Genomic DNA, 57,671 nt, shown 5'->3' with positions numbered 1-57,671 from the left:
GTGGGTGGTCCATAGGGGGTGCGTGGCTGGTGCGTGGCTGGGTGCGCGCGCTGAACGGATCGGTGCAAAAATGGACGCATGATATTTATTGCCGTCAAGTTCACCGTCCGCCCCGAGTACAGCGAGAGCTGGATCGAGCGGACCGCCGCATTCACCGCCGCCACGCGCGCGGAGCCGGGCAACGTCTTCTTCGAGTGGTCGAGGTCGGTCGAGGACCCGAACCAGTTCGTGCTCCTTGAGGCCTTCGCCGACGGGGACGCCGGCGCCGCGCACGTCGGCTCCGACCACTTCAAGGCTGCCATGGACACGATGTCCGAGGCGATCGCCACGGTCCCGGAGATCGTGAACACGGAAATTCCGGGCACGGGTTGGTCGCGCATGGCGGAGCTGTCGCCGAAGAACTGACTGACGCGCCGCGCAGAAGCGCCTGAGGGCGTACGTGAGGGCCGGAACCCCCCGTCGGGGGCTCCGGCCCTTACGCGTGGCTCAGAAGGCCGTCAGAGGACGCGCACGGCGCCCGAGGCCGGGTAGCCCGACAGGTCCTGGATGACGACGCCCTTGCTGGGGTTGGCGGCGTCGAGGTACTGGCCGTTACCGATGTACACACCCACGTGGTACGCGGAGCCCGCGCCACCCCAGTAAAGGATGTCGCCGACCTGGACGTTGGAGAGCGACACGGGGGTGCCGGCGACCGACTGGTCCTGCGAGACGCGCGGAAGGTCCACGCCCGCCTGCTTGAACGCGGCCTGCACCAGGCTGGAGCAGTCCCAGGCGTTGGGGCCCGAGGCGCCCATCACGTAGGCGTCGCCGAGCTGTGCCTTGAGGAAGCCGATGACCGCGCCGACGCTGCCGCTCGCGGGGGCGGGGGCCGAGTCGGAGGAGCCGGCGGAGGTGGTCTGCGTCGAGAGCGTGGTGCGCTCGGTGGTCCGGGAGGCGCGCTCCTCCTCGGCCTTCTTCTCCGCGGCGGCCTTGGCCTTCGCCTTGGCCTCGGCCTTGCGCTGGGCCTCGGCCTTCTTCTCGGCCTGCGCCTGGTCCTCGGCGGCCTGCTTGGCGGCCTTGGTGGCGGCGGCTTCCTGCTCGGCGCGGGACTCGTAGGTGTCGGCGGCCTGCTGGGTGACATCCGCCGACTGGGCGATCTGGGCGGACAGATCGGTGGTGAGCGTGGGCATTTCGATGGTCTCGGTCACCGGCTCGGCCGCGGTCGCCGTGCCGGCCGCCGCGGCCACTGCCAGGGTGCTGAGGACGCCACCGGCAACTCCGGCGCGCAGGGCGATCTTGGAGGCGCTGCGACGGGGCTTCCGGTGGCTGGGTATGTGAGCGGTGTGGGACATGAGAACAACCGCTATCAGGGACTCACGGTTCCCATCAAGAAACGTGTGGTGCGCCACAGTTGCCGTTTTCGGCCTTGAATCCCGGGCGTGTCGTTCCTTATTGACGCCGTAACGGGCAATGCGGACAGTGCTGATCACGCCTGTGATCAAGGGTTTTCTGTGATACGCCCGAATTGCCCGTGGTCTACCACCGGTTGAGCCAGTTGGCCAAGCCCCACGCTTTTGCCCAGGGGCCCCATGTGGCGCAGGTCACACACCAGTCCCCTCGGGGATCTCCCTGAGATCTCGCCGAGACCTCCCTGAGATCTCCCGTACTTTTCGGCCGCCCTCGCGGTGACCCCCGAACCGTCCGCCGGGCGACCGGAGGTCTCCTCGCGGTGTGGACCCTTCCGCTCGTGAATCGGTGCACGTGTCCACTTTCGTCCGTGCCGTTGCCGCCGAAGAGTGAAGGCGTTGCCCCTATCAAGTGATCATGTCCAGCGCCAATTTGCCTGTATCGGCAAGCTCTTGATAAAGCAACACCCCCCTCGACCAGCGATGACGCGACAAGATGTCACCTCTAGTGATCACTCAGGCGCTTCGCGTACGAAGATCACCGCTCATCCGACTTCATGATCCTTCGTCAGGTGGTGGAGATCACAAAGCCGTTGACGCACCCCGTGTCGCAGATCACAGACCGGCAGGCATAAGATGCGGGGCAGTTGGGCTTGTGACCTGCTTCACATGTGCGCGATCTTCAGATGAGAAGCAGGGCCCCGGTCCGACGCAACCGCCAACAGTCAGTGCCGACTGAGAGGAGCGAGGAGCGTGAATGCCTATGCGCCCATCCTCGTGCTGGGAGCCCTCGGGGCAGGCTTTGCGATCTTCTCCGTGGTCATGGCCACGCTTATCGGTCCAAAGCGGTACAACCGCGCAAAGCTCGAGGCCTACGAGTGCGGTATCGAGCCGACGCCGACGCCGGCCGGTGGTGGGCGATTTCCCATTAAGTACTACCTGACGGCGATGCTCTTCATCGTCTTCGACATCGAGATCGTCTTCCTCTACCCCTGGGCCGTCACGTTCGACGCCCTGGGGATTTTCGGGCTCGTGGAGATGCTGCTCTTCGTGCTCACCGTCTTCGTCGCCTACGCGTACGTATGGCGGCGCGGCGGCCTGGAATGGGACTAAAGGTCTGAGGGGCCAAAGAGCATGGGACTCGAAGAGAAACTGCCGAGCGGTTTTCTGCTGACCACCGTCGAGCAAGCGGCGGGCTGGGTGCGCAAGTCATCCGTCTTCCCCGCCACGTTCGGACTCGCGTGCTGCGCCATCGAGATGATGACGACGGGCGCGGGCCGGTACGACCTGGCGCGCTTCGGCATGGAGGTCTTCCGCGGCTCGCCGCGCCAGGCCGATCTGATGATCGTGGCGGGCCGGGTGAGCCAGAAGATGGCGCCCGTCCTGCGGCAGGTCTATGACCAGATGCCCAACCCCAAGTGGGTGATCTCGATGGGGGTTTGCGCTTCATCGGGCGGGATGTTCAACAATTACGCGATTGTGCAAGGTGTGGACCATGTTGTCCCTGTTGACATCTATTTGCCCGGCTGTCCGCCGCGGCCCGAGATGCTGATCGACGCGATTCTCAAGCTCCACCAGAAGATCCAGGGCTCCAAGCTCGGCGTGAACGCGGAAGAAGCGGCGCGCGAGGCGGAGGAGGCGGCCCTCAAGGCGCTCCCCACCATCGAGATGAAGGGGCTGCTGCGGTGAGCGAGGAGAACGGAAACGGGACCGCGAACGGCGTCCCCACCCCGCGCGACGAGACCGGCGAGGTCATCGGCGTCCGCAAGGGCATGTTCGGCGCCGAGGGCGGCGGCGACACCTCCGGCTACGGCGGGCTCGTCCGCACCATCTCGCTGCCCGGGGCGACGCCACGTCCGTACGGCGGCTGGTTCGACGAGGTCGCCGACGAGCTCGAGGGCGCCCTGGAGGAGCAGGACCTCCTCCCGGAGAACGCGATCGAGAAGACGGTCGTCGACCGCGGCGAGCTGACCTTCCACATCGCGCGCGAGCACCTCGTACGCGTGGCGCGGACGCTGCGGGACGACCCGGCCCTGCGCTTCGAGCTCTGCACGGGCGTCTCGGGGGTGCACTTCCTGGAGGACAAGGGCCGCGAGCTGCACGCCGTCTACCACCTGCGCTCGATCACCCACAACCGGCTGATCCGGCTCGAAGTCGGTGCCCCCGACGCCGATCCGCACGTCCCCTCGCTGGTCTCCGTCTATCCGACGAACGACTGGCACGAGCGCGAGACGTACGACTTCTTCGGCCTGATCTTCGACGGTCACCCGGCGTTGACGCGGATCATGATGCCGGACGACTGGCAGGGCTTCCCGCAGCGCAAGGACTATCCCCTCGGCGGCATCCCCGTCGAGTACAAGGGCGCCCAGATCCCGGCTCCGGACCAGCGGAGGTCGTACACCTGATGTCCACTTCTCACGCATCCGCGTCCGCGTCCGCTTCGCACGAGTCCGGGGCCCGCGAGACGACCGAGGGGACCGTCTACACGGTCACCGGCGGCGACTGGGACGAGGTCGTCCAGTCCGCGGCCAAGGCCGACGACGAGCGCATCATCGTCAACATGGGTCCGCAGCACCCGTCCACGCACGGCGTGCTCCGCCTCATCCTGGAGATCGACGGCGAGACGGTCTCCGAGGCCCGCTGCGGCATCGGCTATCTGCACACGGGCATCGAGAAGAACCTCGAATACCGCACGTGGACGCAGGGCACGACGTTCGTCACGCGCATGGACTACCTGACGCCGTTCTTCAACGAGACGGCGTACTGCCTCGGAGTCGAGAAACTGCTCGGCATCGAGGACCAGATCCCCGACCGCGCCTCGGTCATCCGCGTGCTCCTCATGGAGCTCAACCGGCTCTCCTCGCACCTGGTGTGCATCGCCACCGGCGGCATGGAGCTCGGCGCGACCACGATCATGATCTACGGCTTCCGGGATCGTGAACTCGTTCTCGATCTGTTCGAGCTCATCACCGGCCTGCGGATGAACCACGCCTTCATCAGGCCCGGCGGCCTCGCCCAGGACCTGCCGCCCGGCGCGGTCGACCAGATCCGCGAGTTCGTGAAGAAGATGAGGAAGAACCTCCCGGAGTACGACAAGCTCGCCACCGGGAACCCCATCTTCAAGGCCCGCATGCAGAACGTCGGCCACCTCGACCTCACCGGCTGCATGGCGCTCGGCGCCACGGGCCCGGTCCTCCGCTCGGCGGGCCTGCCGCACGACCTGCGCAAGTCGCAGCCCTACTGCGGCTACGAGAACTACGAGTTCGACGTCCCGACCGCCGACACCTGCGACTCCTACGGCCGCTTCCTCATCCGCATCGAGGAGATGCGCCAGTCGCTGCGCATCGTCGAGCAGTGCCTGGACCGGCTCGCCCCCGGCCCGGTCATGGTCGGCGACAAGAAGATCGCCTGGCCCGCTCAGCTCGCGCTCGGCCCGGACGGCCTCGGCAACTCGCTCGACCACATCAAGAAGATCATGGGCACCTCCATGGAGTCCCTGATCCACCACTTCAAGCTGGTGACCGAGGGCTTCCGGGTCCCGGCCGGGCAGGCGTACACCGCGGTCGAGTCGCCCAAGGGCGAGCTGGGCGTCCACGTCGTCTCCGACGGCGGCACCCGCCCCTACCGGGTCCACTTCCGCGACCCGTCCTTCACCAACCTGCAAGCCATGGCGGCGATGTGTGAGGGCGGCCAGGTCGCCGACGTCATCGTCGCCGTCGCGTCCATCGACCCCGTGATGGGAGGCGTCGACCGGTGACCACCACTCCTTCAGAGCAGGGCACGGGCGTCAGCCTGGGCATGCCCCAACTCCCCGCCCCCGCCTACCCGGCCGACGTACGGGCCAGGCTGGAGGCGGACGCCAAGGAGATCATCGCCCGCTACCCGGACTCGCGGTCCGCGCTCCTTCCCCTGCTGCACCTGGTGCAGTCGGAGGAGGGACACGTCACCCGCACCGGCATGCGGTTCTGCGCCGACGTGCTCGGTCTGACCACGGCCGAGGTCACGGCCGTCGCCACCTTCTACACCATGTACCGGCGCAAGCCCTCCGGCGACTACCAGGTCGGCGTCTGCACCAACACGCTCTGCGCGGTGATGGGCGGCGACGCGATCTTCGAGGAACTCAAGCAGCACCTCGGCGTCGGCAACGACGAGACCACCGAGGACGGCAAGATCACGCTTGAGCACATCGAGTGCAACGCCGCCTGCGACTTCGCCCCCGTGGTGATGGTCAACTGGGAGTTCTTCGACAACCAGACGCCGGCGTCCGCCAAGCAGCTCGTGGACGACCTGCGCTCCGGGGTGCCGGTCGAACCCACCCGCGGCGCGCCGATCTGCACGTACAAGGAGACCGCCCGGATCCTGGCGGGCTTCCCCGACGAGCGTCCCGGTGCCGTCGAGGCGAGCGGCGGTGCCGGACCCGCCTCGCTGATCGGGCTGCGCCTGGCCAAGGGCGAGGAGCCGCACGCGCGCGTCGTCCACCCACGCACGGGCGGACCTCAGGACGAAGCGCCCGCCGAGCACCTGAGCTCGCACGACGCACCGCAGCAGACCTCGGCATCCGACCCGGCCCACCCGGCCGGACCGACCGCCGAGGAGGGGGAGTGATGACCTTGGCAGCCGAGATCGACAACGAGACGAGCCCCGAGAAGCTGCTCGCACCGGTCCTCTCCGCCTTCTGGGACGAGGAGAAGTCCTGGACGCTGGAGACCTACCGGCGGCACGAGGGGTACGAGGGCCTGCGCAAGGCGCTCGCCATGGACCCCGACGACCTCATCGCGTACGTGAAGGACGCGGGCCTGCGGGGCCGCGGCGGCGCGGGCTTCCCCACCGGAATGAAGTGGCAGTTCATTCCGCAGGGCGACGGCAAGCCGCACTATCTGGTTGTCAACGCCGACGAGTCGGAGCCGGGGACCTGCAAGGACATCCCGCTCCTCTTCGCGAACCCGCATTCCCTCATCGAGGGGATCGTGATCGCGTGCTACGCGATCCGGTCGTCGCATGCCTTCATCTATCTGCGGGGCGAGGTCGTCCCCGTGCTGCGCAGGCTGCACGAGGCGGTCCGCGAGGCCCATGCGGCGGGCTACCTCGGCAAGAACATCCTGGGCAGCGGACTCGATCTGGAACTCACCGTGCACGCGGGCGCGGGCGCGTACATCTGCGGTGAGGAGACCGCGCTGCTCGACTCGCTCGAAGGCCGTCGAGGCCAACCGCGACTGCGTCCCCCTTTCCCTGCTGTCGCGGGTCTCTACGCATGCCCCACTGTGGTGAACAACGTCGAGTCCATCGCGTCGGTTCCCGCGATCCTCCACCGCGGGAAAGACTGGTTCAGGTCCATGGGGAGCGAGAAGTCCCCGGGCTTCACGCTCTACTCCCTGAGCGGCCACGTCACCAGCCCCGGCCAGTACGAGGCCCCGCTCGGCATCACGCTGCGCCAACTGCTCGACATGAGCGGCGGCATGCGCGCCGGGCACCGGCTCAAGTTCTGGACGCCCGGCGGTTCGTCCACGCCGATGTTCACCGACGAGCACCTCGACGTCCCGCTCGACTACGAGGGCGTGGGCGCCGCCGGCTCGATGCTCGGCACCAAGGCGCTCCAGTGCTTCGACGAGACGACGTGCGTCGTGCGGGCCGTGACCCGCTGGACGGAGTTCTACGCCCACGAGTCCTGCGGCAAGTGCACGCCCTGCCGCGAAGGGACGTACTGGCTCGTCCAGTTGCTCCGCGACATCGAGGCGGGCAAGGGCGTCATGGCCGACCTCGACAAGCTCAACGACATCGCCGACAACATCAACGGCAAGTCGTTCTGCGCCCTCGGCGACGGCGCCGCCTCGCCGATCTTCTCCTCGCTGAAGTACTTCCGCGAGGAGTACGAGCAGCACATCACCGGCAAGGGCTGCCCCTTCGACCCGGCCAAGTCGACTCTCTGGAGCGACCGCGCCGACCAGCACACGGAGGTGAACGCATGACAGTGACCACCAACAGCGCTCCCTCCGGGGGCGGGGAGGCGGCGGTTCCGCCGGAGGATCTCGTCTCGCTGACCATCGACGGCATCGAGATCAGCGTCCCCAAGGGGACACTGGTCATCCGGGCCGCCGAACTGCTCGGCATCGAGATCCCCCGGTTCTGCGACCACCCGCTGCTCGATCCCGCGGGCGCCTGCCGCCAGTGCATCGTCGAGGTGGAGGGCCAGCGCAAGCCGATGGCGTCCTGCACCATCACGTGCACCGACGGCATGGTCGTGAAGTCGCAGCTCACCTCGCCGGTCGCGGAGAAGTCGCAGCGCGGCGTGATGGAGCTGCTGCTCATCAACCACCCGCTGGACTGCCCGGTCTGCGACAAGGGCGGCGAGTGCCCGCTGCAGAACCAGGCGATGCAGGTCGGCGACACGGACACCCGCTTCGAGGGCAAGAAGCGGACCTACGAGAAGCCGGTGCCGATCTCCACGCAGGTGCTGCTCGACCGCGAGCGGTGCGTGCTGTGCGCGCGCTGCACCCGCTTCAGCAACCAGATCGCCGGTGACCCGATGATCGAGCTGATCGAGCGCGGCGCCCTTCAGCAGGTCGGGACGGGCGAGGGCGACCCCTTCGAGTCGTACTTCTCCGGGAACACCATCCAGATCTGTCCGGTCGGCGCGCTCACCTCCGCGGCGTACCGATTCCGCTCGCGCCCCTTCGACCTGGTGTCGTCGCCTTCGGTGTGCGAGCACTGCTCGGGCGGCTGCGCGAGCCGCACGGACCACCGGCGCGGCAAGGTCATGCGGCGCCTCGCGGCCGATGACCCCGAGGTCAACGAAGAGTGGATGTGCGACAAGGGGCGCTTCGGCTTCCGGTACGCGCAGCGGCCCGACCGGCTGACCACCCCTCTGGTGCGCGACGCCGCTTCGGGAAAGCTCGAACCGGCGAGCTGGCCCGAGGCACTGGACGCCGCGGCCCGCGGTCTCGCCGCCGCGCGCGGCCGGGCCGCGGTCCTGACCGGCGGCCGGCTCACCGTGGAGGACGCCTACGCGTACAGCAAGTACGCGCGCGTGGCGCTCGACACGAATGACATCGACTTCCGCGCGCGCGTGCACAGCAGCGAGGAGGCCGACTTCCTCGCGGCACGGGTGGCGGGACGTGGCAAGGACCTCGACGGGACCGGTGTCACGTACACCGCTCTGGAGAAGGCGCCCGCCGTCCTGCTCGTCGGCTTCGAGTCCGAGGAGGAGGCGCCCGGCGTCTTCCTGCGGCTGCGCAAGGCCTGGCGCAAGCACGGCCAGCGCACCTTCTCCCTCGCGACCCACGTGACGAAGGGCCTGGAGAAGGCGGGCGGCACGCTGCTGCCCGCGGCTCCCGGCACCGAGACGGAGTGGCTGGACGCGCTCGCCGCCGGGGTGGGCCTGGCGGAGGACGGGACCAGGGCCGCCGAGGCGCTGCGTGCCCAGGGGGCGGTCATCGTCGTCGGCGAGCGGCTCGCGGCCGTGCCCGGCGGGCTCACCGCCGCGGTGCGGACGGCCGCCGCGACCGGCGCCCGGCTGGTGTGGATTCCGCGCCGGGCGGGGGAGCGGGCCGCCGTCGAGGTGGGCGCGCTGCCCTCGCTGCTGCCCGGCGGTCGTCCGGCCACCGACCCGCGCGCGCGGGAGGAGGTCGCCGCCGCCTGGGGCGTCGCCGAACTCCCGCACCGCTACGGCCGCGACACCGGGCAGATCGTCGAGGCCGCCGCGACCGGTGAGCTCGGGGCGCTGCTCGTCGCGGGCGTCGAGGTCGCCGACCTGCCCGATCCGCAGCGCGCGCGTGAGGCGCTCGACGCGGTCGGCTTCCTGGTCTCGCTGGAGCTGCGGCCCAGCGAGGTGACGGAGCGGGCGGACGTCGTCCTGCCGGTGGCCGCGGTCGCGGAGAAGCCGGGCACCTTCCTCAACTGGGAGGGGCGTGCGCGGATGTTCGACGCCGCGCTCAAGCCCGACCAGATGACGCGGAGGCTGGCGCCCACCGACGCGCGCGTGCTGCACATGCTGGCGGACGCCGGTGACGTACACCTCGGCCTGCCGGACCTGGTGACCCTCCGCCGCGAGCTGGACCGGCTCGGCACCTGGGACGGGTCGTACGCGACCGAGCCCCAGGAGACGTCGGCGCAGCCGCCGAGGCCCGCTTCCGGAGAGGCCGTTCTCGCGGGGCACCGGCTGCTGCTCGACCAGGGCCGCCTCCAGGACGGCGACGAGGCGCTCGCCGGTACGCGGCACGCGGCCCGCGCGCGCGTGTCGGCGGCCACGGCGGTCGAAGCCGGCGTGAAGGACGGCGACCTGCTGGCCGTGACGGGGCCCGCGGGCACCACCGCGCTGCCGCTCCAGGTCACCGAGATGCCGGACCGTGTGGTCTGGCTGCCGCTGAACTCGACCGGGGGAGGCGTCGCTTCGGACACCGGCGCGCACCCCGGCGACCTCGTCCGCATCGGCCCGGCGGTCCTGCCGGAGCCCTCTGAGGCCCCGGAGGTGACGTCGTGATGCACACCGTGGTGCCGCTTGCGGCGGAAGACCTGTCCATGTTCGGCCGTGATCCCTGGTGGCTGGTCGCCATCAAGGCGGTCTTCTGCTTCGCCTTCCTGATGGTGACGGTCCTCTTCTCCATCGTGTGGGAGCGCAAGGTCGTCGCCTGGATGCAACTGCGCATCGGGCCCAACCGGCACGGCCCCTGGGGCATGTTGCAGTCCCTCGCGGACGGCATCAAGCTCATGCTCAAGGAGGACGTGATCGTCAAGCGGGCGGACAAGGTGGTCTACGTCCTCGCCCCGATCATCGCGGCGATCCCGGCCTTCATGGCGATCGCGGTGATCCCCTTCGGGCCCGCGGGCAACGAGGTCTCGATCTTCGGCCAGCGCACCACGATGCAGCTCACCGACCTGCCGATCGCGATGCTCTACATCCTCGCGGTCGCCTCCGTCGGCATCTACGGCATCGTCCTCGCGGGCTGGAGCTCCGGCTCGACGTATCCGCTCCTCGGGGGCTTGCGCTCCTGCGCGCAGATGATCTCGTACGAGATCGCGATGGGCGCGGCGTTCGCCTCGGTGTTCCTCTACTCCGGGTCGATGTCGACCTCGGCGATCGTGGAGGCGCAGGCCGACCGCTGGTACATCGTGCTGCTGCCCGTCTCGTTCCTGATCTACATCGTGACGATGATCGGTGAGACCAACCGCGCGCCGTTCGACATGCCGGAGTCCGAGGGCGACCTCGTCGGTGGCTTCAACACCGAGTACTCCTCCATCAAGTTCGCGCTGTTCATGCTCGCCGAGTACGTCAACATGGTCACCGTCTCGGCGGTCTCGGTCACCCTCTTCCTGGGCGGCTGGCGGGCCCCGTATCCGGTCAGCACCTTCTGGGAGGGCGCGAACCACGGCTGGTGGCCGATGCTCTGGTTCGTGATCAAGGTCCAGCTCCTGCTGTTCTTCTTCATCTGGCTGCGCGGCACGCTGCCACGCGTCCGCTACGACCAGCTGATGAAGCTCGGCTGGAAGGTCCTCATCCCGATCTCGGTCCTGTGGCTGATGCTCGTCGCCACGGTCAGGGCCATGCGGAACGAGAACTACGACTTCACCTCGATCGCGCTCTATGTCTGCGGCGGGGTCATCTCGCTGTTGTTGCTCTCGGTGGTCGTCGACATCTTCCGCGACAAGCGGGAGAAGGAGGCCGCCCCTGAGGAGCAGCCGGTCGCCTTCGACCCGATGGCGGGCGGATTCCCCGTGCCGCCGCTGCCCGGCCAGAGCCTGCCGCCGGTCCCGCGCCGACGCTCGCGCCAGCAGCGGGAGCTGATTGTCAGTGGTGGACCGGATACTCAAAGTGACGGAACCCGAAGTGACGGAAAGGAGGCGTCCGATGGCTGAGTCGAACGAGGAAACACCGCACGAGTCGAACCAGGGATCATCCGAGTCGAATCAATCGAAGCAGGGGTTCCAGAACCCCGTCGCGGGCTTCGGCGTGACCTTCAAGGCCATGTTCAAGAAGCGGCTGACCGAGCAGTATCCGGAGCAGCAGAAGACCACCGCTCCCCGCTTCCACGGCAGGCACCAGCTGAACCGCCATCCGGACGGCCTGGAGAAGTGCATCGGCTGTGAGCTCTGCGCCTGGGCCTGCCCCGCGGACGCCATCTATGTGGAGGGCGCGGACAACACGGAAGAGGAGCGGTACTCACCGGGCGAGCGGTACGGCCGCGTCTACCAGATCAACTACGCCCGCTGCATCCTGTGCGGCCTGTGCATCGAGGCGTGCCCCACGCGCGCGCTGACGATGACGAACGAGTTCGAGCTGGCCGACAGCAGCCGCGAGAACCTCATCTACACCAAGGAGCAACTGCTCGCCGGCCTGGAAGAGGGCATGGTCGACAGCCCGCACTCGATCTTCCCCGGCACGGACGAGCAGGACTACTACCGGGGCCTGGTCACCGAGGCCGCCCCCGGGACGGTGCCCCAGGTCGTCCGCTCCAAGGACGAGGCGCCCCAGGAGGCGGCCTCCGACTTCGGTGACGGCGAACCGGCATCGGAGAAGGTGATCGGCCGATGACGCAGCTCGCCGCCTACTCCACCTCCACCGGCGAGGCCTTCCAGTTCTGGGTGCTCGGCACGGTCGCCGTCATCGGCGCCCTGTGCACGATCCTCATGAAGAAGGCCGTGCACAGCGCGCTGTGTCTCGCCGGAACCATGATCATTCTGGCGGTGTTCTACCTCGCCAACGGCGCGTACTTCCTGGGCATCGTCCAGATCGTCGTCTACACCGGCGCGATCATGATGCTCTTCCTCTTCGTGGTCATGCTCGTCGGCGTCACCGCGGCGGACTCCCTGAAGGAGACCATCAAGGGCCAGCGCTGGCTGGCCATCCTGTGCGGTCTCGGCTTCGCGGTGCTGCTCTTCGCGGGCATCGGCAATGCGTCGGTGCAGGAGTTCAACGGCCTCGGCAAGGCGAACTCCGGCGGCAACGTGGAGGGCCTCGCGGGGCTCATCTTCACGAAGTACGTCTTCGCCTTCGAGATCACCGGTGCCCTGCTCATCACGGCCACGGTCGGCGCGATGCTGCTGACCCACCGCGAGCGCACGGAGCGCGCCAAGACCCAGCGCGAGCTGGCCGAGGAGCGCGTGCGCGAGGGCAAGCACCTGCCGCCCCTGCCCGCCCCGGGTGTGTACGCCCGGCACAACGCCGTGGACGTCGCGGGACTGCTCCCCGACGGCACCCCCTCGGAGCTCACGGTCAACAGGACGCTGCGCGATCGCGGCCAGATCCGTGACGTGTCGAGCGAGGCCCTGGACGATCTGCGGGCGCTGGAACAGCGCTCCGCCGACCGGCTGGAGCGGCCCGACACGCGCAGGACCGACATCGCGCGCCCCGAGAACGGACGGACCGACACCGAGCGGACCGAGGAGGCGTCGAAGTGAACCCGGTCAACTACCTCTACCTCGCTTCCCTGTTGTTCGCGATCGGTGCGACCGGCGTGCTCATCAGGCGGAACGCGATCGTGGTGTTCATGTGCATCGAGCTCATGCTCAACGCCTGCAACCTCGCGCTCGTGGCCTTCTCCCGGATGCACGGCAATCTCGACGGCCAGATCATCGCCTTCTTCACGATGGTCGTCGCCGCCGCGGAGGTCGTGGTCGGGCTCGCGATCATCGTGTCGCTCTTCCGTTCCCGCCACTCGGCCTCGGTCGACGACGCCAGCCTGATGAAGCTGTAAGGGGTCGCTCAAAGTGGAGAACCTGATTGCGCTGCTCGTCGCGGCGCCACTGCTCGGAGCGGCCGTACTGCTGTGCGGCGGGCGGGCGCTGGACCGCGTGGGCCACTGGCTCGGCACGCTGCTCGCGGCCGCCTCCTTCGTCATCGCCGCCGTGCTGTTCACCGACATGCTGGGCAAGGGCGCCGAGGAGCGCACACTGTCGCAGCACCTGTTCAGCTGGATCCCCGTCGAGGGCTTCCAGGCGGACGTCGCCTTCCAGCTCGACCAGCTGTCGATGACGTTCGTCCTGCTCATCTCCGGCGTCGGCACCCTGATCCACGTCTACTCGATCGGGTACATGGAGCACGACGAGCGGCGCCGCCGCTTCTTCGGCTACCTGAACCTCTTCCTCGCGGCGATGCTCCTCCTGGTGCTCGCCGACAACTACCTGCTGCTCTACGTCGGCTGGGAGGGCGTCGGCCTCGCCTCGTACCTCCTGATCGGCTTCTGGCAGCACAAGCCCAGCGCGGCCACCGCCGCGAAGAAGGCCTTCCTGGTCAACCGGGTCGGCGACATGGGCCTCTCGATCGCGATCATGCTGATGTTCACCACGTTCGGGACGTTCGCCTTCGGGCCGGTCCTGGAGGCCACGGGTGAGACGTCGGAGGGCAAGCTGACCGCCATCGGGCTGATGCTGCTGCTCGCCGCGTGCGGCAAGTCCGCCCAGGTGCCGCTCCAGTCCTGGCTGGGCGACGCGATGGAGGGCCCGACCCCGGTCTCGGCCCTGATCCACGCCGCGACGATGGTGACCGCGGGCGTCTACTTGATCGTCCGCTCCGGAGCGATCTTCAACGGCGCGCCGGACGCCCAACTCGTCGTGACGATCGTCGGAGCGGTCACGCTTCTGTTCGGTGCGATCGTCGGTTGCGCGAAGGACGACATCAAGAAGGCCCTGGCCGGTTCGACGATGTCCCAGATCGGCTACATGATCCTGGCCGCCGGCCTCGGCCCCATCGGCTACGTCTTCGCGATCATGCACCTGGTGACGCACGGCTTCTTCAAGGCCGGGCTCTTCCTCGGTGCCGGTTCGGTCATGCACGGCATGAACGACGAGGTCGACATGCGCAAGTACGGAGGCCTCCGGAAGTACATGCCGGTCACCTTCGTGACCTTCGGGCTCGGCTATCTGGCCATCATCGGATTCCCCGGCCTCTCCGGCTTCTTCTCCAAGGACAAGATCATCGAGGCGGCGTTCGCCAAGGGCGGCACGGAGGGCTGGATCCTCGGCTCGGTGGCGCTCCTGGGCGCGGCCATCACCGCGTACTACATGACGCGCGTGATGATCATGACCTTCTTCGGGGAGGAGCGCTGGCGCCACCGCGCGACGGCGTCCCCGGACCGGCCGAGCGCGGAGCCCGCGGCGCAGACCGAGGGCGCGCACGACGAACCGCACCCGCACGAGTCCCCGAAGTCCATGACGATCCCGATGATCGTGCTCGCCTTCGGATCGGTCTTCGCGGGCGGCTTCTTCAGCATCGGCGACCGGTTCACGCACTGGCTGGAGCCGATCACCCACCACGACCACGGCGACTCGCCGCTCAGCGCCGCCACGGTCACGGGCGCCACCATGGTGGTCCTCGTCATCGGCGTCGCCCTGGCCTACGTGCAGTACGGACGCCGGCCCGTCCCGGTCACCGCCCCGCGCGGCTCGCTGCTCACCAGGGCCGCCCGCCGGGACCTCCTCCAGGACGACATCAACCACGTCGTCCTGGTGCGCGGCGGCGAGCACCTCACACGGTCCCTGGTCTACGTCGACCACTCCCTGGTCGACGGCGTCGTCAACGGCACGGCGGCCTCGGTCGGCGGCCTGTCCGGGCGGCTGCGCAAACTGCAGAACGGCTACGCCCGCTCCTACGCGGTCTCGATGTTCGGCGGCGCTGCGGTACTCATCGCCGCGACCCTGCTGATGAGGGCGGTCTGATACCGATGTCCTTTCCTCTGCTGACAGCGACGGCGGTCCTGCCCGCGGTCGGCGCGATCGTCACGGCGGCCGTTCCGGCCGCCCGGCGGTCCGCCGCCAAGTGGCTCGCGCTGCTCGTCTCGCTCGCGACGTTCGCGCTCGCCGTGACCGTGCTGGTGCGGTTCGACCCGGACGGCGCCCGCTATCAACTGACCGAATCGCGTCCCTGGATCGCGGAGTTCGGCGTGCGGTATGAACTGGGGGTCGACGGCATCGGTGTCGCCCTCATCGCGCTCACGGCCCTGCTGATCCCGTTCATCATCCTGGCGGGCTGGCACGACGCCGATCCTTCCCCGAGCTCTCCACTCCGTTCGAACGGGGGAGGCCCCAACGGGACCAAGGCCCCCTACAAGTGGCGGCCGACCCAGGGCTTCTTCGCCCTGATCCTGGCCGTCGAGGCGATGGTGATCATCTCCTTCGAGGCCACCGACGTCTTCCTCTTCTACGTCTTCTTCGAAGCCATGCTCATCCCGATGTACTTCCTCATCGGTGGCTTCGGGGACCGCGCCCACGCGGGCAGCGACGAGAACGCCTCGGCGCAGCGGTCGTACGCGGCCGTGAAGTTCCTGCTCTACAACCTGGTCGGCGGCCTCATCATGCTGGCCGCGGTGATCGGTCTCTACGTAGTCGCCGGAAACTTCTCGCTCCAGGAGATCGCCGAGGCGCGGGCCAACGGCACGCTCGACATGACGACCAACACCGAGCGGCTGCTCTTCCTCGGCTTCTTCTTCGCCTTCGCGGTGAAGGCGCCGCTGTGGCCGCTGCACACCTGGCTGCCGAACGCGATGGGCGAGTCCACGGCCCCGGTCGCCGTCCTGATCACCGCGGTGGTCGACAAGGTCGGCACCTTCGCGATGCTGCGCTTCTGCCTCGGGCTCTTCCCCGAGGCGAGCGAGTGGGCGACGCCGGTCATCCTCGTACTCGCCCTGGTCAGCATCATCTACGGCGCGCTGCTCGCCGTCGGTCAGCGCGACATCAAGCGCCTGATCGCGTACGCGTCGATCTCGCACTTCGGCTTCATCGTCCTCGGCATCTTCGTGATGACCTCACAGGGCCAGTCCGGCGCGACGCTGTACATGGTCAACCACGGCATCTCGACCGCCGCGCTGATGCTGGTGGCCGGCTTCCTGATCTCGCGGCGCGGCTCGCGTCTGATCGCCGACTACGGAGGAGTGCAGAAGGTCGCCCCGGTGCTCGCGGGCACCTTCCTGATCGGCGGCCTGGCCACGCTGTCGCTGCCGGGTCTGGCGCCCTTCGTGAGCGAGTTCCTCGTCCTGGTCGGTGCCTTCGCGCGCTACCCGGTGGTGGGGATCATCGCGACGGTCGGCATCGTGCTGGCGGCGCTCTACACCCTCGTCCTCTACCAGCGGACGATGACGGGTCCCGTGAAGCCGGAGGTCTCGGCCATGCCCGACCTGCGGGTGCGTGAGCTGGCCGTCGTCGCCCCGCTGATCGCGCTCCTGATCGGCCTCGGGGTCTACCCGAAGCCGCTCACCGACCTGGTGAACCCGGCGGTCAAGCACACGATGTCCGACGTACAGAAGAAGGACCCCAAGCCCGAGGTGGAGGCGGCCAAGTGAGCGCATCAGCCGTCCACAGCCTGTGGACAATGGCCGCCGATCCGATCGACAAGATCGACGCGCCCAAGATCGAGTACGGGCAGCTCTCGCCGATGTTGATCGTCATCGGCGCGGCCGTCATCGGAGTGCTCATCGAAGCATTCGTCCCGCGCAAGTCCCGTTACCACGTCCAGCTGTTCGTGTCCGTGGTCGCCCTCACCGCTGCCTTCGCCGCGGTGATCGGACTGGCGGCCCGCGGATTCGGTACGACGAAGGCACACATCGCGGCGATGGGCGCGATCGCGGTCGACGGACCGGCTCTCTTCCTCCAGGGCACGATTCTGCTCACCGGACTCGTCGCGATCTTCACCTTCGCCGAGCGGCGCCTGGACCCCGAGGCGCACGGAAACCGCGTCGACTCGTTCGCGGCGCAGGCCGGCTCCGTGCCGGGCAGCGAGAGCGAGCAGGCCGCCACCAAGGCCGGGTTCACCACCACCGAGGTGTTCCCGCTCGCGCTCTTCGCCATCGGCGGCATGCTCGTCTTCCCGGCCGCCAACGACCTCCTGACGCTCTTCATCGCGCTGGAGGTCTTCTCCCTGCCGCTGTACCTGCTCTGCGCGCTGGCCCGCCGCAAGCGCCTGATGTCGCAGGAAGCCGCCGTCAAGTACTTCCTGCTCGGCGCGTTCGCCTCCGCGTTCACGCTCTTCGGCATCGCCCTCCTGTACGGGTACGCGGGCTCGGTCTCGTACGCGACGATCGCGAACGTCGTCGAGGGCAACGTCAAGACCGTCGACCCGGCGCTCGCCGACACCATGGGCAATGACGCGCTGCTCCTCATCGGCGTCGCGATGGTGGTGATGGGGCTGCTCTTCAAGGTGGGCGCGGTGCCGTTCCACATGTGGACCCCGGATGTCTACCAGGGCGCTCCGACACCGGTCACCGGCTTCATGGCCGCGGCGACGAAGGTGGCCGCGTTCGGCGCCCTCCTGCGTCTCCTCTACGTGGTCCTGCCGGGGCTGCGCTGGGACTGGCGCCCGGTCATGTGGGGCATCGCGATCATCACGATGCTGGGCGGCGCGATCATCGCGATCACCCAGACCGACATCAAGCGGCTCCTGGCGTACTCGTCCATCGCGCACGCCGGGTTCATCCTCGCCGGTGTCATCGCCACCACCCCGGACGGCGTCTCCTCCGTCCTCTTCTACCTCGCCGCCTACTCCTTCGTGACGATCGGCGCCTTCGCCGTCGTCACGCTGGTGCGGGACGCGGGCGGGGAGGCAACACACCTGTCGAAGTGGGCGGGGCTCGGCCGGAGGTCCCCGCTGGTCGCGGCGGTCTTCGCGGTCTTCCTGCTCGCCTTCGCCGGTATCCCGCTGACCTCCGGGTTCACGGGGAAGTTCGCGGTGTTCAAGGCGGCGGCGGACGGCGGCGCCGGCGCGCTGGTCGTCATCGGTGTGCTGTCGTCGGCGATCGCGGCGTTCTTCTACATCCGGGTGATCGTGCTGATGTTCTTCAGCGAGCCGAAGGCGGACGGCCCCACGGTGGCCGTCCCCTCGCCGCTGACGATGGCGGCGATCGGCATGGGCGTGGCGGTGACGCTGGTGCTCGGCGTGGCCCCGCAGTACTTCCTGGACCTCGCGGGCCAGGCGGGAGTCTTCGTCCGGTAGTCGTTTTCCTCACACGCCTGTCGCCGCCCGGCACCCGGATCACTGGGGTGCCGGGCGGCGGCCTGTGGATAACTTCCCGGGCTGTCGGTGCGGAGCCCTATCGTGGGGGCAGTGGTCGAGGCAGTGACCGAAGCACCGACCGAGGCAGGACGTACGGCGGGGGACAGCGCGATGGATGGGACCAAGGACATGAGCGAGGTGACGGCGCCTTCAGCGGTGCCGGGCGCGACCGGCACCGTGACGGAGAGCGACGCACTGCGCACACTCCACCGGGTCTTCGGGTACGACGCGTTCCGCGGCGAGCAGGAAGCGGTCATAGATCACGTGGTGGCCGGCGGCGACGCCGTCGTCCTCATGCCCACCGGCGGCGGAAAGTCCCTCTGCTACCAGATCCCGGCCCTGGTCCGCCCCGGCACGGGCGTCGTGGTCTCCCCGCTCATCGCCCTCATGCAGGACCAGGTGGACGCGTTGCGGGCGCTCGGCGTGCGGGCCGGCTTCATCAACTCCACGCAGGACTTCGACGAGCGGCGCGTGATGGAGGCGGAGTTCCTCGCGGGGGAGCTCGACGTGCTCTACCTCGCGCCGGAGCGGCTGCGCCTCGACGCCACGCTGGACCTCCTGTCCCGCGGCAAGATCTCCGTCTTCGCCATCGACGAGGCGCACTGCGTGGCGCAGTGGGGCCACGACTTCCGGCCGGACTATCTGGCGCTCTCCGTGCTCGGGCAGCGCTGGCCCGACGTGCCGCGGATCGCCCTGACGGCGACGGCCACGCATGCCACGCACCGGGAGATCACGCAGCGGCTCGGCATGCCGGACGCCCGGCACTTCGTGGCGAGCTTCGACCGGCCCAACATCCAGTACCGCATCGTGCCGAAGGCCGAGCCGAAGAAGCAGCTCCTGTCCTTCCTGAAGGAGGAGCACGCGGGCGACGCGGGCATCGTCTACTGCCTCTCGCGGAACTCGGTCGAGAAGACCGCCGAGTTCCTCTGCCGGAACGGCATCGAGGCGGTGCCGTACCACGCGGGCCTGGACGGCGGCACGCGCGCGGCCCACCAGTCCCGCTTCCTGCGGGAGGAGGGCCTCGTCGTCTGCGCCACGATCGCCTTCGGCATGGGCATCGACAAGCCGGACGTCCGCTTCGTCGCCCACCTGGACCTGCCCAAGTCGGTCGAGGGGTACTACCAGGAGACGGGCCGCGCGGGCCGTGACGGCCTGCCCTCCACGGCCTGGATGGCTTACGGCCTCCAGGACGTCGTCCAGCAGCGCAAGATGATCCAGGGCAGCGAGGGCGACGAGGCGTTCCGGCGCAGGGCCGCGGCCCACCTGGACTCGATGCTGGCGCTCTGCGAGACCGCCCAGTGCCGCCGGGCCCAGCTCCTGACCTACTTCGGCCAGGAGGCCGGGTCGGAGCGGTGCGGCAACTGCGACACGTGCCTCACCCCGCCCGAGACCTGGGACGGCACGGTCGCCGCGCAGAAGGTGCTGTCCACGGTGGTGCGCCTCCAGCGGGAGCGCGGCCAGAAGTTCGGCGCGGGCCAGATCATCGACATCCTGCTGGGCAAGAAGACCGCGAAGATCATCCAGTTCGACCACGACCAGCTCTCCGTCTTCGGCATCGGCGAGGAGCTGGCGGAGGCCGAGTGGCGTGGCGTCGTGCGGCAGCTCCTCGCGCAGGGGCTGATCGCGGTCGAGGGGGAGTACGGCACGCTGGTGCTCACCGAGGAGAGCGGCACAGTCCTCGGCCGGGAGCGCGAGGTGCGGCTGCGCAAGGAGCCGAAGCGGGCCCCGGCGGCGCGGGCCGCCAAGGGTGAACGCAAGGCGAAGTCGGCGGCAGCGGTCGCCGAGCTGCCCCAGGAGGCGGTGCCGGTCTTCGAGGCACTCCGTGCCTGGCGCGCCGCCCAGGCCAAGGAGCAGGGCGTCCCCGCGTACGTCATCTTCCACGACGCCACGCTCCGCGAGATCGCCACGCTGCGGCCCACGTCCGTGGGTGACCTGGCGGGCATCAGCGGGGTGGGCGAAAAGAAGCGGGCCACGTACGGGGAGGGTGTGGTCGGTGTCGTGACTGAGCTTGCGGCGGGCGCGGGCACGGACGCGGGCGCGGCTGCGGATGCAGGTGTCGGCTCTGGGGCGGGCGAGGGGCCGGGGGCGAGTGTGACTGCTGGTGCTGGTGCTGGTGCTGGTGCTGGTGCTGGTGCCGGTGCCGGGACCGGGGCTGATGGTGCCGGGGCTGACAGTGACGGAGGGCTGGACTGGGGGGCGGATCTGGAGGAGCCGGACTGGTAGGGCGGCCGGGGCGGGGTGTTCAGGGGGCGCTGCCGAAAAGTCCCGCGACACGCCGCTGTTCGGGCGCCGTGAGCGGGACTGTCCCGCAACGTGTCAGCTCGGCCGCAGCCGCAGCCGCAGCCGCAGCCACGTCCCCCGCCCCGTAGGCCCGCGCCCCGCAACCCCGGGCCCCGCAGTCCCGCCGCCCGTCCGCCCTATCCCCTCACCGCACCGCCGCCGTGATCCGGCCTGTCACCTCGCCGAGGCCGATCCTCGTGCCGCCTGCGCCGGGGGCCCAGGCCGAGAGGGTCACCTCGTCGCCGTCCTCCAGGAAGGTGCGCTTGCCGTCGGGGAGTTCGAGGGGGTCGCGGCCGTTCCAGGTGATCTCGATCAGGGAGCCGTACTGGCCGGCGGAGGGGCCGCTGACCGTGCCCGAGCCGTAGAGGTCGCCGGTGCGCAGGGAGGCGCCGTTGACCGTCATGTGGGCCAGCTGCTGCGCGGCCGTCCAGTACACCGTGGAGAAGGGGGGCTCGGAGATGACGTGGCCGTTGAGGGTGACCGTCATGCGGAGGTCGTAGCCGCCGGGTTCGTCCGCGGCGGACTCCGCCGAGTCGTCGAGGTAGGGCAGGAGCTGGTGCGTGCGCTCCGGGGGCGCGACCCGGGCCGCGTCCAGGGCCTCCAGCGGGGTGATCCAGGCCGACACCGACGTGGCGAAGGACTTGCCGAGGAACGGGCCGAGGGGCACGTACTCCCAGGCCTGGATGTCGCGCGCCGACCAGTCGTTGAGCAGCGTGAGCCCGAAGACGTGCTCGCGGAAGTCGGCCAGGGGGACGGGCGTTCCCTGCGTCGAGGGGGTGCCGACCACGAAGCCGACCTCGGCCTCGATGTCGAGGCGGACCGAGGGGCCGAAGACGGGGGCCGTGTCGGCGGGCGCCTTGCGCTGACCCGTCGGGCGTACGACGTCTGTCCCGGAGACCACGACGGTGCCGGACCGGCCGTGGTAACCGATGGGCAGGTGCTTCCAGTTGGGCGTCAGCGGGGTCGGTGAGTCCGGGCGGAAGATCTTGCCCAGGTGGGTCGCGTGGTGCTCGGACGCGTAGAAGTCGACGTAGTCCGCCACCTCGAACGGCAGGTGCAGGGTCGCTTCCGAGAGGGGGTGCAGCAGGGGCCGTACGGCCTCGCGGTGGGACGGGACGGTCACCCACGCGGTCAGGGCGCGCCGCACGTCGGACCAGGCGATGCGGCCCGCGGCGAGCAGCGGGTTCAGCGTCGGGCGCGCGAGGAGCGAGACATAGGGGGAGCCGAGCGCGGCGGCCGCGGCGCCCGCGTCCAGGACGTACGAGCCGAGCCGCACCCCGACCCTGCGCTGGTCGTTCCGCTCCCCGGCCAGGGAGAACACGCCGTAGGGAAGGTTGTGCGGCCCGAAGGGATCACCCTCGGGCAGGCCGAAGGGGTCGCCCTCGGGCAAGCCGGAGGGGGCACCCCCGGTAGGGCCGGATGAGGTGCCCTCCGAAAGGCCGGCGGAGTCGCCTGGGAAGGAGCCGGAGGAGTCGCCGGCGGCCGGGTCGAGCGGGGTCTGCTCGGACATGCGTACCTGCCTCACTTTCGTTAAGGGGTGTGCCACACGTTACGTGTGAGGCGCCCTGTTGCGGCAGTGTCTAAAGAGTTCGCAATGTCCGAATAGGCCTAGTCGGACTGGTCAATTCCGGGACTACCGTCCTGTGGGGGACGCGGGCAGCGTGGTCCGGGTCGGTCGCGACATACGCGTGGGGGACTCGTGGCCAGGATGAGCAACAGTGTGCCGTTCACTCCGGACCGGAACGTTCCGGGTCTTGTGGTCAAGTTCGGTGACTACCCCCTGCACCACGGCGGAGTGGGCGCGATCCGCAGCCTGGGGCGGCTCGGCGTACCGATGTACGCGATCACGGAGGACCGCTGGACGCCCGCCGCCGCCTCCCGGCATCTGACGCGTGCCTTCCCGTGGCCGACCACGGGCACCGAAGAGCCGGAACGCCTCGTGGCGGGACTGCTGCGGCTCGGGCGGCGGATCGGCGTGCCGACCGTCCTCATCCCCACGGACGAGGAAGCCGCCGTCCTCATCGCCGAGCACCAGGACGAGCTCTCCGGGGAGCGGACCGGGTTCGGCGGCTTCCTCTTCCCGCGCGGGCAAGCGGAACTGCCCCGGCGGCTCGCCAGCAAGCAGGGTCTGCACGAGCTGTGCGTGCGGCACGGTGTCGCCTCGCCCGTCGCTGCGTTCCCCGAGAACCGGGTGGACATAGCGGAGTTCGCGGCCACGGCGCGCTTCCCCGTGGTGGCCAAGAACCGTGAGGCGTTCACTCGGCGGAGGAGCCCGGTGGTGCAGGGCACCACGCGCATAGAGACGCCGCGGAAACTGCTCGCGCTCGCCGCGGGGTGGGGCGAGCAGCCGGGCGTGATCCTCCAGGAGTACCTGCCCCGGGAGCAGGCCGAGGACTGGATCGTGCACGCGTACTTCGGCCCGGACTCCTCGCCGCGCGCGCTGTTCACCGGGGTCAAGGTCCGCTCCTGGCCACCGCACGCGGGCATGACGGCGAACGCGTACGTCGTCGACAACCCGGAACTCGCGGACGTCGTCGCGCGTTTTATCAAGCAGATCGGCTACACCGGAATCATCGACCTCGACCTGCGCTTCGACCGGCGCGACGGTCAGTACAAACTGCTCGACTTCAACCCCCGGATGGGCGCCCAGTTCCGCCTCTTCGAGAGTGAGGCGGGGGTCGACGTCGTCCGCGCGATGCACCTCGATCTGACAGGGCGCGCCGTCCCTGCCGGAGAACAGCGCGCGGGTCACCGCTATGTCGTGGAGAACATCGACCTGCCCGCTCTCCTCGCCTACCGCCGCAGCGGGTACACGACGCCGCACGCCCCCGCCCGCGCGAGCGGTACGGAACTGGCGTGGCTCGCGAGGGACGACCTGAAGCCGTTCCTCACGATGCTCGTGCGGTTCGTGCGGCCAGGAGTGAAGCATCTGTACCAGCTCTGGCGCAGCCGGAGAGGGCATGGCGTGACGCCTTGGGGAGGGACTTCGTGATGGAACCAGTAGCAGTCGTCGGAGCCGGGCCTTACGGCCTGTCCACCGCCGCTCATCTGCGGGCGCGCGGCATACGGGTGCGGGTGTTCGGCGAGTCGATGGTGAGCTGGCGCAGGCACATGCCCCAGGGGATGCTGCTCAAATCGACCCCCGTGGCGTCGAACATCCACGCGCCGCAGCCCGGTCACGACCTCGTCGACTACTGCGACGCGGCGGGCATACGGCGACTGGTCACGGACGAGGACATCGTCCCCATCGAGACGTTCGTCGCGTACGGGGACTGGTTCCGGGAGCGGCTCGTGCCCGACGTGGAGCAGGTGCGCGTCGTCTCCGTCGAGCGGCACGGGCAGGGTGGCGCGGCCGGCTTCGATCTGAAGCTGGACTCCGGGGAGCAGTTCGCTGCCCGCGCGGTCGTCGTCGCCACCGGCCTGTCCGGCCTCTCGCGGCTGCCCCGCGAGCTGGCCGAAGCGGTGCCCGAGGGGGCCGGCCCCACGGCCGCGGTGTCGCACAGCTCCCAGCACCACGACCTGTCCCGCTTCGCCGGGCGCGACGTCATCGTGGTGGGCGCAGGGCAGTCCGCTCTGGAGACGGCCGTGCTCGCCGCGGAGGCCGGGGCGCGGGTGCGGGTGGTGGCGCGCGGCAAGGGCTCGGTGGCCTTCGGTGAACCGCCGTGGCGGCAGCCGAAGTTCCGCCCGGCGTCACCGTTCGGCCGTGCCTGGTCCCTCTACGCGATCACCTACCGAGCCGGTCCGTACCGCCATCTTCCGCCCCCTGCCCGGCACTTCCTGGTCCGGCGCGTCCTCGGCCCGCTCGGCGCGTGGTGGCTCCGGGAGCGTTATGAAGGCCTGGTCGCGACCCGTGAGGTGGCCCGCGTCATGCGCTCCCAGGTGCGTGAGGGGCAGCCCGTCCTGACGGTCGAGACGCTGGGCGGCCGCGTGGAGGAGCTCGCCGCCGACCACGTCATCGCCGCCACGGGCTACCGCGTCGACCTCGCCGCGATGGACTTCCTCGGCCATGGCCTCCGCGCCCGCCTCGCCGCGAGCCGCGGCACCCCGAAGCTGGGCGCCGGTTATGCGTCGTCCATACCCGGCCTGTACTTCACCGGCATGCTGGGTGGGTCGTCGTACGGGCCGGTGATGCGGTTCGTGTGCGGCACGGAGTTCGCGTCGCCGCGGCTGGCGGGGCACTTGGCGGCGGCGTGCGGGTGAGGTGCTGTACCCCCGGCCGGCGCAGGGGTGGTGAGCCGCCCGGGGCCCGACCGGTGTGCGTCCGGTGCCGCGGGTTGGTGGCCGAGTGCGTGACCGGTGGGCGCACCGTGCCGCGGCTTGGTCGCCGAGTGCGTGAGCGGTGCACGCCCCGTGCGGGGACCGGCAAGTGGCCAGTTGTACGCCGCGTGTGGGGAGCGGCAAGTGGCCAGTTGTACGCCGCGTGTGGGGAGCGGCAAGTGGCTCGTTGTACGCCCTGTGCACGGAGCACGATCCGCCACGTTCTGGTGAACCGCTGCCGGCCCCGTCGCACCCCACTCCGTACCGGCCTTGTCAAGCCGCTTCCGGTGTGGCTCAGGATCCGTATTCTCTGGATCATGTCCGCTGCCCTCGCATATGCACTCATCGCCACTGACCTGGACGGGACGCTGCTGCGCGGCGACGACACGGTCTCGGAACGGTCGCGGCGGGCGTTGGCCGCCGTGCGCGGGGCGGGCGCGCGGCATCTCGTCGTGACGGGGCGGCCCGCGCCCAGAGTGCGGCCCCTCTTCGACGACCTGGGGTACGACGGCCTCGCCGTCTGCGGGCAGGGGGCGCAGCTCTACGACGCCGGGGCGCACCGCATGGAGTGGTCGGTGACCCTCGACCGCGGGCTCGCCGAGGTGGCGCTCGGCAAGATCGAGGCGGAGGTCGGGCAGGTCGCCGCGGCCGTGGACCAGGACGGCGTGGACGGCCTCACCCTCATCGAGCCGGGGTACGAGATGCCGCACCCCACGCTCCCCGCGGTGCGCGTGCCCTGCCGTGACGTGCTCTGGGAGGCGCCCATCAGCAAGGTGCTGCTGCGCCACCCCCGCCTGGCCGACGACGAGTTGGCGGCGGTGGCGCGGGACGCGGTGGAATCGCTCGCGACGGTGACGATGTCCGGGCCCGGCACGGTGGAGCTCCAGCCGTGCGGGGTGACCAAGGCGACCGGTCTCGCGCTCGCCGCCGAACGGCTCGGCCTGACGGCAGCGGACACGATCGCCTTCGGTGACATGCCCAACGACATCCCCATGTTCCTGTGGGCGGCGCACGGCGTCGCCATGGCCAACGCCCACGCGGAACTCCGGGCGGCGGCCGACGAGTTGGCGCCGTCCAACGAGGACGACGGGATCGCGGTGGTCCTGGAGCGGCTGCTGGCCAGGCCCAGGCCCAGGCCCTGACCTCGCCCCGAAGCTCCTGGCGGAATCACCTGTTACCCCGCCGTTCGACCGATCCGGCGCTCCCATGTCCGGTGGAAGACGACCTCCGTGCCCTCCCGGCAGATCACCTCGTTCCACGTGAGGAAGTCCGACGCCTCGCACCTGATCTCCGAGTGCGTCTCGATCGTCGCGTCCCAGGCGAGCTCGGGGCGGTGCAGGCGGATCGTCCAGTCCGAGCGGGTGCGGGCCGTGAGGGGGTCCGACTCGTTGACCGTGTACGACTCCTGTGCGTCCTCGGTGAATTCGAGGCCGTCGGGGTACACGCGCGTGCCGCCGTAGCGCGGGTCGACGGAGAGGTGCCACTCGCCCTTGGCGACATCGCGTACGACCAGGCGTTCGGGGCGCTCCTCGTCGAGTGTGGCGGGGGAGACCACACCGAGCGGCTCCGACTGCTCAGGGGCCTCGAAGGTGATCGACGGGTCCAGGTCGCCGGTGCGGACGGGGAGTTCGAGGGAGCTGCCCGCCGGGTCGAGCGTGAAGCCCGCCGCGGAGTCCGGCTGCGGCCAGATCCAGGGCCAGTACGCGGAGGAGACCGCCAGACGGATGCGATGGCCGGGCGGGAAGGTGTGGCCGATGCCGTTGAGCTCGAAGGTCACGTCCTCCGTGGCGCCGGGCGGCCAGGGCTCCGCGCGGTCCCTGCCGTGGCGGGCGGAGAGATTCAGCACACCCCGGGTGACCAGCGTGGACGAGCCGTCGGGCGCGACGTCACAGAGGCGGGCGACCGCCTGCCCCGACGGCACGTCCATCCGCAGCCGCAGCGTCACCCTGGGCCGCCCGAGGACCCGTACCTCCGCGGGGACCTCGAACTCGAAGCACGCCGACTTCGCGTCCTCGTCCCGCTGGTCCGGCGGCAGGTCGGCATCATTGCCGAAGGGGAAGAACCGTCCCGCGTCCAGGCCCGTGTGCTGGGGCGAGGCGACGATCTGCGGGTGGCCCTGGAGCGCGTACGCGGTGGGGACGACGTTCGGGGAAGGCCAGGCGGGGTCGCCGGCCCAGCCGCCGGGCAGCTCCGGGTAGACCGTCGCCGGGGGGTGGGATCCGCTGATCCAGGAGCGCAGCTTCGGCTCGGCCATGACGCCGGTGTCCCGGCCCTTCAGGTGGTGGTCCCACCAGCGCAGGGTCTCCTGGAGGAAGCCGATCGCCGGGCCCGGGGGCAGGCCGCGGTCCGGGTACTGGTGCGACCACGGGCCGATGAGCCCGCGCACCTGGTCGTCGGGGAGGTGCTCGACGAGCCGCAGGACCGTGTCCCGGTACGGGTCGTGCCAGCCGCCGACCGCGAGGACCGCGGCGCCGATGGCGGAGTAGTCCTCGCAGACGCTGCCGTGGCGCCAGTAGTCGTCGCGCGTCTGATGGTCGAGCCAGGTGTGGATGAAGGGGTCCACGGACTCCAGCCGCGTCAGCCACATGTCGCGCCAGGCGTCGCCCACGTAGTAGGGGTCCGGCGGGCGCGAGACGAAGGCGAGCATCGTCGCCGCCCACGCGTGCATGTCCACCGCGAGGACGGAACCACCCATGTAGTGCACGTCGTTGTCATAGCGGTCGTCCGCGGAGCAGACCGTGACGATCGCCTTGAGCGGCTCGGGGGCCAGGGCCGCGATCTGGAGGGAGTTGAAGCCACCCCAGGAGATGCCGAACATGCCGACCTTGCCCGTCGACCAGTCCTGCGCGGCCAGCCAGTTCACCACCTCGACGCCGTCGGCGAGCTCCTGCGCGGAGTACTCGTCGGTGGGCAGGCCCTCGCTGTTGCCGTGGCCGCGGACGTCGACGCGTACGGAGGCGTAGCCGTGGCCCGCGTACCAGGGGTGGCGCTGCCAGTCGCGCGGCGCCGTCCAGTCGCTGAGCCGGTAGGGGAGGTATTCGAGGAGCACGGGGACGGGCTCGTCGGTGACCGGGCGCCACACGCGCGCGTAGAGCTTGGTCCCGTCGGCGAGGGGTACGCGGATGTCCTGGTGTGTCGTCTCGTAGGGGAACTCGGAGCGGATGTTCAGGTGCGTCATGGGAGGAACCTCGGTGGACGGGACGTCCTGGACGGACGGGGTGGGGGGAGCGTCCTCAGCGGATGGAAACAGCCGACGGAACAGCCGACGGAACAGCCGACGAAACAGCCGACGAAACAGCCGACGGAACAGAGGCCGGGCAAGGGGTCAGGCATGGGGCCGGGCATGGGGCCGGACAGGGGGCCGCTAGTGGACGGGACGCATCGTGCGGCGCAGCCACGGCGCGAGCGCGATCACGGCTATGCCCGCGACCACGGCCACACCGCCGTTCACGCCGAAGTAGGCGGGGTCGGAGACCTCTCCGTACACCTTCACGACCTGCGCCTGGATGCCGTTGGCGAGCGCGAGGGAGAGGAACCACAGGGCCATCGTCTGGCTGGCGAACGCCTTCGGCGCGAGCTTCGTGGTCGCGGACATGCCCGATGTCTCCAGGAGGACGTCACCGAGCCCGAGCAGCAGGTACGAGCCGACGATCCACCAGGCGGCCATCTCGTACGAGTCGTCGCCGTGCCCCGCGGTCGCCACGACCATCAGCAGGAACGAGAGGCCGCCGAGGATCACGCCGAAGGCGATCTTGTTGGAGGCGTGCGGCTGGCGCGTGCCCATCCGCGCCCAGACGGTGGCGACCACCGGGGCGAGCGCCACCTCGAAGGCGCCGAGCGCCGAGGCGTACCAGCTCGCGGGGAAGTGGTGGCCGAGGATCTCGGTCCTCGCGTTGGTCGAGGCGAGCAGCATCATCGTGGAGTACGCCTGGAAGAGGATGAAGTTGAAGACGACCGACGCGAGGAAGAGCACGACGTACGGGCGCAGGCGGCGCCGCTCCTCGCCGGTGACGCGCGGGCTGCGGAACATGACCGCGAAGTAGACGACCGGGGCGATCACCGATATGAGGGTGAGCAGGTCGACGAAGCGGTCCATGGTCAGCAGGCCGGTGGCGGCGAGGAACCCGGCGAGGGCCGCGACGGCGACGGCGCCGGCGGCGATCAGGAGGATCGCCCGCCGCATCGCGGCCGGTTCGAGGGCGTACTCCGCCGAGGCCTTGCGCCCCGCGAGATGGCGCCGGCCGAGCACGTACTGGACCAGGCCGAACGTCATGCCGACCGCCGCCGCGGAGAAGCCCCAGTGCCAGCCCCTGTGGTCGCCGAGCCAGCCGGTGATCAGCGGGCCCGCGAAGGCGCCCACATTGATCGCCATGTAGTAGAGCGCGAAGCCGGCGTCACGCCGCTCGTCCTCGGTGCGGTAGAGCTTGCCGACCATCGAGGCCACGTTCGGCTTCAGCAGCCCGGTGCCCGCGCTGATCAGGCCGAGGCCCGCCCATGTCATGCCCGCGATCGGCACGGCCATCGCGTAGTGGCCGCAGGCGATGAGCACGCCGCCCCACAGCACCGCGCGGTACGAGCCGAGGATGCGGTCGGCGAGCCAGCCGCCCGCCACGGAGACGAGGTAGACGAGCGTTCCGTACGCCGCCGAGACCGACGCGGCGGTGGCGGGGGCCATGCCCATGCCGTCGTTCGCGACGGAGTCGGCGAAGTAGAGCACCAGGATGGCCTGCATGCCGAGGAACGAGAAGCGCTCCCAGACCTCCAGGCCGGAGAGGGTGAGCAGGCCGCGCGGCTGCCCGAAGAAGGCACGGTCGTCGGCCGGCGGCGGCTCCACCGTCGGCTCCGCGGGCGGTTCGTGCTCGGCCGTGGTACGGGACAAAGCGGATGCTCCCGGTTGTTGTACACCTATGGGTGCGGGTTGGTCCTGTCGGTTGTATGGGCTGATCAGCAACATACCGGTGCTGATCGGAGGGCGCCCGGCCCGGTTCACCGTAGGGCGGGGAAGGTCCGTGCGGGCGCAAGGGGCCAGGTTGTGGGCAGGGTGGTGACGGACGACGAGCGGGCAGGTGCTCGCCGTGATCGAAACGCGACCGGATACGCTGACTTGAGTGATGGCAGCGACACATCGACAAACCGTGTCATCGACCGAGTTGTAATGATCGACCGAGTTCGCCATGTGATCGTCAGCAGACAGGAGAACCTCTCGTGACCGTCGTCGGGCCTTTCGGGCTGAGCGTGCGGGACCAGGCTCTCGAAGCCGATGTCCAGGCAGGGTTGGCGGCTGTCGAGGAGGGCCTCCTGGAGGCCACCAAGAGCGAGGTCCCCTTCATCACCGAGGCTGCCCAGCACCTCGTGCGCGCCGGGGGCAAGCGTTTCCGCCCCCTGCTCGTGATGCTGGCCTCGCAGTTCGGCGACCCCTACGCACCGGGCATCGTGCCGTCCGCCGTGGTCGTGGAGCTGACGCACCTCGCGACGCTCTACCACGACGACGTGATGGACGAGGCGGACGTGCGCCGCGGGGTCGACAGCGCCAACCAGCGCTGGAACAACTCCGTGGCCGTGCTGACCGGCGACTTCCTCTTCGCCCGCGCCTCGTACATCCTGGCCGACCTCGGCCCGGAGGCCGTGCGCATCCAGGCGGAGGCGTTCGAGCGGCTCGTCACCGGCCAGATCCTGGAGACGGCAGGTCCGCCCGAGGGCCGCGACCCGGTCGACCACTATCTCGACGTGCTCGGCGGCAAGACCGGCTCCCTGGTCGCCGTGGCCTGCCGGTTCGGCGCGATGATGTCCGGTGCCGACGAGACGGTCGTGGACGTCCTGACGCAGTACGGCGAGCGGCTCGGCGTGGCCTTCCAGCTCGCCGACGACGTGCTCGACATCGCCTCCGACTCCCACGAGTCCGGCAAGACGCCGGGCACGGACCTGCGCGAGGGCATCCCGACGCTGCCGGTCCTGCGGCTGCGGGAGCGCGTCGAGCGGCTCGGTCTGCCCGAGGACATCGCCCTGAGCGAGCTGCTCGCCTCCGACCTCACCGACGACGCCCGCCATGCCGAGGCCCTCATCAGACTGCGGGCGCACCCCGCCCTTGAGCAGGCCCGCAGGGACACGGTGCGCTACGCGGAGGAGGCGCGGGCCGCGCTGGCACCGCTGCCCGCCTGCGACGCCAAGACCTCCCTGGTGGAGCTCTGCGACCTGGTGGTGCACCGGGCCGGCTGAGGCCCGACCCCGAGAGCGACCTGAGAGCGGCGGCGTCAACCCCTACGGGACGGGTGAGGCGCCGCCGCTCTGTGTCATACCAGAGCAGTACATGGAGTTGGCCCCGGGGTCTGACGCTTCTGCGCGGCCGATTTGGTCGACTGGACTGCGACAAGGACCACCACTCCTGACCAATTCGGGTGAGAATGGCGGCGCGGGGTGGACGAAGGCATGCACGCACGTACAGGGAAGGCCGCCGCCGACCACGGAGGTAGGGCACACAATGGCACCGTACGAATCGGCACAGGACACCAGTGAAACCGGGGAACTGCGCGCCGGCCGCCGCAAGGCGGCTCGGTACGTGGTCCCGGTCGCGGTGGCGGGGGTGGCGGCGGCGACCATCGGGCTCGTCCCGGCGCTCGCCACCTCGGGCGACCCGGACCTGCCCGACATCACCGCCCAGGAACTCATCGAGAAGGTGGCGGCCTCGGAGACGCAGCAGCTCTCCGGCAACGTGAAGATCAGCACGGATCTGGGCCTGCCGTCGCTGGGCGGCATGGCGGGCGGCTTCGCCGGTGGCGGCGGGGGCGCGGACCGGGGCGAGGACGGCGAGGGGTCGGCGGCCGACCCCAAGGGCAAGTTGATGGAGCTCGCGTCCGGCACGCACACGCTGCGCGTGGCGGCCGACGGCCCCGACAAGCAGAAGGTGTCCGTCCTCGGCGACGCCGCCGAGTACAGCCTGATCCACAACGGCGACGAGCTGTGGGCGTACGACAGCGCGTCGAACGAGGCGTATCACGCGCAGGGCTCCCAGGCCCCGGACGACAAGGCGCACAAGGGCGAGGGGAAGCGGGACGGAAAGGCCCCGGAGGGCCTCCCCTCGACCCCCAAGGACTTCGCCGACCAGGCGCTGAAGGCCGTCGACGACACCACGTCCGTCAAGGTCGACGGCACCGCGCAGGTCGCGGGCCGCGACGCGTACCGACTGGTCATCAAGCCGAAGCAGTCGGGGTCGACGGTCGGTCAGATCACGGTAGCGGTGGACGCCAAGACGGGTACGCCGCTCAAGTTCACCCTGACCCCGGCCTCCGGTGGCGCGGCCGTCGTCGACGCGGGCTTCACGAAGGTCGACTTCGGCAAGCCGTCCGCTTCCACGTTCGACTTCACGCCGCCCAAGGGCGCGAAGGTCACCGAGGCCGACGACAAGGCGAAGGACCACGACGCCAAGGACCGGGCCAAGGGCGGCGAGGAGTTCAAGGAGCAGGACCTCAACGACCTGAAGGTCATCGGTGAGGGCTGGAACTCCATAGCCGAGCTGAGGCTGCCGGCCGGCCAGGGCCTGCCGACGGCCGGGTCGGGCGATGTCCCGCCGGACGCGCAGAAGCTGCTCGACTCCCTCGGCGACCAGGTCGACGGCAAGTTCGGCTCCGGCACGGTCTTCTCGACCCGCCTGATCAACGCCCTCGTCACCGACGACGGCAAGGTCTACGTGGGCGCGGTCACGAAGGACGCGCTGGTCAAGGCGGCGAACCGCTAGGGACGCGGCCCTGAGCGGTGGGTCAGCGGTGCCGGCCGTCCCGGCGCACGCGGCCCGCCGCCCGGGCGGCCACGCGTATCGATGCGGTCTGGAAGGCCCGGGGGCCCGGGCGACGGGAGGAAGCGGTGCCAGGCACCATCGGGGGACCCGCGACGCCGCGGGAGGCGGAAGCGGACCATGGCGGCGGCGGAGCCCCCGCGAGCTCCGGCCGCCTCGTGATCGAGACGCACGCCCTCACCAAGCGCTACGGCAGGCATCCGGCCGTCGACCGGCTCGACCTCCGCGTCCCCGAGGGCAGCGTCTTCGGCTTCCTCGGCCCCAACGGCTCGGGCAAGACCACCACCATCCGCATGCTGATGGGCCTGATCGCCCCGACCTCCGGCACCGCCCGGGTCCTCGGCAGCCCCATGCCGCGCGCCACGCGGACCGTGCTCCCGCACGTCGGGGCGTTGATCGAGGGCCCCGCCCTCTACGGCTTCCTGTCGGGCCGCGACAACCTCCTGCGGTACGACTCCGCCGACCCGGCAGCCGATCCCCGTACCCGCCGAAGGCGCGCCGAGGCCGCTCTCGACCGCGTGGGTCTGACCGCCGCCGCAGGCAAGAAGGCGAAGGCGTACTCGCTCGGGATGAAGCAGCGGCTGGGTCTCGCGGCGGCGCTCCTCCAGCCCCGACGGCTCCTCGTCCTCGACGAGCCGACCAACGGCCTCGACCCCCAGGGCATGCGGGAGATCCGCACGCTGGTGCGGGAACTGGCGGCGGAGGGCACGACCGTCTTCCTCTCCTCGCACCTCCTCGACGAGATCGAGCAGGTCTGCACGCACGTGGCCGTGATGACGCGGGGCCGCCTCATCACGCAGGGCACCGTGGCCGACCTCGCGGCGGGCGCGCGCGGCAGGCTGGTCGTGACGACACCGGACACGGGCGAGGCGGCGCGCGTCCTGAAGGAGCGGGGCGTGGCGGATCTCGTCGTGACGGAGGAGCGCGTGAGCGGCGAACCGCCGGGCAAGGACACGGCGGGCGGGGACACGGACCTGGCCGACCTGAACGCCGCGCTGGTCGAGGCGGGGGTGCGTGTCCGGGGCTTCGGACTGGAACGGGCGTCGCTGGAGGACGCGTTCGTGGCGCTGACGGGGGAGGGGTTCGATGTCGCGGGATGAGCCGGTGGGCGTGTCCGAGCCGGTGAGGGCAGACGGCCCCGGACCGACGGCGGGCGGCCCCGGGCGGCCGGGAGCCGTGGCGGCAGGTGCTGCACCCGGGCGGCCGGTGGCCGTGCCCATGGGCGGCACGCGGCAGCCGCGTGCGCTCTGGACGCTCGGCCTCTTCCGCAGCGAGCTGACGATCACCTTCCGCCGCTGGCGGACCCTCGCGCTGCTCGGCGTGCTGGCCGCCGTGCCGATCCTGGTCGGTATCGCCGTGAAGATCGAGACGAGCGACGGCTCGACGATCGGCGGGGGCGGCGAAGGGGGCGGCCCCGCCTTCATCGCGCAGATCACCAACAACGGCCTGTTCCTGGTCTTCACCGCGCTCGCGGCGACGCTGCCCACCTTCCTGCCCATGGCCGTCGGGGTGGTCGCGGGCGACGCCATCGCGGGCGAGGCGAACACGGGGACCCTGCGCTATCTCCTCGTCGCCCCCGCGGGCCGCACCCGGCTGCTGCTCGCCAAGTACGCGACCACGCTGACGTTCTGCCTGGTCGCGACGCTGGTCGTCGCCGTGTCCGCGCTGGCGACCGGCGCGATCCTCTTCCCGCTCGGTGAGGTCACCACGATCTCCGGCACGCGCATGAGCTTCGGTGAGGGGCTGCTGCGGGCTCTGTTCATCGCGCTCGTCGTCGCCGCGTCACTGGTCGGCGTCGCGGCGCTCGGCCTGTTCGTGTCGACGCTGACCAACAGCGGGATCGCGGCGATGGCGACGACCGTGGGGCTGCTGATCACGGTTCAGATCCTCGACCAGATACCGCAGCTGCACGGCCTGCACCCGTACTTCTTCTCGCACTACTGGCTGTCCTTCGCCGACCTGATGCGCGAGCCGGTCTACTGGGACGACCTCGTCAAGAACCTACAGATGCAGGGGCTGTACGCGGCGGTCTTCGGCTCGGCGGCGTGGGCGCGGTTCGGCGGGAAGGACATCATGGCCTGACGCCGGCCGCTGCCGGCTCAGTCCTTGTCGTACGGGAAGCGCGCCACCTGTGGCTCCTGGGCGAAGAACGTCTTGGCGCGAAGAAGGGCCTGCTCGTCGTCGAGTACGTTGCCGGGCTTGCTGCCGTTGCCGAGCAGGACGCCGCCGAAGCGCATCGGGAAGAACGCGGCGGTGTTCCGCAGCGTGCCGATGAGCGGCTCGGCGACCTCCTCCTCGCGGTGCGCGAGCGCGGTGACGCCCCACAGGGTGCGGCCCTTGAGGCTCTCCTTGAAGTCGACCTCCGGGACCTCCAGCCAGGCGTCCCAGAAGTCGAGGTAGCGCTTGGTGGTGGCGGAGACGGAGTACCAGTACAGCGGCGAGGCGATGACGATGTCCGTGGCTTCGAGGGTGGCGTCGAGCAGCAGCGCCTCGTTGCCGCTGGTGGGCCGGGGGCGTGCGCGGGGCAGGGTGCTGTCGTGCCGCAGGTCCTCGAAGTCGGGCAGCGGCAGGTCGGCCAGGTGCAGCCAGCGCTGCTCGACGTCGGCGGGAAGCTGTTCGGCGGCCTTGCGGGCCAGGGTCTCGGTGTTGCCCCCGGCGCGGGCGCTGCCGAGGACGAAGAGGAACGTGCGGCTCATGGGAATCCCCCTGGATATGGCTCTACGGCTCTGCTCCATCAGTCCTTGCACGCGCACTATATGCACGCGCAAGGAACTGCGTCCAGGGTTTTGGGCTTCAGGGGCGTACGTGGATGACCCAGCCGGGGGCGTACGTGGCGGGCACCGTGTGGCGGGGCCAGTCGTGGGCCCAGTGCGGGGGCGCCGCGCCGCGCAGGATGAGGGCGGCGGGGTGGCGCGGGTCGGCCAGGCCGCCGGGCGCGCAGCCGGCGGTGTGGGCGACGGGGATGACGGACGTGTTGCCGGCCACCACGCAGGGCCCGGCCACGTCACCGACGCCGTGCCGGTGCAGGGCCTCGGCGATGCGCTGCCAGTCACCGCGGGCGCCGGCCTGGATGCGGGCGTTGCCGCGGACGAGGCCGGCCTGTACGGCGAGGTGCCCGGCAAGGGCGAGCGCCAGCCCGGCGGCGGCGACCCTCCGAAGCCGTGCCCCACGGACGAGGTCGACCACGGCGAGCAGCCCGAGGGCGGCGGCGGGGGCGAGCAGGGCGTGGGCGGGAAGGAGGAAGCGGGGAGCGGCGTAGGGAACGAGAAGCAGGTAGGGCAACGCGACGACGAGAGCCCCGACCACGGCAAGCCAACAACCATCCAGCTCCCGACCAGGCCGACCGCTCGGCGGCGGTGCGTGCCCCTGGCTGCGCCAGACCCCCGGCGGCGGTGCGTCCCCCCGGCTGTGGCGGAGTCTTGGCGTGGTGCCGCGGTGGAGGCTCCATAGGCCCATTCCGACCAGGAGCGGCAGGAGGAGCCACCACTCCGCCGCTACGAGTCGGATGCCGTCGCTGTCGCACGGGCGGCAGAGCAGTGGCCCGTCCAGCACGGTGAAGTGGTGCGCGGCGGCCAGCAGCGGGCGCAGGTCCCCCTGCACCTCGCTGGCCTCGGCGAGCCGTTCACGGACACCGCCGAAGCGGACGTACGCCTCGATGGCCCAGGGCAGCACGCCCCCCGCGAGCCCGCAGAGCACCGCCAGGACGCGCCCCCGCCCCCGCCAGGCGGGCACGAGCAGCGCGGCGAGCAGAAGCGGCAGGCCGAGGGCGAAGCCGTCGTTGGGGCGCATGAGGGTGGCGAGCGCGAGCCAGCCCGCGACCCCGGCGTACGTGACGGACGACTGCCGCTCCCACAGGAACAGCCCGACCGCCCCGACGCCCCCCATGGCGGTGTAGTGGTTGGGCATGGCGCCGTTCGCGTAGAACGCCGTGATCCACAGCCCGCCGTACAGCGCGGCGGCGACGCCGACGGCCGAGCCTCGCCGCAACACCCGTAGCCACGGCAGGAACGCCAGGTAGAGGGCGGCGCTGGAGAGCAGGAGCAGCCACACCCGGAGCAGGACGACGGAGTCGCTCCAGGACGCCACGGGCGCGACCAGCAGGGGCACACCACGGGTACGGGGCGCGCTGAAGTCCGTGCCCGGCCCGTAGGGGGAGAACCGGCTGACGTAGACGAGCTCGTCCCACCCGAGGGGCAGGGTGAGCGGCACGAGGGCGAGGGACAGCAGGGCGTAGAGGGCGCAGGCGGCGAGGAGGAGGTGGTGCGGGCGGGGCGTTCGGCGCGGACCGATACCGGTCGTGTGCCCTCCCGGTCTCCCCGCCCCGTAAGCCCGCCCGCTCACGCGGAAGCCGCCTCGTGTATGCGCTCCTCGGCCACGGGCCTGCCGGTCACGGGCCTGCCGACCACGGGCCTGCCGGTCACGGGCATGCGGGGGCCTCCTACGTGACGGGGACGGGCGTCAACGGCGTACGCCCCAGCTTGCCACCGCATGCCGCGCGCCCCCAGCGGAGGCCGACTAGTGGACGCAGAACTCGTTGCCCTCCGGGTCCGTCATGATCACCCATTCGCCGCCCTGCTCCTTGACGTGCCGCGCCACGGTGGCGCCCAGGAGCTCGATGCGGCTCACCTCGTCGTCGCGCCGCCCCGGCGCCGAGTGGACGTCGAGGTGGAGGCGGTTCTTGCCGGACTTGGGCTCGGGGACCCGCTGGAAGAGGATGCGGCGGCCCAGGCCGGTGCCGCTCTCCGGCTCGTGCGGGTCCTCGGGGTGCCGCACCGCGGCGAGGTCGCGCCACGCGCGGCGGTCGCCGAGCCGGACGGTGACCGCCTCCGGCACCGCGCCGAAGCCGAGGAGGCGGTCGACCAGCGCGCTGTGGTCCTCCATCTCGTAGCCCAAAACCTCGCCCCAGAAGGCGGCTTGGGCGTGCGGGTCGGTGGCGTCGATGACGAGCTTCCAGTGCAGAGTGGTCATGTAACCAGTTATAGCGGTTACCTCATGGCAGGGGTAGTGCAAAACGCTGGGTATCCGAACGAAGCAACGAAGCTACGACTCGGCGCCCGTGGAGCCGAGCGGCGCTCTCAGGCCGCGGGCTCCGGCTCGCCCTTCGAGGTGGCGGCGGCGGGCGCGGCGGCAGCGGCCTTCCGGGCGGCGGCCAGACGGGTGGCGTTGCGCCGCGCCGTCCGCAGCGCGTCCCACGTGAGCAAGGAGAGCGCCAGCCACACGAGCCCGAAGCCCGCCCAGCGCTCGGGCGGCATGGCCTCGTGGAAGTAGAGGATGCCGAGGAGGAACTGGAAGACCGGGGCGAGGTACTGGAGCAGCCCCAGCGTCGAGAGCGGCACCCGGATCGCCGCGGCCCCGAAGCAGACCATCGGGGCGGCGGTCACCACGCCGGTGGCCGCGAGCAGCGCCCCGTGCCCGAGGCCCTCCGTGCCGAACGTGGCGTCGCCCTGCGTGCCGAGCCACACCAGATAGCCGAGCGCGGGCAGGAACTGCACGGCGGTCTCGGCGGCGAGCGACTCCAGGCCACCGAGGTTGACCTTCTTCTTCACCAGGCCGTACGTGGCGAAGGAGAAGGCGAGGCAGAGCGAGATCCACGGCGGCTGCCCATAGCCGAAGGCGAGCACGAGGACCGCCGCGAGGCCGACGGCGACCGCCGTCCACTGCACGGGACGCAGCCGTTCGCCGAGGAGCAGGACGCCCATGGCGATGGTGACCAGGGGGTTGATGAAGTAGCCGAGCGAGGCCTCGACGACGTGGCCGGAGTTCACGGCCCAGATGTAGACGCCCCAGTTGACGGTGATGACCGCCGCGGCGATCGTCACCAGGCCCAGCCTGCGCGGCTGCCGCACGAGCTCGCGGGCCCAGCCCCAACGCCGTACGAAGAGCAGTGCGACGCCCACCACGATGAGCGACCACGCCATGCGGTGCGCGAGGATCTCTCCGGCTCCGGCGGGCTTGAGGAGCGGCCAGAAGAGGGGGACCAGGCCCCACATCCCGTAGGCCGCGAAGCCGTTCAGCAGTCCTGTGCGCTGCTCTCTCCTCGACGCTTCGGCTGCTGCTCCGCCGTCCACGGCCCCTCCTCGCTGCACGACAGCCCCACGCTGCCCGTACGAAGGTAGCGCCGGGGGGCCCTGCCTGTCATGCCCGTATGAGGGAGACGCTCATGACACCGCCCCCTGCCCCCGGGCCCGGAACCCCCTAGGCGCGCACGGCTGCGGCCACCGCTAGGCGCGCACGGCTGCGGCCACCGCGTCCGCGATGGGGGTGGTGGGCCGGCCGATCAGCCGGGAGAGGTCACCGCTCGTTGCCGAGAGGCGCCCCCGCCCTATGGCCGCGTCGACGTCCACGAGCATCGCGGCCAGCGGCTCCGGCAGCCCGGCCCCGGTGAGCACCGCGAGGTGCTCATCTGCGGAGACGTCCGCGTACGAGATCTCCTTGCCGCTCAGCCGCGCGACCTCCGCGGCGTACTCCCGCAGGCTCCACGCGACGTCACCGCTCAGCTCGTAGGTCTTGCCCTCGTGGCCCTCGCCGGTCAGGACGGCGACGGCCGCCGCGGCGTAGTCGGCGCGCGAGGCGGAGGCGACGCGGCCCTCACCGGCGGAGCCGACGACGGCACCGTGCGCGAGGACGGGCGCGAGGTTCTCGGTGTAGTTCTCGTGGTACCAGCCGTTCCGCAGGAACGTGTACGGCAGCCCCGACTCCAGGATCAGCTCCTCGGTCACCTTGTGCTCGGCCGCCAGGTCGAAGTCGGCCTCGGGGCCGCCGAGGATCCCCGTGTAGGCGAGCAGCGCCACGCCCGCCTCGCGCGCGGCGTCGATCACCGCGCGGTGCTGCGGCACCCGCTGCCCGACCTCGCTGCCGGAGATCAGCAGGACCCGGTCGCCCGCCGCGAAGACGCCGCTCAGCGTCTCGGGGGCGTTGTAGTCGGCGATCCGCAGCTCGACGCCGCGCTCGGCGAGGTCGGCGGCCCTGTCCTTGTCGCGGACGGCCGCGACGACCTCCGCCGCGGGAACGCCGGCGGCGAGGAGGCCCTCGATGACGAGGCGGCCGAGGTGTCCGGTGGCTCCGGTGACGACGATGCTCATGTCTGAATGCTCCCGTTACGCGATTGAAGTTCCGTATGATGCTCGATACTCACCCTAGGCACTGCACTAACTATTGGAAAGTACCCACTTTGAAGTAAGGTACTGGCATGGCAGTAAGTGAGCGACTTCAGGCAATGCGGGACGGCGAGGCCATGTGCCCGCACCGGCTCGTCCTTGAGCACGTCACGAGCCGCTGGGGCGTGCTCGCCCTCATCGCCCTGGAGGAGCGCTCGTACCGTTTCAGCGAGCTGCGCCGCGCCATCGGCCGCGTCAGCGAGAAGATGCTGACCCAGACGTTGCAGACCCTGGAGCGCGACGGCCTGGTGCACCGCGACGCCAAGCCGGTCATCCCGCCCCGCGTCGACTACTCCCTCACGGAGCTGGGCCGCGAGGCCGCCGAGCAGGTCAGGGCCCTCGCAACGTGGACGGAGCGGCGCATGGCCGACGTACAGAAGGCACGCACGGCATACGACGAGGCCCGGTCCTGAGAGATCAGGAACGGGCCTCGGCCGCAGGACGGACGGCGCCGGGCTAGCCGACGACCGTCCACGTGTCGCCGCCCGCGAGCAGCGCGGCGAGGTCACCCTTGCCGTTCTGTTCGATGGCGGTGTCGAGCTGGTCGGCCATGAGCGTGTCGTAGACCGGCCGTTCGGTGTTGCGGAACACGCCGATCGGGGTGTGGTGCAGGGTGTCCGGGTCGGCCAGGCGGGAGAGGGCGAACGCGGTCGTCGGCGACGTGGAGTGCGCGTCGTGGACGAGGATGTCGCGCTCGTTCTCCGGTGTGACCGCGACGACCTTCAGGTCGCCGGTGGCCGGGTCGCGTACGACGCCCTTGGAGGCGTCGGTGCCGAAGCGGATGGGCTGTCCGTGCTCCAGGCGGATGACCGCTTCCTCGGCCTGCTGCTTGTCCTTCAGGACCTCGAAGGCGCCGTCGTTGAAGATGTTGCAGTTCTGGTAGATCTCCACCAGGGCCGTGCCGGGGTGCTCGGCGGCCTCGCGCAGCACGCTGGTGAGGTGCTTGCGGTCGGAGTCGACCGTGCGCGCCACGAAGGAGGCCTCCGCGCCGATGGCGAGGGAGACGGGGTTGAAGGGGGCGTCCAGGGAGCCCATCGGGGTCGACTTGGTGATCTTGCCGACCTCGGAAGTGGGGCTGTACTGGCCCTTGGTGAGGCCGTAGATCCGGTTGTTGAACAGCAGGATCTTCAGGTTCACGTTGCGGCGCAGGGCGTGGATGAGGTGGTTGCCGCCGATGGACAGCGCGTCGCCGTCCCCGGTGACCACCCACACGGACAGATCGCGGCGCGAGGAGGCCAGGCCCGTGGCGATGGCCGGGGCGCGGCCGTGGATGGAGTGCATCCCGTAGGTGTTCATGTAGTACGGGAAGCGGGAGGAGCAGCCGATGCCCGAGACGAAGACGATGTTCTCCTTCGCCAGGCCGAGTTCGGGCATGAAGCCCTGCACGGCCGCCAGCACGGCGTAGTCACCACAGCCGGGGCACCAACGCACCTCCTGGTCGGACTTGAAGTCCTTCATGGACTGCTTGGCCTCGGCCTTGGGCACCAGGGAAAGCGCTTCGATCGTGCTCCCGGTGCCTTCCGACTCGGCCGTCTTCGTGTCAGCCATCGATGGCCTCCTTCAAAGCGGTGGCGAGCTGCTCGGCCTTGAACGGCATTCCGTTGACCTGGTTGTACGAGACCGCGTCCACCAGGTACTTGGCCCTGATGAGGGTGGCGAGCTGGCCGAGGTTCATCTCGGGGACCACCACCTTGTCGTAAGCCTTCAGGACCTCGCCGAGATTGGCGGGGAAGGGGTTGAGGTGGCGCAGGTGGGCCTGGGCGATGGGCTGCCCGGCCGCGCGCAGCCTGCGCACCGCCGCCGTGATCGGCCCGTACGTGGAACCCCAGCCCAGGACCAGCGTGGTGGCGTCGCCGCCCATGTCGTCGACTTCGAGGTCGGGGATCCGGATGCCGTCGACCTTGGCCTGGCGGGTGCGGACCATGAAGTCGTGGTTGGCCGGGTCGTAGGAGATGTTGCCCGTGCCGTTCTGCTTCTCGATGCCGCCGATGCGGTGCTCAAGGCCCGGCGTGCCCGGGATCGCCCAGGGGCGGGCCAGGGTCTGCGGATCACGCTTGTAGGGCCAGAAGACCTCGGTGCCGTCGTCCTCGGTGTGGTTGGTACCGGAGGCGAACTGGACCCGCAGATCGGGCAGTTCGTCGACATCGGGGATGCGCCAGGGCTCGGAGCCGTTGGCCAGGTAGCCGTCGGAGAGCAGGAAGACCGGGGTGCGGTAGGTGACCGCGATGCGGGCCGCCTCCAGCGCCGCGTCGAAGCAGTCCGCCGGGGTCTTGGGCGCCACGATCGGCACCGGCGCCTCGCCGTTGCGCCCGTACATCGCCTGGAGCAGGTCGGCCTGCTCGGTCTTGGTCGGCAGACCGGTGGAGGGGCCGCCGCGCTGGATGTCCACCACCAGCAGCGGCAGTTCCAGGGAGACCGCGAGGCCGATGGTCTCCGACTTCAGCGCCACACCCGGACCGGACGTCGTCGTCACCGCCAGCGAGCCGCCGAAGGCCGCGCCCAGGGCCGCGCCGATCCCGGCGATCTCGTCCTCGGCCTGGAAGGTGCGCACGCCGAAGTTCTTGTGCTTGGACAACTCGTGCAGGATGTCCGAGGCCGGCGTGATCGGATACGAGCCCAGATACAGCGGCAGATCCGCCTGCCGGCCCGCCGCGATCAGCCCGTAGGACAGCGCCAGGTTCCCGGAGATGTTGCGGTAGGTGCCGGTGGGGAAGGCCGCCGTGGCCGGGGCGACCTCGTAGGAGACCGCGAAGTCCTCGGTGGTCTCGCCGAAGTTCCAGCCCGCGTGGAAGGCGGCGATGTTCGCCTCGGCGATCGCCGGCTTCTTGGCGAACTTGGTCCGCAGGAAGCGTTCCGTCCCCTCGGTCGGCCGGTGGTACATCCACGACAACAGGCCGAGGGCGAACATGTTCTTGGACCGGCCCGCGTCCTTGCGCGAGAGGCCGGAGTCCTTCAGCGCCTCCACCGTCAGCGTGGTCAGCGGCACCGGGTGCACGCTGTAGCCGTCCAGGGAGCCGTCCTCCAGCGGCGAGGTGTCATAGCCGACCTTCTGCATCGCCCGCTTGGAGAACTCGTCCGTGTTCACGATGATCTCCGCGCCGCGCGGCACGTCGCCGATGTTCGCCTTCAGCGCGGCCGGGTTCATCGCCACCAGCACGTTCGGCGCGTCGCCCGGCGTGAGGATGTCGTGGTCGGCGAAGTGGAGCTGGAAGGAGGACACACCCGGCAGGGTTCCGGCGGGCGCCCTGATCTCGGCCGGGAAGTTCGGCAGCGTCGACAGGTCGTTTCCGAACGACGCCGTCTCCGAAGTGAACCGGTCGCCCGTGAGCTGCATGCCGTCACCGGAGTCACCCGCGAAACGGATGATCACCCGGTCCAGACGCCGCACATCTTTCTCGGGCGACTTGCGTTGCCCCCCGACGACTGCCGCGTCGGCCTGCTCCGCTTGGCTACTGACCTGGCTGGTCACTGAACTGGACCTCCCTCGAGGCGGCTGAACGGGAGCGCCGGGACGCCCGGCGTTCCCAGGGCCCACCCTACGTCGGTAAGGGGGGCCTTCCTCGGGTAGCTCGCATGATGGACGCTTTTTTGAGACGCCCTCTTGCGCTGATTTGCCATGTTCTGCCTCGTCCCCCGGCCCTTCATAGATGACGCTCCCCGCTCATCCTCTGGTTCTAGGACTGACTGTGGCTCGTACGGCTGTTCGGTGCTCCGTGTGATCGTGCGGTGGTTCTGCGTGATGCTTCTGGGTGGTGCTTCTGGGTGGTGCTTCTGGGTGGTGCTTGTGCTTCTGGATCAGTTGTTACCCGGCAGATTGTCCGCCGTCATGAGTTGAGGTAGGTGAGAACGGCGAGCACGCGACGGTGATCCCCGTCACTCGGGGACAGGCCGAGCTTCAGGAAGATGTTGCTGACGTGCTTCTCCACGGCTCCGTCGCTCACCACGAGCTGCCGGGCGACCGCGGAGTTCGTCCGCCCCTCGGCCATCAGCCCGAGTACCTCGCGCTCACGCGGTGTGAGCCCCGCGAGAACGTCCTGCTTCCGGCTGCGGCCGAGGAGCTGCGCCACGACCTCGGGGTCGAGCGCCGTGCCGCCCTCGGCCACCCGCACCACCGCGTCGACGAACTCCCGTACCTCCGCGACGCGGTCCTTGAGCAGATAGCCCACGCCCCGGCTCGACCCGGCGAGCAGTTCGGTGGCGTACTGCTCCTCGACGTACTGCGAGAGGACCAGCACTCCGAGGTCCGGATGCACGGAACGCAGATACACCGCGGCCCGCACCCCTTCGTCGGTGTGCGTCGGCGGCATCCTCACGTCGGCCACGACCACGTCCGGCAGGGCGTTCTGCGCCGCGAGGTCGGTGATCGTCTTGATCAGGGCCTCCGCGTCACCCACACCGGCGACCACGTCGTGCCCGCGGTCGGTCAGCAACCGGGTCAGGCCCTCCCTGAGCAGCACTGAATCCTCGGCAATGACCACCCGCACTGTGTCCTCCACTGTTCTCGGCCCCCCGACCGCTCGGCTGCCGGGGTCCGTCCGACGTCTGTCACGTCGGCCCGTACACCCGGCCACCCCAGTATCGCGCGATCCGCGGCTGCTCACCGGCTCTGTCACCAGACTGCGCACGTCCGTGGCACACCGCACCGCCCCGGTCCGGGGGCGGACGGGGGCGGTGCGGGGGCGGACAGGGGCGGTGCGGGGGATGCCGGGTAACTCCTGTCGTACGTTTATGAGTTGTGGCGCGCCGCCCGGCAGCCAAGGCGTGACGCCCGGCAGGACAGTTGTGGCGCCCGGCAGTTAAGGCGTGGCGCCCGGCAGATCAGGCCTTGCGCCAAGGGAGTTCGGCCGTGACCGAGGTCGGGCCGCCCTGCGGTGAGTCCACCACGAGGATCCCGTCGACCGCGTCGAGCCGCTCAGCGAGCCCCGCGAGCCCGGAGCCCGCCGAGACGTCGGCGCCGCCCGCGCCGTTGTCGATGACCTGGAGCATCAGCCGGTCGTCCGACCGCCACACGTCGACCGAACCCCGCGTCGCCCGGCTGTGCTTGCTGACGTTCTGGAGCAGCTCGGAGACCGTGAAGTACGCGATGCCCTCGATGGCGGCCGCAGGGCGCGTCGCCAGGTCGACCTCCACCTGGACCGGCACGGTGCAGCGGGCGGCGAGGGAGGAGAGCGCGGCGTTCAGGCCGCGGTCGGTGAGGACGGCGGGGTGGATGCCGCGGGCCAGGTCGCGCAGTTCCTGGAGGGCGACCTTCACCTCGCCGTGCGCCTCGTCCACCATGCGGGCGGCGGCCTCCGGGTCCTCGGTCAGCTTCTCCTTGGCGAGGCCCAGGTCCATGGCGAGGGCGACCAGGCGGGCCTGCGCGCCGTCGTGCAGGTCGCGCTCGATGCGGCGCAGGTCGGCCGCCGCGGTGTCCACGACGACGCCGCGGTCCGACTCCAGTTCGACGACGCGGGTCGCGAGGCGCGAGGGGCCGAGCAGCCCGGCGACAGCCACGCGGTCCACGGTCGTCAGGGCCCGCAGAATCCAGGGGGTGGCCAGCGTGATGAGCAGGCCGGTCGCCGCGGTGACGCCGATCTCGAAGGGGTTGTCGAGGTAGATGCGGTGGTTGTCGTCACCGTAGAGCTGGATGCCGCCCTGACCCCCGTACAGCGGGAAGAGCCAGAACCACAGCGGATACGTGAGCATCATCCAGCCGTAGCTCCAGAAGGCTGCCGCCACGACGAACGAGAAGATCGACCACGGCATGAGCAGCAGCGAGTAGAGCACGTGCCGCCAGGACGCGCCGCTCTTGAGGACGGCCCCGATGACCGAGAACGCGCCGCGCGTCCGGGGGCGCAGCGGCTCCGGCGCCGCGATGTCCAGGTCGAGCAGCGCCCTCGCCCTCGTCCGCTCCAGAGCGCCGATCCCGCGGCATCCCGCCAGCGCGGCGGCGAGCACCGGGATGCCGATGAAGGTGATCAGCAGGCCCGCGCCGAGGGAGAGCATCGTGACCGCGAAGACGAACGCCGTGATGCCGATCGGCAGGCTCAGCAGGGTGTAGCCGAACTCCTTCCAGGCGCGGGCCTCGATCGGCGCGCGCAGCCCGGCGGGCAGGCGGTGCCTCTTCGGGACGCCGCCTCCGCGGATGTCGCCACCGTGGATGCCGCTTCCGTGGATGCCGCTTCCGTGGATGCCGGACTGCTCCATGCCGGGCCGCTCCATGTACGTGTACCCCTGTCCGTGGTCCATGGCCATCGCTGCCATCCGTTTCTGCTAGAGCTGCCCTGTTGCGGTGTCTGCCGTGGCTGCCGTGCCGTTGCCGTGCCTGCCGTGCGTTGCCGTGCTTCCAGAGTCGCGTGGCGCGGCGGACGCGACCATGGAGTGCGTCGGCGTCTTGGGGCGGGGGTTTTCCCTACCTTCGGGACCCTCGGGGCCCTTCGCTTCAGGTCACGCGAGGCGTACGCCCGTAGCCGTGTTCGTGGCGCGGTCCCGCCACGGCAGTTCCGCGGTGATGGTCGTGGGGCCGCCCGGCGGCGAGTCGATGACGAAGAGCCCGTCGACGGCGCCCAGCCGGTCGGCGAGCCCCGCCAGCCCCGAGCCGCCGTCGAGCCCCGCGCCCCCCTTGCCGTCGTCCCACACCTGGATCAGCAGGCGGTCCTCGGCACGCCACACCTCGACGCTCGCATGCCGCGCCCCGCTGTGTTTGCTGACGTTCTGGAGCAGCTCGGAGACCGTGAAGTACGCGCTGCCCTCGATGGCCGCCGCCGGGCGCGCCGGCAGGTCGGCGGTGACCCTCACCGGCACGGTGCAGCGGGCGGCGAGGGAGGAGAGCGCGGCGTTCAGGCCGCGGTCGGTGAGGACGGCGGGGTGGATGCCGCGGGCCAGGTCGCGCAGTTCCTGGAGGGCGACCTTCACCTCGCCGTGCGCTTCGTCCACCATGCGGGCGGCGGCCTCCGGGTCCTCGGTCAGCTTCTCCTTGGCGAGGCCGAGCCCCATGGCGAGGGCGACCAGGCGGGCCTGCGCGCCGTCGTGCAGGTCGCGTTCGATGCGGCGCAGGTCGGCCGCCGCGGTGTCCACGACGACGCCGCGGTCGGACTCCAGTTCGGCGATGCGCCGTTCCAACTCGTCGGAGGGGCAGAGGAGCGCGCGCACCAGCACCCGGTCCACGTTGGTCAGGCCGCGCACCACGAAGGGCAGCACCGGCCAGAGCACGAAGAGGCCGACGACCGTGACGACGAAGGTGAAGATGCCCCAGGGCAACCGGAGGAACGCGTACAGCATGGCGCGCCAGCCCACCGGGTCCTTCAGACTCGACCACAGCCAGCCGGGGAAGCCGCTCCTGCCGATCCCCGGCATCGGGCTCGGCTCCTCCACCCGCACCCCGAGCAGCTTCCTGGCCCGCGCCCGCTCGAACATGCCGAAGCGGCGCGCGCCGAGCAGCCCGAGCGCGAGCAGCGGCAGACCGACGACCGTCACCGTCAGGCCGGCGCCCACCGCGACGACGGGCACCGCGTAGACGAAGCCGACGATTCCCACCGGCAGGTTGGTCAGGAGCTGGGCGATCTCCTTCCAGGTGTGCCGGTCGTACGCGAGTCGTGCGGGGGGCGGCCGGTCGTCGTGCGGGGGTGTGGCGCGTGCGGTCATAAGCGCCAGAGTGCCCGGCCCGCCGCCGTAACGCCATGAGGTGCTCCGCCCGGACGCCCGGGGGATAACCCCACCCCCCACGTACCGGGGGATAACCCCGCCCCCCACGTATACGTGCCGCCAAGTGATGACCGATGCGTGACGCTCTGCTTACGGAGCCTTTAGCAGGCCCTAGACTCCCGTGCGTACAGATCGTCGAACGGATCAGGTCAGGCCGGTCGGCGAGTGGACGCGCACGGGATCGGACAAGGGCGGTCGGCGAGTGGACGCGATCGGCATCAAGGGCGGTCAGGGAGTGAGGGGCTGACGTGCACGTGACGAACGCCGCGGCGAGCTACTACCGGACGACCGTCTCGGCGGGCTACGACCAGATGACCGTCTCGGCGGCCTATGACCAGACGACGACCGTCTCGGCGAGCTACTACCAGTCGTACTCCGTCGTCGGGCTGCTCGCCCTCGTGGGCGTGCTGTTCGTCGCTGTCGCCTTCGGCGCGGGACGGCTGCTCCGCCCGGTGGTGCCGACCCCCGAGAAACTTCTGACGTACGAGTGCGGCGTCGACCCCGTCGGCGAGGGCTGGGCCCACACCCAGGTCCGCTACTACGTCTACGCCTTCCTCTACGTGATCTTCGCCGTCGACTCGATCTTCCTCTTCCCCTGGGCGACGGTCTTCGCCGCGCCCGGCTACGGCGCGACGACGCTCGTGGAAATGTTCATCTTCCTCGGCTTCCTCGCCGTGGGCCTGCTGTACGCATACAAGAAGGGCGTCCTGACGTGGACGTGACCCCTGATCCCCCCGCACCTGTGGACCTTCCGGAGCCGAAGCGGCTGGGGGTGCTCTCCCGCCTCGCCCCCGAGCCGATGAAGGTGGTCCTCAACTGGGGCCGCCGCTACTCCCTCTGGGTCTTCAACTTCGGCCTCGCCTGCTGCGCCATCGAGTTCATCGCCGCCTCCATGGCGCGCCATGACTTCATCCGGCTCGGCGTCATCCCGTTCGCGCCGGGGCCGCGCCAGGCCGACCTGATGGTCGTCTCCGGCACCGTCACGGACAAGATGGCGCCGGCGGTGAAGCGCCTGTACGAGCAGATGCCCGAGCCGAAGTACGTCATCTCCTTCGGCGCCTGCTCCAACTGCGGCGGCCCGTACTGGGACTCCTACTCCGTCACCAAGGGCGTCGACCAGATCATCCCGGTCGACGTCTACGTCCCCGGCTGCCCGCCCCGCCCCGAAGCGCTGCTCCAGGGCATCCTCAAGCTCCAGGAGAAGATCGCGAACGAGTCGCTGGGGGAGCGGTACGGGAACGGCGACCGCCCTTCCGCCGCGGCGCTGCGAAGCGGCCTGGTCCAGGGACCACCGGCCCCGAAGACGGGGGAGGGTGACCGGTGACCGGCTGGCTGCCGAGCCCCGTCGAGGAGCTCTTCGGTACGGAGGCCACGGCCGAGGAGGCGTACGACGTCCTGACCGTCGACGTGCCCCCGGCACAGTGGATCACCGCACTTGAGACCGCCCGCACCACGCTGGCCTGCACGTACTTCGACTGGCTGAGCGCGGTCGACGAGCCGGGCACGGGCTTTCGGATCTGCGCCCACGTCGTGGCGCTCACTCCGGTACGACGTCTCCTGCTCCGTACGACGGTCGCGCACGAGGCCCCGCTGCTCGCCTCCGCGGTCGGCGTCTACGCGGGCGCCGCGTGGCACGAGCGGGAGACCCACGAGATGTTCGGCGTGACGTTCGAGGGCCACCCGGGTCTGACCCCGCTGCTGCTCCCGGAGAGCTTTGAGGGCCACCCGCTGCGCAAGGACTTCGTACTCGCCGCACGCGTCGCCAAGGCCTGGCCGGGCGCCAAGGAGCCTGGCGAGTCCGAACACGGCGGCCCCAAGCGCCGCCAGATGCTGCCCCCCGGCGTACCCGACCCCAACGAGTGGGGCCCCCTCAAGGGCCAGCTCCCGCCCGCTCCGGCGCGTCCGGCGCGGGGTGCGGGGCGCGCGGGCGCGGTGGGCACGGCGGGCGCGGCTGCCGGTGGCGAACGTCCCGTGCGGCGGAACCGGAGCGTGAGCCAGGGCTCGGCCAGCCAGGCCGCGCCGACGCCACCGGCCGAGGCCGCCGCGGCCACCCCCGGTGAGCAGGAGGCCCCGACCCGCCCCCCGAGGCGTTCACGCAGCGTCAGCCAGGGCTCGGCTTCCCAACGGACACAGGCCGAGGGCCCGGCTTCGGAGGAGGCTGCGGCTACGGCTCCACCGGAAGCGGCGGCTCCACCCGAGGCGGCGGCTTCGCCCGAGGCGGCGGCTTCGCCCGAGGCGGCGGCTTCGCCGGAAGCTGTGGCCCCGGCTGAGGCGAAGCCCACCGCCCCGCGCAGCTCCGACGCCCCCTGGCACCACGCCCGCCCGGCGTTCGACGCCTCGGAGCAGCCGAAGCCGGAGCAGCCCGAAGCCACCGACCGACCCGAAGCCACCGCGAAGCCCGAGCCCGCCGCGAAGCCCGAGTCCGCGCAGAACCCCGAAGACACCCGAGACGCCGGAGGCACCGAGTGAACGACGCCCTCGACGTCGCCCTGCGCCTCGTCATCGTCTTCGCGGCGTTCCTCGTCCTGCCCCTCGTGGTCGGCCAGACCGAGCACAAGGTGATGGCCCATATGCAGGGCCGCCTCGGCCCCATGCACGCGGGCGGCTTCCACGGCTGGGCCCAGCTCGTCGCGGACGGCGTCAAGTTCGCCCAGAAGGAAGACGTCGTCCCCGCGGCGGCGGACCGCCGCATCTTCCAGCTGGCCCCCGCGATCGCCCTCCTGCCCTACCTCCTCGTACTGGTCGCGATCCCGATCGGCCCCGGCGAGGGCGCGGTCGGCGAAGTCGTCGACGCCGGCATCTTCTTCGTGCTCGCGGTCATGGGCGTCGGCGTACTCGGCTCGCTCATGGCGGGCTGGGCCAGCGCCAACAAGTTCTCCCTCCTCGGCGGCCTCCGCACCGCCGCTCAGCTCCTCGCCTACGAACTCCCGATGCTGCTCGCCGCCGCCTCGGTCGCGATGGCGGCGGGCACGGTCTCCCTGCCCGGCATCGTCGACGCCTTCGAGTGGTGGTGGCTGCCCTGGCAGATCGTCGGCGCCCTCGTCTTCTTCGTCGCGGGCCTCGCCGAACTCCAGCGCCCGCCCTTCGACATGCCGGTCGCCGACTCCGAGATCATCTTCGGTGCCTACACCGAGTACACCGGCCTGCGCTTCGCCCTCTTCCTCCTCGCCGAGTACGCCGGGATCGTCGTCCTGTGCGGTCTGACCACCGTCCTGTTCCTGGGCGGCTGGCACGGCCCGTGGGGTGACGACGGGCTCGGCTGGGTCTGGACCCTGCTCAAGACGGCCGTCCTCGCCTTCGTCGTGATCTGGCTGCGCGTGTCCTACCCCCGTCTCCGCGAGGACCAGCTCCAGAAGTTCGCCTGGACCATGCTCATCCCCCTCGCTCTCGCGCAGATCGCGCTCACCGGCATCGTGAAGGTGGCGATCAACTGATGCCCCCGTTCCCAGGGTCAGGCCTCGCCAAGGGCCTCGCCGTCACCCTCCGCACGATGACGAAGAAGACCGTCACCGAGCAGTACCCCGAGGCCCAGCCCGAACTCCCGCCCCGCACCCGTGGCGTCATCGGCCTCTTCGAGGAGAACTGCACGGTCTGCATGCTGTGCGCCCGCGAATGCCCCGACTGGTGCATCTACATCGACTCCCACAAGGAGACGGTGCCGCCCGCCGCCCCCGGCGGACGCGAGCGCAGCCGCAACGTCCTCGACCGCTTCGCCATCGACTTCGCCCTCTGCATGTACTGCGGCATCTGCATCGAGGTCTGCCCCTTCGACGCCCTCTTCTGGTCGCCGGAGTTCGAGTACGCCGAGACCGACATCCACGAACTCACCCACGAGCGCGACAAGCTCCGCGAGTGGATGTGGACGGTCCCGGAGCCGCCGGCCCTCGACCCCGGCGCCGAGGACCCGAAGGAACTCGCCGCCGCCCGCAAGACCGCCGAAAAACTGGCAGCCACCGAGACAACACCGCACCCCGAGCCCACGCCCCGGTCCGAGCCGCAGGGAGGGGAGTCGTGAGCTCCGCAGCAGCCACCGTGGCGACAGCCGCCGCGACCGCGGAGAGCCATGGTTTCCTCTCCCCGACCGGCGTCGAGATCGCCTTCCTCCTCGTCGGCCTCGTCACCCTCGGCGCGGCGGTCATCACCGTCACCACCCGCCAGCTCGTCCACGCCGCACTGTGGCTCGTGGTGGCGCTCGGCGGCCTCGCCGTCGAGTACCTCCTGCTCACCGCGGAGTTCATCGCCTGGGTGCAGGTCCTCATCTACGTGGGTTCCGTCGTCGTTCTCCTCCTCTTCGGGCTGATGCTCACCAAAGCGCCCATCGGCCGCTCCCCGGACGCCGACTCACGCAACCGGCCGATCGCGTTCGCCGTCGCCCTCGTCGCGGCCGCCGCCCTTGTCTGGGTCGTCGTGGACGCGTTCCGCACCACGGTGATCGACCTGGACGGCGCCGCCCAGGGTTCCACCGACGTGACCGGCTCGGTCCTCTTCCGGCACTGGGTGCTCCCCTTCGAGGCGCTCTCGGTACTCCTCCTCGCGGCCCTGATCGGCGCCATCGTCCTCTCCCGCAAGAAGCCCGCCGAGGACCCGTCGACCCCGGAGGGTGACCGCTGATGCACCTCCATCTCGCCTATCCCGCCGTCCTGGCCGTCCTCCTCTTCTGCGTCGGCGTCTACGGGGTCCTCGCCCGCCGCAACGCGATCCTGGTCCTGATGTCCGTCGAGCTGATGCTCAACGCCGTCAACCTCAACCTCGTCGCCTTCGACGTCTGGCTCCGCGACTCCCTCCACGCCGGCCAGGCCCTGACCCTGTTCACCATCGCCATCGCCGCCGCCGAGATCGGCATCGGCCTGGCGATCGTCCTCGCCGTCTACCGCAACCGCGGCAGCTCCGCCGTCGACGAACTCCGCGACACCGCCGAGTCCACCGAGGACCAGGAGCCGCAGGAGCAGCAGGAGTCACAGGAGCCGCAGCAGTCACAGCAGACGCAGAAGGCTGAGGCCACCGCGTGACTACGACCACCCTCGCCGTCCTCGTCCCGCTCCTCCCGTTCCTCGGCGCGGCGGCCGGCCTGCTGCTCGGCCGACGGGCCCCCGGCCTCGTACGCCCCCTCGCGGTACTGCCCACGCTGGCGGCTCTGCTGCTCGCCGTGCTCGTGGCCGTCCGCCAGGGCGGTGGCCGGTCCGTCGACGCCGCCACCGAGCTCACCCCGACCGGCTCGGTCCCCGTCGAACTCGCGCTGCACGTCGACGGCTTCGCCGCCCTTGTCGCCGTACTGGTCGGCGTCGTCGCCTGCTGCGTGCAGATCTACTCGACGGGCTACCTGCGCGAGGACCCGCGCTACCCCTCGTACGCCGCTCTCGTCTCCCTCTTCACCTCCGCGATGCTGCTCGTCGTCTACTCCGGCGACCTGATGGTGCTCCTGGTCGGCTGGGAGATCATGGGCATCTGCTCGTACTTCCTCGTCGGGCACTACTGGGAGACTCCCGAGGCGCGCGCCGCCTCCCTGAAGGCCTTCCTGGTCACCAAGCTCGGCGACGTCCCCTTCCTCATCGGCCTGTTCGCCCTGGCCGCGGACACCGGCTCCTTCCGCGTCACGACGATCCTCGCGAGGGTCGCGGACGGCGGCCTCGACCACCCCACGCTGATCGCCCTGCTGCTTCTCGCGGGCGTGGCGGGCAAGTCCGCGCAGTTCCCGCTGCACACCTGGCTGCCCGACGCGATGGCGGGCCCCACGCCCGTTTCCGCGCTGATCCACGCCGCGACGATGGTCGCCGCAGGTGTCTACTTCGTGGCCCGGCTCCTCCCCGTCTTCGCCCTCTCCGGCGCGGCCTTGGTCGTCCTCGCCGTCATGGCCGCCGTCACCATGGCCGGTTCGGCCCTCGCCGCGCTCGCCCAGGACGACATCAAGCGCGTCCTCGCCTACTCGACGATCGGCCAGCTCGGCTACATGACCGGCGCCCTCGCCGTCGGCGACCGCGGTGCCGCCGTCTTCCACCTCCTGTCCCACGGCGCCTTCAAGGCGCTGCTGTTCCTCGCCGCGGGCGTGATCATCCACGCCGCCGGCACCAACTCGCTGGCCGCCATGTCCCGCATGAAGGGCCTGCGCGACCGCGTCCCCGACGCCTACTGGACGATGACCGTGGCGCTCCTCGCGCTCGCCGCGATCCCGCCGTTCAGCGGCTTCTTCTCCAAGGAGGCGGTGCTCGGCGCCGCCGAGCACACGGCCACGGGCCACGCCGTCGCACCCACCGCCGCGGGCTGGATCGTGCTCGTCGCCGGCCTGCTGGCCGCCCTCCTCACCGCCGCGTACGCGACGCGCCTGTGGCTGCTCGCCTTCCACGGCAGGGGAACCGAAGCCCCCGACCACGGCCGGCAGCCCGTCGCGATGACGGCCGTGCTCTGGGTCCTCGCCGTACCCTCCCTCGCGTTCGGTCTCACCGTCGGTGTCCTGCCGGACTGGTTCGACGGCCACTCACTCACGCCGACACTGACGACCTCCGTCCTCGGCACGGGCCTCGCACTCGTCGGGGCTCTGGTCACCTATGGCGCCTGGCGGCACACCACCGCGCTCGCCGCACGCGTCCCGATGGGCGCGGTGGCCGCGAGCCCGGCCGGTGACGGCGGAGTGGTCGAGGCGGAGGCCATCGCCACCCACCGTCCCGCCTACGGAGACGTGGCCTCGGCCGACGACCCGGCCGACCCCGGCCGGCTGCTGCTCGGCCCCGTGCACCGCCACGCCGCCGCGGGCTTCCGGCTCGACGCCGTCTACACCGCCCTGTTCGTCCGCCCCGTCCAGGCCGGCGCACGCCTCGTGCGCTTCCTCGACCGCGAGGTCGTCGACACGTACGTGCGCGGCGCGGGCACCGCACCTCGCTGGCTGGGCGCGGCCGTCCGTCGCGCGCAGACCGGCAACGTGCAGACCTATCTGAGCGCGCTGCTCGCAGGCACGGTCGTCCTGGCCGTCGCCGCCGTCCTCGTCGCCACCGCCGGAGCGTGAGCAGCCGTGATCGGTATCAGTGAGTCCGTGATGCAGTTTCTTCTGGCGTTGATCGTCGTCGGCCCGCTCATCGGCGCGGTGGCCGCTCTCCTCCCGGCCCCGCCCGGACTGAAGGGGAAGTCACCCGACCAGTCCGTGCTGCGCCACGGTGTGACCGTGACCGGCGTGATCCTGCTCGCCGCGATCGTCCTCGCGCTCGGCTTCGACCACGACCACCCCTCGAAGATGCAGGCCACGACCGACATCAGCTGGATTCCCGCACTCGACGTGCGCGTCCACCTCGGCATCGACGGCATCTCGCTCCCCCTTCTGGTCCTGACCGCGCTGCTGACCTTCCTCTGCGCGCTGTACTCCTACTTCAAGCCGCCCGCGGGCCCGTCCCCCAAGGCGTTCGTCGCGCTCATCCTCGTGCTCGAGTCCGGCGTCCTCGCGACCTTCGCCGTCCTCGACCTGCTGCTGTTCTTCCTGGCGTTCGAGATGGTGCTCATCCCGATGTACTTCCTCATCGCCCGCTGGGGCGGCGAGCAACGGACCCGGGCGGCTTGGAAGTTCATCCTTTACACGCTGCTCGGCTCCGTAGTCATGCTGCTGGGCCTGCTCCTCATCGGGCTCAGGTCCGGCACTTTCGACATGGTGGCACTCGCCACTGACAACGGCCGGGGGCTGAGCACATCCGTGCAGGTCATCGCCGTTCTGGCGATCGGGATCGGGCTCGCGGTCAAGACGCCGATGTGGCCGCTGCACAGCTGGCTGCCGGACGCCCACACCGCCGCGCCGACGGTCGGCTCGGTCCTGCTGGCCGGTGTGATGCTGAAGATGGGTACGTACGGGTTCGTCCGGATCGTTCTCCCCATCGCCCCTGACGGCATGCGGGAGTTCGCGCCGTACCTCGCGGCCCTCGCGGTCGTCGGGATCATCTACGGCTCCCTCGCCTGCCTGGCCCTCGCCAAGCAGGGCGCGAAGGGCGACCTCAAGCGCCTCATCGCCTACTCGTCCGTGGGCCACATGGGCTTCGTCCTGCTCGGCATCGCGACGATGAGCCCGACCGGCGTGAACGGCGCGCTGTTCGCCAACATCGCCCACGGCCTCATCACCGGCCTGCTCTTCTTCCTCGTCGGCGCGTTGAAGGACCGCACCGGCACCACCGACCTCGACTCCCTCGCGAAGGAGTCGGGCGCCGCCCTCTACGGCAAGGCTCCCCGCCTCGGCGGTCTGCTCGCCTTCGGCGCCGTCGCCTCCCTCGGGCTGCCGGGCCTCGCCGGGTTCTGGGGCGAGATGCTGACGCTGTTCGGCGCGTTCGAGCCCGCCGACGACCTGAACCGCCCGGCCTTCCTCACGTTCATGGCGATCGGCGCCATCGGCACGCTGCTCACCGCCGCGTACATGCTCATCGTCGTACGCCGTGTCTGCATGGGCCCGATGCCGCAGGCCGCCGCCGAGCCCACGCCCAAGGCGTTCGCCGACGTCCACGGCTACGAGTTCGCCGCCTGGACCCCGCTCGTCGCCCTCACCGTCCTCGCCGGACTCTGGCCCGCGGCACTCCTCGGCCTGACCGACCCGGCCGTGCAGAAGCTCCTCACTGGAGGCAAGTCGTGACCGTGGCCGCCGAAAGCGCCGCAAGCCTCGTCCAGTCCGTCGACTGGCTCGCGATCGCGCCGCCCACCATCGCGGCGGTCGTCGGCCTTCTCGTGCTCGTCGCCGACCTCTTCCTGGCCGACGCCAAGAAGGCGCTGCTCGGCTGGGTCTCCGTGGCGGGCCTCGCCGCGGCGGCGCTCGCCCTGCTGCCCCTCCTGAACGACGACCGCTCGACCTTCTGCCTGACCGGCGGCGGCACGCACGCGTGCAGCTACACCGCCGACCGCTTCACCCTCGTCATCCAGCTCCTCGTCCTCGGCGGTGCCCTCCTGGCCGCGCTGCTCTCCATGAGCACCCTCAAGGACTCCGGGAAGGAACTGCCCGCGGGGGAGTACTGGTTCCTGCTGCTCTCCTCCGCGGCGGGCGCCGCCCTGCTGCCCGCGTCCAGGGACCTCGCGACGCTCATCGTCGCCCTGGAGGTCGCCTCCCTGCCCGCCTTCGCGCTCGTGGGCCTCAAGTACGGCGACAAGCGCTCCTCCGAAGCGGCCCTGAAGTTCTTCCTCTCCTCGGTCACCGCGACCGCCGTGAGCCTGCTGGGCGTCAGCTTCGTCTACGCGGCGACCGGCACCCTGCACCTCACCGAGATCGCCGTCGAGCTGGAGAGCGTCGACGGGCAACTGCACACGCTCGCCCAGACCGGCGTCGCCCTGACCCTGGTCGGCTTCGCCTTCAAGGTGGCCGCCGTCCCCTTCCACTTCTGGGTACCCGACACCTACGTGGGCGCGCCCTTGCCGGTCGCCGCGTACCTCTCCGTCGTGGGCAAGGCCGTCGGCTTCACCGGGCTCATCCTCGTCACCGTCGTCGCCTTCCCCTCGTACGCGGACGTCTGGGGCCCCGCGCTCGCCGTCCTCGCCGCGCTCACCATGACCGCGGGCAACGTCGCGGCCCTGCGCCAGCGGACCACGCGCGCGTACAGCGCGGTCCGCCTCCTCGCCTGGTCCTCCGTGGGCCAGGCCGGCTATCTCCTGGTGCCGATCGCCGCGGCCGGATACGCCGACGAACCCGCCGACGCCGAGCGGGCGATCGGCTCCACCGTGGCGTACGCCCTGATGTACGCGGCGGTGAACCTCGGGGCCTTCGCCGTGGCCGCGCTCGTCGGCCGCACCCAGCGGCTGAACCGCGTCAGCGACTACCGCGGCCTGTACGCGCGCAGCCCGCTGGCCGCCCTCGTCCTCGGCTTCTTCCTGCTCTGCCTCGCCGGCCTGCCGCCCGGCATCATCGGCCTCTTCGCGAAGGTCACGGTCTTCTCGGCCGCGGTCGACGCGGGCCTCGGCTGGCTCGCCGTGGTGATGGCGGTGAACGTGGTGATCGCGCTCTTCTACTACCTCCAGTGGACGGCGCTGCTCTTCCGCGCCCCCGAGGGCGAGCCGGTGAAGCACCGCGTGCCCGCGCCTCTCACGGCGGCCATCGCCGTGACCGCGGTCCTCGGCGTCGCGCTCTCCGGAGCGCCCCAGCTCGTCCTGAGGTTCTCGGACACGGGCCTGTTCTGACGCGGCCCGCGCGGCCGTCACCCGCG

At 70.6% G+C, this 57,671-nt stretch carries 48 protein-coding genes; 34 read left to right on the top strand and 14 right to left on the bottom strand.

Annotated features, from left to right (window positions below; translation table 11 throughout):
* The first annotated feature begins 78 nt into the window (after positions 1–78).
* Positions 79–405 (top strand): putative quinol monooxygenase, encoded by a 327-nt coding sequence (locus ACRAKF_RS17225; protein WP_447038047.1) that lies wholly within the window; start codon positions 79–81, stop codon positions 403–405.
* 92 nt (positions 406–497) lie between these two features.
* Here the strand turns inward: ACRAKF_RS17225 and ACRAKF_RS17220 are convergent, their stop codons facing one another.
* Positions 498–1,331 carry a C40 family peptidase gene (locus tag ACRAKF_RS17220; protein ID WP_447038046.1) on the bottom strand — a complete coding sequence of 278 codons (834 nt, stop codon included), beginning with the start codon at positions 1,329–1,331 and terminating at the stop codon, positions 498–500.
* Between the two features lie 807 nt (positions 1,332–2,138).
* Here ACRAKF_RS17220 and ACRAKF_RS17215 point away from each other — a divergent pair.
* The 15 genes from ACRAKF_RS17215 to recQ all read left to right on the top strand — a co-directional run bounded on the left by ACRAKF_RS17215 (position 2,139) and on the right by recQ (position 20,580).
* Positions 2,139–2,498, top strand: a complete 360-nt coding sequence (locus ACRAKF_RS17215; protein WP_003992243.1) for an NADH-quinone oxidoreductase subunit A — start codon at positions 2,139–2,141, stop codon at positions 2,496–2,498.
* 21 nt (positions 2,499–2,519) lie between these two features.
* Complete coding sequence (locus ACRAKF_RS17210) at positions 2,520–3,074, top strand: NuoB/complex I 20 kDa subunit family protein (RefSeq protein ID WP_106412977.1); 555 nt, start codon at positions 2,520–2,522, stop codon at positions 3,072–3,074.
* The gene (locus ACRAKF_RS17205; RefSeq protein WP_447038045.1) at positions 3,071–3,790 is read left to right on the top strand and encodes an NADH-quinone oxidoreductase subunit C; all 720 of its coding nucleotides are present in this window, start codon (positions 3,071–3,073) and stop codon (positions 3,788–3,790) included. The genes ACRAKF_RS17210 and ACRAKF_RS17205 overlap by 4 nt, the downstream gene beginning before the upstream one ends.
* Positions 3,790–5,142 (top strand): NADH-quinone oxidoreductase subunit D, encoded by a 1,353-nt coding sequence (locus ACRAKF_RS17200; protein WP_447038044.1) that lies wholly within the window; start codon positions 3,790–3,792, stop codon positions 5,140–5,142. The genes ACRAKF_RS17205 and ACRAKF_RS17200 overlap by 1 nt, the downstream gene beginning before the upstream one ends.
* A complete protein-coding gene (nuoE, locus tag ACRAKF_RS17195) occupies positions 5,139–5,990 on the top strand; it encodes an NADH-quinone oxidoreductase subunit NuoE (RefSeq protein WP_447038043.1) in 852 nt (283 codons plus the stop codon). The genes ACRAKF_RS17200 and nuoE overlap by 4 nt, the downstream gene beginning before the upstream one ends.
* Complete coding sequence (gene nuoF / locus ACRAKF_RS17190) at positions 5,990–7,351, top strand: NADH-quinone oxidoreductase subunit NuoF (RefSeq protein ID WP_447038042.1); 1,362 nt, start codon at positions 5,990–5,992, stop codon at positions 7,349–7,351. Before nuoE ends, nuoF begins: the two co-directional genes overlap by 1 nt.
* Complete coding sequence (locus ACRAKF_RS17185) at positions 7,348–9,861, top strand: NADH-quinone oxidoreductase subunit G (protein WP_447038041.1); 2,514 nt, start codon at positions 7,348–7,350, stop codon at positions 9,859–9,861. The genes nuoF and ACRAKF_RS17185 overlap by 4 nt, the downstream gene beginning before the upstream one ends.
* Positions 9,861–11,234: an NADH-quinone oxidoreductase subunit NuoH gene (nuoH, locus tag ACRAKF_RS17180; protein WP_447042033.1), complete on the top strand. Its 1,374-nt coding sequence runs from the start codon at positions 9,861–9,863 to the stop codon at positions 11,232–11,234. Before ACRAKF_RS17185 ends, nuoH begins: the two co-directional genes overlap by 1 nt.
* Complete coding sequence (gene nuoI, locus ACRAKF_RS17175) at positions 11,227–11,910, top strand: NADH-quinone oxidoreductase subunit NuoI (protein ID WP_447038040.1); 684 nt, start codon at positions 11,227–11,229, stop codon at positions 11,908–11,910. The genes nuoH and nuoI overlap by 8 nt, the downstream gene beginning before the upstream one ends.
* Positions 11,907–12,776, top strand: a complete 870-nt coding sequence (locus ACRAKF_RS17170; protein ID WP_447038039.1) for an NADH-quinone oxidoreductase subunit J — start codon at positions 11,907–11,909, stop codon at positions 12,774–12,776. Before nuoI ends, ACRAKF_RS17170 begins: the two co-directional genes overlap by 4 nt.
* Positions 12,773–13,072 carry an NADH-quinone oxidoreductase subunit NuoK gene (nuoK, locus tag ACRAKF_RS17165; protein WP_062780258.1) on the top strand — a complete coding sequence of 100 codons (300 nt, stop codon included), beginning with the start codon at positions 12,773–12,775 and terminating at the stop codon, positions 13,070–13,072. The genes ACRAKF_RS17170 and nuoK (ACRAKF_RS17165) overlap by 4 nt, the downstream gene beginning before the upstream one ends.
* A gap of 13 nt (positions 13,073–13,085) precedes the next feature.
* Positions 13,086–15,032 carry an NADH-quinone oxidoreductase subunit L gene (gene nuoL / locus ACRAKF_RS17160; protein WP_447038038.1) on the top strand — a complete coding sequence of 649 codons (1,947 nt, stop codon included), beginning with the start codon at positions 13,086–13,088 and terminating at the stop codon, positions 15,030–15,032.
* Positions 15,033–15,037: 5 nt separating this feature from the next.
* Complete coding sequence (locus tag ACRAKF_RS17155; RefSeq protein WP_447038037.1) at positions 15,038–16,651, top strand: NADH-quinone oxidoreductase subunit M; 1,614 nt, start codon at positions 15,038–15,040, stop codon at positions 16,649–16,651.
* Complete coding sequence (nuoN, locus tag ACRAKF_RS17150; protein WP_447038036.1) at positions 16,648–18,297, top strand: NADH-quinone oxidoreductase subunit NuoN; 1,650 nt, start codon at positions 16,648–16,650, stop codon at positions 18,295–18,297. Before ACRAKF_RS17155 ends, nuoN begins: the two co-directional genes overlap by 4 nt.
* Positions 18,298–18,486: 189 nt before the next feature.
* The gene (gene recQ, locus ACRAKF_RS17145; RefSeq protein ID WP_447042032.1) at positions 18,487–20,580 is read left to right on the top strand and encodes a DNA helicase RecQ; all 2,094 of its coding nucleotides are present in this window, start codon (positions 18,487–18,489) and stop codon (positions 20,578–20,580) included.
* 202 nt (positions 20,581–20,782) lie between these two features.
* Here the strand turns inward: recQ and fahA are convergent, their stop codons facing one another.
* Positions 20,783–22,147: a fumarylacetoacetase gene (gene fahA / locus ACRAKF_RS17140; RefSeq protein ID WP_447038035.1), complete on the bottom strand. Its 1,365-nt coding sequence runs from the start codon at positions 22,145–22,147 to the stop codon at positions 20,783–20,785.
* A gap of 198 nt (positions 22,148–22,345) precedes the next feature.
* Here fahA and ACRAKF_RS17135 point away from each other — a divergent pair, with 198 nt between their 5' ends.
* The 3 genes from ACRAKF_RS17135 (at position 22,346) to ACRAKF_RS17125 (ending at position 26,036) form a co-directional block, all read left to right on the top strand.
* Positions 22,346–23,629: a carboxylate--amine ligase gene (locus ACRAKF_RS17135; protein ID WP_447038034.1), complete on the top strand. Its 1,284-nt coding sequence runs from the start codon at positions 22,346–22,348 to the stop codon at positions 23,627–23,629.
* On the top strand, positions 23,626–24,837 hold the full coding sequence (locus tag ACRAKF_RS17130; RefSeq protein ID WP_447038033.1) for an FAD-dependent oxidoreductase: 1,212 nt from the start codon (positions 23,626–23,628) through the stop codon (positions 24,835–24,837). The genes ACRAKF_RS17135 and ACRAKF_RS17130 overlap by 4 nt, the downstream gene beginning before the upstream one ends.
* 374 nt (positions 24,838–25,211) lie before the next feature.
* Positions 25,212–26,036: an HAD family hydrolase gene (locus ACRAKF_RS17125; RefSeq protein WP_447038032.1), complete on the top strand. Its 825-nt coding sequence runs from the start codon at positions 25,212–25,214 to the stop codon at positions 26,034–26,036.
* 32 nt (positions 26,037–26,068) lie between these two features.
* Here the strand turns inward: ACRAKF_RS17125 and ACRAKF_RS17120 are convergent, their stop codons facing one another.
* Together ACRAKF_RS17120 and ACRAKF_RS17115 are read right to left on the bottom strand one after the other, a co-directional pair.
* Positions 26,069–28,063, bottom strand: coding sequence for a CocE/NonD family hydrolase (locus ACRAKF_RS17120; protein ID WP_447042031.1), 1,995 nt, complete (start codon positions 28,061–28,063; stop codon positions 26,069–26,071).
* 195 nt (positions 28,064–28,258) lie between these two features.
* Positions 28,259–29,773, bottom strand: coding sequence for a peptide MFS transporter (locus tag ACRAKF_RS17115; protein WP_447038031.1), 1,515 nt, complete (start codon positions 29,771–29,773; stop codon positions 28,259–28,261).
* A gap of 326 nt (positions 29,774–30,099) precedes the next feature.
* On the opposite strand from ACRAKF_RS17115, the gene ACRAKF_RS17110 reads away from it, so the two are divergent.
* The 4 genes from ACRAKF_RS17110 (at position 30,100) to ACRAKF_RS17095 (ending at position 34,765) form a co-directional block, all read left to right on the top strand.
* Positions 30,100–31,110 (top strand): polyprenyl synthetase family protein, encoded by a 1,011-nt coding sequence (locus ACRAKF_RS17110; protein WP_447038030.1) that lies wholly within the window; start codon positions 30,100–30,102, stop codon positions 31,108–31,110.
* Between the two features lie 262 nt (positions 31,111–31,372).
* Positions 31,373–32,626 carry a LolA family protein gene (locus ACRAKF_RS17105; protein WP_447038029.1) on the top strand — a complete coding sequence of 418 codons (1,254 nt, stop codon included), beginning with the start codon at positions 31,373–31,375 and terminating at the stop codon, positions 32,624–32,626.
* Positions 32,627–32,841: 215 nt separating this feature from the next.
* Positions 32,842–33,783 carry an ABC transporter ATP-binding protein gene (locus ACRAKF_RS17100; RefSeq protein ID WP_447042030.1) on the top strand — a complete coding sequence of 314 codons (942 nt, stop codon included), beginning with the start codon at positions 32,842–32,844 and terminating at the stop codon, positions 33,781–33,783.
* 118 nt (positions 33,784–33,901) lie between these two features.
* On the top strand, positions 33,902–34,765 hold the full coding sequence (locus ACRAKF_RS17095; protein ID WP_447042028.1) for an ABC transporter permease: 864 nt from the start codon (positions 33,902–33,904) through the stop codon (positions 34,763–34,765).
* Between the two features lie 17 nt (positions 34,766–34,782).
* Here the strand turns inward: ACRAKF_RS17095 and ACRAKF_RS17090 are convergent, their stop codons facing one another.
* The 5 genes from ACRAKF_RS17090 to ACRAKF_RS17070 all read right to left on the bottom strand — a co-directional run bounded on the left by ACRAKF_RS17090 (position 34,783) and on the right by ACRAKF_RS17070 (position 39,765).
* Positions 34,783–35,379: a flavodoxin family protein gene (locus ACRAKF_RS17090; RefSeq protein ID WP_447038028.1), complete on the bottom strand. Its 597-nt coding sequence runs from the start codon at positions 35,377–35,379 to the stop codon at positions 34,783–34,785.
* Between the two features lie 97 nt (positions 35,380–35,476).
* A complete protein-coding gene (locus ACRAKF_RS17085) occupies positions 35,477–37,024 on the bottom strand; it encodes a hypothetical protein (protein ID WP_447038027.1) in 1,548 nt (515 codons plus the stop codon).
* Positions 37,025–37,198: 174 nt separating this feature from the next.
* A complete protein-coding gene (locus tag ACRAKF_RS17080; protein WP_447038026.1) occupies positions 37,199–37,651 on the bottom strand; it encodes a VOC family protein in 453 nt (150 codons plus the stop codon).
* Positions 37,652–37,758: 107 nt separating this feature from the next.
* Positions 37,759–38,751, bottom strand: a complete 993-nt coding sequence (gene rarD, locus ACRAKF_RS17075) for an EamA family transporter RarD (RefSeq protein WP_447038025.1) — start codon at positions 38,749–38,751, stop codon at positions 37,759–37,761.
* A gap of 153 nt (positions 38,752–38,904) precedes the next feature.
* Positions 38,905–39,765 (bottom strand): SDR family oxidoreductase, encoded by an 861-nt coding sequence (locus ACRAKF_RS17070; protein WP_447038024.1) that lies wholly within the window; start codon positions 39,763–39,765, stop codon positions 38,905–38,907.
* Positions 39,766–39,872: 107 nt separating this feature from the next.
* On the opposite strand from ACRAKF_RS17070, the gene ACRAKF_RS17065 reads away from it, so the two are divergent.
* Complete coding sequence (locus ACRAKF_RS17065; RefSeq protein WP_447038023.1) at positions 39,873–40,253, top strand: winged helix-turn-helix transcriptional regulator; 381 nt, start codon at positions 39,873–39,875, stop codon at positions 40,251–40,253.
* Between the two features lie 43 nt (positions 40,254–40,296).
* Here ACRAKF_RS17065 and ACRAKF_RS17060 read toward each other — a convergent pair whose 3' ends face one another.
* From ACRAKF_RS17060 to ACRAKF_RS17040, 5 genes are all read right to left on the bottom strand, one after another.
* Positions 40,297–41,388 (bottom strand): 2-oxoacid:ferredoxin oxidoreductase subunit beta, encoded by a 1,092-nt coding sequence (locus ACRAKF_RS17060; protein ID WP_447038022.1) that lies wholly within the window; start codon positions 41,386–41,388, stop codon positions 40,297–40,299.
* A complete protein-coding gene (locus ACRAKF_RS17055) occupies positions 41,381–43,309 on the bottom strand; it encodes a 2-oxoacid:acceptor oxidoreductase subunit alpha (RefSeq protein ID WP_447038021.1) in 1,929 nt (642 codons plus the stop codon). The genes ACRAKF_RS17060 and ACRAKF_RS17055 overlap by 8 nt, the downstream gene beginning before the upstream one ends.
* A gap of 355 nt (positions 43,310–43,664) precedes the next feature.
* Positions 43,665–44,324, bottom strand: a complete 660-nt coding sequence (locus tag ACRAKF_RS17050; protein WP_447038020.1) for a LuxR C-terminal-related transcriptional regulator — start codon at positions 44,322–44,324, stop codon at positions 43,665–43,667.
* Between the two features lie 334 nt (positions 44,325–44,658).
* Positions 44,659–46,074, bottom strand: coding sequence for a sensor histidine kinase (locus ACRAKF_RS17045; protein WP_447042027.1), 1,416 nt, complete (start codon positions 46,072–46,074; stop codon positions 44,659–44,661).
* Between the two features lie 192 nt (positions 46,075–46,266).
* Positions 46,267–47,463, bottom strand: a complete 1,197-nt coding sequence (locus tag ACRAKF_RS17040) for a sensor histidine kinase (RefSeq protein ID WP_447038019.1) — start codon at positions 47,461–47,463, stop codon at positions 46,267–46,269.
* A 371-nt stretch (positions 47,464–47,834) separates the two neighbouring features.
* Here ACRAKF_RS17040 and ACRAKF_RS17035 point away from each other — a divergent pair, with 371 nt between their 5' ends.
* The 10 genes from ACRAKF_RS17035 to ACRAKF_RS16990 are packed head-to-tail and all read left to right on the top strand — an operon-like array spanning position 47,835 to position 57,645.
* Positions 47,835–48,245 (top strand): NADH-quinone oxidoreductase subunit A, encoded by a 411-nt coding sequence (locus tag ACRAKF_RS17035; RefSeq protein ID WP_447042025.1) that lies wholly within the window; start codon positions 47,835–47,837, stop codon positions 48,243–48,245.
* Complete coding sequence (locus tag ACRAKF_RS17030) at positions 48,236–48,847, top strand: NADH-quinone oxidoreductase subunit B (RefSeq protein ID WP_447038018.1); 612 nt, start codon at positions 48,236–48,238, stop codon at positions 48,845–48,847. The genes ACRAKF_RS17035 and ACRAKF_RS17030 overlap by 10 nt, the downstream gene beginning before the upstream one ends.
* Positions 48,844–49,992 carry an NADH-quinone oxidoreductase subunit C gene (locus ACRAKF_RS17025; RefSeq protein WP_447038017.1) on the top strand — a complete coding sequence of 383 codons (1,149 nt, stop codon included), beginning with the start codon at positions 48,844–48,846 and terminating at the stop codon, positions 49,990–49,992. Before ACRAKF_RS17030 ends, ACRAKF_RS17025 begins: the two co-directional genes overlap by 4 nt.
* The gene (locus ACRAKF_RS17020; protein ID WP_447038016.1) at positions 49,989–50,957 is read left to right on the top strand and encodes a complex I subunit 1/NuoH family protein; all 969 of its coding nucleotides are present in this window, start codon (positions 49,989–49,991) and stop codon (positions 50,955–50,957) included. The genes ACRAKF_RS17025 and ACRAKF_RS17020 overlap by 4 nt, the downstream gene beginning before the upstream one ends.
* Positions 50,957–51,538 carry a NuoI/complex I 23 kDa subunit family protein gene (locus tag ACRAKF_RS17015; RefSeq protein ID WP_447038015.1) on the top strand — a complete coding sequence of 194 codons (582 nt, stop codon included), beginning with the start codon at positions 50,957–50,959 and terminating at the stop codon, positions 51,536–51,538. Before ACRAKF_RS17020 ends, ACRAKF_RS17015 begins: the two co-directional genes overlap by 1 nt.
* Entirely contained in the window at positions 51,535–52,134 is a 600-nt protein-coding gene (locus ACRAKF_RS17010; protein ID WP_447038014.1) for an NADH-quinone oxidoreductase subunit J family protein, read from the top strand. Before ACRAKF_RS17015 ends, ACRAKF_RS17010 begins: the two co-directional genes overlap by 4 nt.
* A complete protein-coding gene (gene nuoK / locus ACRAKF_RS17005) occupies positions 52,134–52,532 on the top strand; it encodes an NADH-quinone oxidoreductase subunit NuoK (protein ID WP_447038013.1) in 399 nt (132 codons plus the stop codon). The genes ACRAKF_RS17010 and nuoK (ACRAKF_RS17005) overlap by 1 nt, the downstream gene beginning before the upstream one ends.
* Entirely contained in the window at positions 52,529–54,520 is a 1,992-nt protein-coding gene (locus ACRAKF_RS17000; RefSeq protein WP_447038012.1) for an NADH-quinone oxidoreductase subunit 5 family protein, read from the top strand. Before nuoK (ACRAKF_RS17005) ends, ACRAKF_RS17000 begins: the two co-directional genes overlap by 4 nt.
* Before the next feature lie 6 nt (positions 54,521–54,526).
* On the top strand, positions 54,527–56,116 hold the full coding sequence (locus tag ACRAKF_RS16995; RefSeq protein ID WP_447038011.1) for a complex I subunit 4 family protein: 1,590 nt from the start codon (positions 54,527–54,529) through the stop codon (positions 56,114–56,116).
* Positions 56,113–57,645, top strand: a complete 1,533-nt coding sequence (locus ACRAKF_RS16990; protein ID WP_447038010.1) for an NADH-quinone oxidoreductase subunit N — start codon at positions 56,113–56,115, stop codon at positions 57,643–57,645. The genes ACRAKF_RS16995 and ACRAKF_RS16990 overlap by 4 nt, the downstream gene beginning before the upstream one ends.
* Positions 57,646–57,671: the final 26 nt, after the last annotated feature.

The sequence above is a fragment of the Streptomyces sp. DSM 118878 genome, assembly GCF_052936595.1.
The sequence above is the reverse complement of the archived record's forward strand: the minus strand, read 5'-3'. Positions and strand labels throughout refer to the sequence as shown.

Bases quoted from the DNA above. Each gene is read 5' to 3' on its own strand.
- ACRAKF_RS17225 (WP_447038047.1), top strand. From the start codon at position 79: ATGATATTTATTGCCGTCAAGTTCACCGTCCGCCCCGAGTACAGCGAG.
- ACRAKF_RS17220 (WP_447038046.1), bottom strand. From the start codon at position 1,331: ATGTCCCACACCGCTCACATACCCAGCCACCGGAAGCCCCGTCGCAGC.
- ACRAKF_RS17210 (WP_106412977.1), top strand. From the start codon at position 2,520: ATGGGACTCGAAGAGAAACTGCCGAGCGGTTTTCTGCTGACCACCGTC.
- ACRAKF_RS17200 (WP_447038044.1), top strand. From the start codon at position 3,790: ATGTCCACTTCTCACGCATCCGCGTCCGCGTCCGCTTCGCACGAGTCC.
- nuoF (WP_447038042.1), top strand. From the start codon at position 5,990: ATGACCTTGGCAGCCGAGATCGACAACGAGACGAGCCCCGAGAAGCTG.
- ACRAKF_RS17185 (WP_447038041.1), top strand. From the start codon at position 7,348: ATGACAGTGACCACCAACAGCGCTCCCTCCGGGGGCGGGGAGGCGGCG.
- nuoH (WP_447042033.1), top strand. From the start codon at position 9,861: ATGCACACCGTGGTGCCGCTTGCGGCGGAAGACCTGTCCATGTTCGGC.
- nuoI (WP_447038040.1), top strand. From the start codon at position 11,227: ATGGCTGAGTCGAACGAGGAAACACCGCACGAGTCGAACCAGGGATCA.
- ACRAKF_RS17170 (WP_447038039.1), top strand. From the start codon at position 11,907: ATGACGCAGCTCGCCGCCTACTCCACCTCCACCGGCGAGGCCTTCCAG.
- ACRAKF_RS17155 (WP_447038037.1), top strand. From the start codon at position 15,038: ATGTCCTTTCCTCTGCTGACAGCGACGGCGGTCCTGCCCGCGGTCGGC.
- recQ (WP_447042032.1), top strand. From the start codon at position 18,487: ATGAGCGAGGTGACGGCGCCTTCAGCGGTGCCGGGCGCGACCGGCACC.
- fahA (WP_447038035.1), bottom strand. From the start codon at position 22,147: ATGTCCGAGCAGACCCCGCTCGACCCGGCCGCCGGCGACTCCTCCGGC.
- ACRAKF_RS17135 (WP_447038034.1), top strand. From the start codon at position 22,346: ATGAGCAACAGTGTGCCGTTCACTCCGGACCGGAACGTTCCGGGTCTT.
- ACRAKF_RS17125 (WP_447038032.1), top strand. From the start codon at position 25,212: ATGTCCGCTGCCCTCGCATATGCACTCATCGCCACTGACCTGGACGGG.
- ACRAKF_RS17105 (WP_447038029.1), top strand. From the start codon at position 31,373: ATGGCACCGTACGAATCGGCACAGGACACCAGTGAAACCGGGGAACTG.
- ACRAKF_RS17095 (WP_447042028.1), top strand. From the start codon at position 33,902: ATGGGCGGCACGCGGCAGCCGCGTGCGCTCTGGACGCTCGGCCTCTTC.
- ACRAKF_RS17090 (WP_447038028.1), bottom strand. From the start codon at position 35,379: ATGAGCCGCACGTTCCTCTTCGTCCTCGGCAGCGCCCGCGCCGGGGGC.
- ACRAKF_RS17080 (WP_447038026.1), bottom strand. From the start codon at position 37,651: ATGACCACTCTGCACTGGAAGCTCGTCATCGACGCCACCGACCCGCAC.
- ACRAKF_RS17070 (WP_447038024.1), bottom strand. From the start codon at position 39,765: ATGAGCATCGTCGTCACCGGAGCCACCGGACACCTCGGCCGCCTCGTC.
- ACRAKF_RS17065 (WP_447038023.1), top strand. From the start codon at position 39,873: ATGGCAGTAAGTGAGCGACTTCAGGCAATGCGGGACGGCGAGGCCATG.
- ACRAKF_RS17060 (WP_447038022.1), bottom strand. From the start codon at position 41,388: ATGGCTGACACGAAGACGGCCGAGTCGGAAGGCACCGGGAGCACGATC.
- ACRAKF_RS17045 (WP_447042027.1), bottom strand. From the start codon at position 46,074: ATGGCCATGGACCACGGACAGGGGTACACGTACATGGAGCGGCCCGGC.
- ACRAKF_RS17040 (WP_447038019.1), bottom strand. From the start codon at position 47,463: ATGACCGCACGCGCCACACCCCCGCACGACGACCGGCCGCCCCCCGCA.
- ACRAKF_RS17035 (WP_447042025.1), top strand. From the start codon at position 47,835: ATGACCGTCTCGGCGGCCTATGACCAGACGACGACCGTCTCGGCGAGC.
- ACRAKF_RS17015 (WP_447038015.1), top strand. From the start codon at position 50,957: ATGCCCCCGTTCCCAGGGTCAGGCCTCGCCAAGGGCCTCGCCGTCACC.
- nuoK (WP_447038013.1), top strand. From the start codon at position 52,134: ATGCACCTCCATCTCGCCTATCCCGCCGTCCTGGCCGTCCTCCTCTTC.